Below are 53925 nucleotides of genomic sequence, written 5' to 3'. Positions count from 1 at the left end.
AGGGCAGGGGGATGAAGTCACGGGTGAACTGGTGGTGACCTCTCTGTCGTCCCTGTCGCATCTTCTGGTGCCGGTGCTGACCGAGTTCCAGCAGATGCATCCTGGATTGATCATCCGCTATCTGACCGGTGAGCGCCTGTTTCGGCTGGAGTATGGTGAGGCGCATGTGGCGCTGCGGGCAGGCAATGCCCCCGATCAGCCCGACAACGTGGTACAACCCTTCCTGAGTCAGCGAGTGGGGCTGTTCGCCACCCAGAGTTACGTGGACAAGCACGGCATGCTGAACGGTGTCGAGGATCTGCCGAACCACCGTTTCGTCGGCAGCGACAACGCAGACAGCCGGGCGCCCTTTAACAGGTGGCTGCGGGATCACACTACGCCCGAGACGATCATGTTCCGCTGCACGGACGGTGTCGCGATGCAGGAGGCCATTCTGGCCGATGCCGGGATCGGTTTCATGTCCCTGTGGGAAGCCGCCCGGCACAGCAATCTGGTGCCGATGATGGAGCCGTTGAAGGAGTGGGAAGGCAGCCTGTGGCTGGTCACCCATGTCGATCTGCACCGCACCAACAAGGTGCAGAGCTTCCTGAAGTTCCTGAAGGAAAGGTCGAAAGAATGGGTGGCCTGACCCCGGCGCTGCGCGGCCACATCGCCATGCTTGTGTTTTCGGCTCTGGTGGCGGGGTCTTTCTCGCTTGGGGTCATGGTTGCCAATGAAATCGCCCCGGCGGCGCTCAATGCGGCGCGGTTTGCCCTTGCGGCGGTGCTGATCGGCGCTGTGGCGCTCGGCACGCGGAAGTTCCGCGCCAGCCATTTTCGCGCTCCCTGGCGGTTTCTGGTGCTGGGCGGACTGTTCGCGGCCTATTTTGTGCTGATGTTCTATGGGCTGAAGACAGCGGATCCGGTCAGCGCCTCAGCGGTCTTTACCCTGACCCCGGTGATGAGCGGTCTCTTCGGCTGGATCCTGCTGCGGCAGGTGACAACGCCGCGTATGGCGCTGGCGCTGGCCATCGGAGCCACTGGCGCGCTCTGGGTCATCTTCCGCGCCGATTGGTCCGCCTTCACCGCCTTTGAGATCGGCCAGGGAGAGATGATCTATTTCATCGGCTGTGTCTCGCACGCGGTCTATACCCCCATGGTGCGCAAGCTGAACCGGGGCGAGCCTGCGGTGGTCTTTACCTTCGGGATGCTGATCGCTGGCGGGGTGATCCTGACCGTCTTTGGCTGGAACGATATCCGCAGCACGGATTGGATGAACCTGCCGGGCATTGTCTGGATCGGACTTTTCTATCTGGCGATCTTTGCCAGCGCGACGACCTTTGTCCTGCTGCAATACGCAACCCTGCACCTGCCCTCGGCCAAGGTCATGGCTTATACTTATCTGACGCCCAGCTGGGTGATTGTCTGGGAAATTGCGTTGGGGCGTCCGGTGCCATCTGGGCTGTTGCTGGTAGGGATCGCTCTGACGGTCATCGCGCTGGTGCTGTTGCTGGAAGATGACGCGAAACCGGCCCGCGCCCCGACCTGAGGGGCGGGCCCGATGGGATTATTCGCTGGCCTCTGCCGTATCGCTGCCGAGTTCGGTGGCGAGAAACCGTTCAAAGGCATCAAGGTTCACCGGCTCGAACTGGCCAAAACCCTGCATCCAGACCGAGGCGCTGCGCAGGGCGTCAGGTTGCAGCTTGCACCATTTCACCCGGCCGCGTTTTTCCTGCGCGATGAGCCCGGCCCGGGTCAGAATGGTCAGGTGCTTGGAAATCGCAGCCAAAGACATCTCGAAAGGATCGGCCACATCAGTGACGGCCATGTCGTCTTCGAGCAACATGGTCAGGATCGCCCGCCGGGTGGGATCGGCGAGAGCGGCAAAGACGGTATCGAGATCGGCGCGGTTAGTCACCCTTTGGCGTTAGACGCAGCGCGCCCACCGGTCAAGGCCCAGCATGCTCTGTCGTATAGCGCGCTTAGGCGCTGTTTTCTTACTTAACCGAAAAGTTGAATAAGGGTTTTTACCCGGAATCGACGCATCTGGCCTCCTGTTCGACAAACCCGGCGATGGCGATGGTTTGGAATGTGGTTTAATTTCAATGCGGTAGACTGCTTGTCGCAGCCCTATCTGGGCAATTGACTCTGAGCCCCGCACCCCTTAGCACCCTCTTCAGAATTCACGTGAGGATGGCGCCCGTGACAGATGACGACCAAAAGCAGCGCATGGCGCAGCTGGAGGCAAAGCTGGCGGAGGCGCGTAAGGCCCAGGAGCCCAAGCCGCGCGTGGATGAACACTACTCTCTGGCCAATCAGGCCTGGCGGATGGTGATCGAATTGGTAGCCGGTCTCGGGATCGGCTTTGGCATCGGATACGGGCTGGACCACCTGTTTGGAACCCTGCCCATCTTCATGGTGCTGTTCATAATGCTGGGGCTTGCCGCCGGGGTGAAGACGATGCTTCGCACGGCGCAGGAGATCCAGAACGAGAAACTGGCCGAAGAGGCCGACAAAAATGCGCAAGACCGGGGCTGACCCCAAGGGGGAAGGCACTGGCGACAGGAGACACGGACAGATGGGCAAGATTTTCTTTTACGCGGCACTGGCGCTGGCCCTTGTAGCAGGGGTTGTGTTTGCACCCGAGCATGCCGCCCTGGCGATCCACCCGATGGATCAGTTCATCGTGACCCCGCTGTTCGGCGGTGACCACATTTCCTGGTACACCCCCACCAACGTGACCCTGTGGATGGGCCTCGCAGTCGTCGCAGTCTTCGCGCTGCTGGTTCTGGGCTCTTCGCGCCGCGCCATCGTGCCGAGCCGCGCCCAGTCGGTTGCGGAACTGGCCTACGGCTTCATCTACAAGATGGTTGAAGACGTTGCAGGCAAGGACGGTGTGAAGTTCTTCCCCTACATCATGACCCTGTTCATGTTCATCGTGATGGCGAACTTCCTGGGTCTGCTGCCTATGTCCTTCACCACCACCTCCCACATCGCCGTGACCGCGGTTCTGGCTGCGCTGGTGTTCTTCACCGTGACCATCGTCGGTTTCGTCAAGAACGGCGCCGGTTTCCTGGGCCTGTTCTGGGTGTCGAGCGCGCCGCTGCCGCTGCGCCCCATCCTGGCCATCATCGAACTTATTTCCTACTTCGTTCGCCCCGTCAGCCACTCCATTCGTCTTGCGGGTAACGTCATGGCTGGCCACGCGGTTCTGAAGGTGTTCGCAGGTTTTGCCGCTGCTCTGGGCGCATTCAGCTTCCTGCCGATCTTTGCCATCACCGCAGTTTACGCTCTCGAAGTTCTTGTGGCCTTCATCCAGGCCTACGTCTTTACCATCCTGACTTGCGTGTACCTCAAGGACGCACTGCACCCGAGCCACTAAGGCAGGATCGTTCCCTCATCCGGGTGAGCTGTCCGGCTCACCCGAGACCCTAAATCACCAATTCCATCGTAAGGAGAAAACCCATGGAAGGCGATATCGCACAACTCGGTCAGTTCATCGGCGCAGGCCTGGCAGCAATCGGTTCCGGCGCAGCCGCAATCGGTGTGGGCCACGTAGCCGGCAACTTCCTGGCAGGCGCTCTGCGCAACCCGTCGGCAGCCGCCGGCCAGACCGCAACTCTCTTCATCGGCATCGCCTTTGCAGAAGCTCTGGGCATCTTCTCGTTCCTGGTCGCTCTGCTGCTGATGTTCGCTGTCTAAGACCTCAGGAACCTCAATCCTTACGGCCGGGCAGTGCGGATCATCGCGCTGCCCGGTGTAACGGCAAGTTCCCAAGGAGAACGACATGGCATCAAATACGCAAGAGGCAGCACACGGCGCGGCGGACGCAGCGCACGGGTCTGCACCGGGCATGCCGCAACTGGATTTCTCGACCTTCGGAAACCAGATCTTCTGGCTCGCCGTTGCGCTGGTCGTGATCTACCTCATTCTGTCGCGCGTGGCTCTGCCCCGCATTGCGGCGGTACTGGCGGAACGCCAGGGAACGATCACCAATGACCTCGCCGCGGCTGAAGATCTGAAAGCCAAAGCGGTCGAGGCCGAAAACGCATATAACAAGGCTCTGGCCGACGCACGCGCCGAGGCGCAGCGCATCGCCGCAGAGACCCGCGCGGAAATTCAGGCTGATCTGAACGATGCAATCGCCAAGGCGGATGCACAGATCGCCGAGAAGGCCGCCGAGTCCGAAAAGGCCATCGCAGAGATCAAAGCCGGCGCGCTGGAAAGCGTGAAGGTTGTGGCGACCGACACCGCAGAGGCGCTGGTTGCAGCCCTGGGCGGCAAGGCGGACGCGAAAGCGGTATCGGCTGCGGTCGATGAACGGATGAAAGGATAAGGACATGCGCACAGTTCTGGCAATTGCCCTGACCCTTGGCGCCACTTCCCCGGCCTTTGCCGCAAGTGGTCCGTTCCTGTCCATGAGCAACACCAACTTTGTTGTTCTGATCGCGTTCCTTCTGTTCGTCGGCATTCTGCTGTTCGTGAAGGTGCCGAGCCTGCTGGGCAGCCAGCTGGATTCGCGCGCCGAAGGTATCCAGAAAGAGCTGGACGAAGCCCGCGCCCTGCGGGAAGAAGCCCAGACCATCCTGGCCTCCTACGAGCGTAAGCAGCAGGAAGTCCAGGCGCAGGCTGACCGCATCGTTGCGGCCGCCCGCGAGGACGCCGTCAAAGCCGCAGATGAAGCAAAATCCGATCTGGAAACCTCGATTGCACGCCGTCTGGCTGCAGCCGAAGAGCAGATCGCTTCTGCCGAAGCATCGGCTGTGAAGGAAGTGCGTGATCAGGCCATTTCCATCGCGGTTGCAGCTGCGGATCAGGTTATCGCCAAGCAGATGACTGCAACCGAGGCGAACAAGCTGATCGACGCGGCCATCGCGGATGTGGACGCCAAACTGCACTGATCCAAAGTCAGTTTAAAACCTTAGAAAACCCGGGCGATAACGCCCGGGTTTTTGCGTTTCCGGGGTCTTCTGCGGGTCGGGACCGTTTCCCATCCTTTTGGATAGGAGGGCTAACCCGTCAGCATCGCTGACTGTTCTCCTGCCGTGCTGCGGCGCGCAGGCCTGTCGGGTATGGTGGATTAAGCAACGTTCAAAGGAACCGGAGGACGCTATGACGCCGCAGCAAAGCCGCCTGAAGACATTTCACCCGATGGGACCGTCGGGTGCGTTTGAACCGCTGGCAATCGCCGTGGCGCTGGAAACCGCAGGTGCAAGCATCATCGACACGCAATGCCTTGGCGCCTTGGGACCGGTTCGCAAACGGCTGGCAGAGACCGATCCGTCGCGTGGCTTCCTGATGGATTTTGCAGCCGCCTGAAGAAAGTTAAAACGGGTTGCAACGCGCCCCTTCTCCCGCCCGGATGGACGTCCCTGTGCTCTCTCCACAGGTGGCGCCACCGGGCCGGTAGTATTTCCCGGATCGGCAGCCCGGCGGCGTTAACCATCATTTACGTATGCTCGGTTATGGTTTTATGGTTGTTATGAGTAGCAGTTTTGAAAGGTGTCCGGATGGACAAGGTAGATCTGGACCGGCAGATTAAAGACGCGGTCGGCGCGCATGGATGCTGGAAACTACAGCTGAAAGAGGCCGTTGCGACCGGGAAGCTGCCTTGGTCGGCAGAGCAGATTTCCCAGGACGACCAATGCACTTTTGGAAAATGGCTGGTAAAGCTGCGTCAGGATCCCGAAATCGGTGACTCTCCGTACTTTCGGGCTGTAGCGCAGGCGCATAGTCGTTTTCATCAGGCGGCGGGTCATATCGCGACCTGTGTGGAAAAGAACCGGCGGGATGCGGCGGCAGAGCTGCTGAGCAGTGGCGATTTTCAGAAGATCGCGGATCGGCTTGGCAAGGCGATCATCGACTGGCGGAAAAGCCTGCACTAGGCGCAGATGGCTGTGTCGCGTGGGCGCAGTCATCCAAAGTCCGCCCGTCTGGGTCAGGATTTGCTTTTTTCGTGTTCCAGCCGCTGCCGGGCAACATCGGCGTTCCGCTCGGCGCGCTGGTGGTCCATCAGGGCCTGTTTCACATAATCCAGATGCCGTTCCACGGCTGCGCGCGCTGCCGCGGGATCACGCGCCTGCAATGCGGCATTGATGGCTTCGTGTTGCTCCAGGATCGCCTCATACGAGGTATACTGCTGAAACATGACCTTGCGATTGTAGAACACCCCTTCGCGCAGAAGATCGATCATCGACCGCATCATATGCAGCATCACCACGTTGTGGCTGGCATCCATGATCGCGGAATGAAACTGCGCATCCAGCTTTGCCGCTTCTTCGGATTCGGCGGGGTTTCCAGCGGCTTTCATCTTGTCAAAGATGGTCTGGATCACTTTCAGATCATCGTCTGACCCCAGCCGCGCTGCGCGTTCGGCGGCCAGACCTTCCATGTCGCGGCGGAAGGACAGGTAATCGAACAGCGCCTCATCATGGCTGGAAAACAGCTGCACCAGCGCGGGGGAAAAGGCCGAGCCCAGAACATCGCCGACAAAAACACCGGATCCTGCTTTCGAGGTCAGAAGCCCGCGTTCCTGCAGCTCGCCGATGGCTTCGCGTAGCGAGGGGCGTGATACGCCCAGACGTTCCGCTAGTTCCCGCTCGGCCGGCAGGCGCTCACCAGGCGACAGGATACCTCGCAGAATCAGCTGCTCGATCTGGCGCACGACCGAGGTCGAGAGTTTTTCCGGCTGAACTTTCTGAAACGGCATCGGAGCCTCGGGATCTGTGTATTGCAGGACGGGAGTGGTTTTCCCGAATTGGTCAAATCATATGACCGCATCTCAGGCAAGACCGCAAGTCATGCGCAAGATCCATAAAATCCCGATCACCTTTTTGAAATAAAAGGTCAGTTATATTGACTTACCTGAAAGAAAGATTGCCAATCGCCCAAAGGCGTGCCGTCAGGAGGGTCTCATGCAGCTGAAAGACATATTTGCCAGTCGTGCGATGCGGATGAAGGCGTCGGAAATCCGCGAGTTGCTGAAACTTCTGGATCAGCCGGGCATTCTGTCCTTTGCAGGTGGCATTCCCGACCCGAACCTGTTCCCGGCCGAGGCTTTTGCCGAAGCGTTCCAAGGCGCCTTGTCCGGCGGACAGCAAGCACAGTCCCTGCAATATTCGGTCAGCGAAGGATACCTGCCGCTGAAAGAATGGATCGTTGGCCAGATGGCGCGCATGGGCGTTGACTGTGATCCGGACAACATCCTGATCACCTCAGGCTCGCAGCAGGGGCTTGATTACCTTGGCAAACTGTTCCTGTCGCCAGGGGACACCGCGCTCGTGACGGCGCCGACCTATTTGGGGGCGCTGGCGGCCTTCAACGCCTATGAACCGCGCTATGATCAGCTGAACCTTTCCGGGAACCGTACTGCACAAAGCTATCGCGATGGCGCCGCACAGAATGGTGGGGCGGTCAAATTCGCCTATTTGTCAGCGGATTTTGCCAACCCGACTGGGGAGACCGTCGGTCAGGCCGACCGGGAACGTCTGCTGGATCTCGCCGAAGACCTGCAATGCGCCATCGTCGAAGACGGTGCCTATCAGGACCTGCGCTATGACGGCGATCCGGTGCCGCCCATTCTGGCGCTTGAGCTGGCGAAGAAGGGAACGCTGGACAACTGCCGCACAATCTACTGCGGCACCTTTTCCAAGACCCTGTCGCCCGGGCTTCGCGTTGGCTGGATCGTCGCGGCCCGGCCGGTGATTGCACAGATGGTGCTGATCAAACAGGCGGCGGATTTGCACTCACCAACCCTGAACCAGATGGCGGTAAACACCGTCGCACGACAGCAGTTCGACAGCCATGTGGAAAAGGTCCGCGCCGCTTACAAGGCGCGCCGGGATGCCATGCTGCGCGCGCTGAAGCAGCACATGCCGCCGGGCGTGGATTGGACCCGCCCCGAAGGCGGGATGTTCATCTGGATTACTCTGCCTGCGGGGCTGGACGGGGCACAACTTCTGGCGCGCTCGCTGGACAGCGTGAAGGTGGCCTTTGTGCCCGGTCAGGCCTTTTTTGCCGATGGCGGTGGCCCCAACACGATCCGGCTCAGCTACTCGGTGCTGGATGAGGCGGCGATTGAAGAGGGGATCGCTCGTCTGGCCCGTCTGATCGCAGAGACTCTGGCAGAGCAGGACGCTGTGTCGCCTCGGCAGGTCAGCGCAGAGGTGGTATAATCTCCTCCGAGGCTCTCCTATCGAGGGCGAGGAAGCAACCGTGAGGCGGCCATGCGTGTACTGAGTCTTCTGTGCGTTCTGCTGGTGGCGGGCTGTGATACCCCGAGTGCGCATTTCCGGGGTATTGCGCCTGCGCGGATTACGGTTGAGGGCAGCGCCTTTGATATCCGTCAGCGCGGAACTCTGGTCGAGGCGGTGCGCATCAACCCGCAATATGCGCCCCGGCTGGGACCACTGCGGCACCGGGCCAGACGGGCAATGGCGGCCTCGACCGGCTGCCGTGTCCTCTGGGTCAGCGGTGATCAGGCGGTGCTTGTCGGGCGTTTGTCCTGCCCGTAAAAGGCCAGTTCCGGAAATTTTTCCCGCTGAGGCTGTATTTCTCGGGATTATCCACAAGATATAGTGGCCAAAGCAGGTAGGCTTGCCCGATTTGGGGGCTGTGGCGTTGACTCAAGACCCGCGAACCTGCTGAGGTTCACTATCACGGAATCACTCAGGGGCGGCTTTGCGCTTTTCCAAACTCAGGCTCAATGGCTTCAAAAGCTTTGTCGATCCGACCGATCTGATCATCGCGGATGGGCTGACCGGCGTTGTCGGGCCGAATGGCTGTGGCAAGTCGAACCTTTTGGAGGCGCTGCGCTGGGTGATGGGCGAAACCCGCGCCCGGGCCATGCGTGGCGGCGGTATGGAGGACGTGATCTTTGCCGGGACGACCTCCCGTTCGGCGCGCAATTTCGCCGAGGTCAGCCTGCAGATCGACAACAGCGACCGGCTGGCACCCTCGGGGTTCAACGACAGCGATCAGCTGGAAATCGTGCGCCGGATCACCCGCGATGTAGGCAGCGCCTATAAATCCAACGGCAAGGATGTGCGCGCGCGGGACGTGCAGATGCTGTTTGCCGATGCCTCGACCGGGGCGCATTCGCCTGCGCTGGTGCGGCAGGGGCAGATTTCCGAACTGATCAATGCCAAACCCAAGGCGCGCCGCCGTATTCTGGAAGAGGCGGCCGGCATCTCGGGCCTTTATCAGCGTCGCCACGAGGCAGAACTGAAGCTGAAGAATACCGAACAGAACCTGCTGCGCGTCGATGATGTGATCGAACAGCTGGCGGCGCAGCTTTCGCAGCTGGCGCGCCAGGCGAAACAGGCGCAGCGCTATCGTGATATCGGGGAGAAACTGCGCCTCGCCGAGGGCATGCTGCTGTACCGCCGCTGGCGTGAGGCAGACGACGCCCGCGCTGCAGCCGAGGAAGAGCTGAGTACCCGCGTCACCAAGGCGGCCAAGGCCGAGGCGCTGAGCCGCGCAGCGGGCGCCAAGCGGGCCGAGGATGAGGCCGCCCTGCCGCCCCTGCGCGAAGAGGAAGCCATCGCGGCGGCAATCCTGCAGCGGCTGATGGTGCAGCGCGATGCGCTCAGCGATCAGGACGCGCAGGCACGCCAGGCCATTGAGCGGCTGACCTCCCGTATTCAGCAGCTCGGCAACGATATCGAGCGCGAGACCGGGCTGAACCGGGATGCGGGCGAAACCATCGAACGGCTGGATTGGGAACAGAGGGAACTGGCCAAGGCCAGCGAAGGCCACGAGGATCGTCTGGCCGAGGCCTCTGATCTGGCGCGCGATGCCGGGCAGATCCTTGAGGCCCGTGAGGACCACCTGTCGCAGGTGACCGAGGATGTTGCCCGTCTTGTGGCCCGTCACCAATCGGCGCGCCGTCTGGTCGAGGATTGCCAGCGCGCGCTGCAACGGGCCACGGATGAAGGCGAAAAATCCCGTGGCGCCCAGGCAGAGGCCGAAGAGGCACTGGAACAAGCAACCGAACGGTTCGAAGAGGCTGTCACTGCCGAGGAAGACGCCCGCGAGGCCGCCGAAGCCGCCGAAGAGGCGCTCGCTGCTGCGGATGAAATGCGCGCGGACACGCAGGAACGCGAGACCGAGGCGCGCGCGCAGCGATCTGAGGCCGAGGGTGAGCTTGGCACCCTGCGGGCCGAGGTCACGGCACTGGCGAAACTGGTGGAACGGGACACCGCTGAAGGCGGCCAGATCCTGGATGAGCTGAGCGTGGCCCCGGGTTATGAAAAGGCGCTTGGCGCGGCGCTCGCCGATGATTTGCGCGCGCCGATGGCCGACGTGGACGGGCCGACCGGCTGGGTCACACTGGCGGGATATGATCGCGATGTGCCTTTGCCTGATGGGGTTGAGCCGCTGGCGAAATATGTGTCTGGCCCGGTGGCGCTGGGGCGGCGGATCGGACAGATCGGATTGGTAGATGGCGACGCCGCGCGCGATCTGCAGTCGCAGCTGCAACCGGGGCAACGTCTGGTAACGCTGGAGGGCGATCTGTGGCGCTGGGATGGCTATCGGTCCTGGGCCGAGGATGCGCCAAGCGCCGCCGCCCTGCGGCTGGAACAGCTGAACCGGCTGGAGGCGCTGAAACAGGATCTGGAACGCGTCGGTGCCCGCGCGGATGGCGCCCGCGCCGCCCATGATGCGCTGCTGCGCAAATTGGAAGAGGTGTCTCAGGCGGATCAGCTGGCTCGCCAGGCCCGCCGCGCCGCCGATCAACGCGTTGCCGATGCCGCCCGGGCGCTGAGCAGGGCGGAGGCTGACCGGAATATGGCCGAGGGCAAGCTGGAAACCCTGGGCATCGCGGTGACCCGGCATGAAGAAGACGCCATGGCCGCCCGCCTGCAATTGACAGATGCCGAGACCGCGCTGGCAGAACTCGGGGATCTGGAGCAGGCCCGCGCCATGGTCGAGGAGATCAAGCAGCAGGTGGAGGCGGCGCGGATTACCATGTTGACCCACCGCTCGGCCCATGATGAGCTGCGCCGCGAAGGCGAAGCACGCACCAAACGGGCGCAGCAGGTCACCAAGGATCTGTCGGGCTGGCGTCACCGACTCGACACTGCCGAGCGCAGGATCGCTGAGTTGGCCGAACGGCGCGAGGCCTCTCAGGAAGAGCTGGAAGACGCCCACGCGGTGCCCGCCGAGATTGCCGAAAAGCGCGAAGAGCTGAACGAGGCCATTGAAGAGGCCGAAGCCCGCAAGGCGGCAGCGACCGATGCGCTGATCGCGGCAGAGGCGGTGCTGCGCGAGACGGTGCAGGCCGAACGCGATTGCGAGCGTCTGGCCTCCGAAGCGCGCGAGGCGCGAGCCAGATCCGAAGCCCGGTTCGAGGCAGCGCGGGAAACCGTGACCCATGCCGCCGAACGGATCGCAGAAGAGCAGAACTGCGCGCCGCAGGCGCTGCTGGAACAGCTTGATACCGACCCCGATCAGATGCCCACGGCCGAGACGCTGGAGGCCGAGGTTTCTCGTCACAAGCGGCAGCGCGATGCGCTGGGCGCGGTGAACCTGCGGGCCGAGGAAGACGCCCGGGAGATCCAGACCGAACATGACGAGCTGGTGTCGGAAAAGCAGGATCTGGAAGAGGCCGTGCGGACCCTGCGCAGTGGCATCGCCAGCCTCAACCGCGAAGGGCGCGAACGGCTGCTGACCGCGTTTGAGCAGGTCAACGCCAGTTTCGCGATGCTGTTCACCCATCTGTTCGGCGGCGGCGAGGCCAACCTCGTAATGGTCGAAAGCGACGATCCGCTGGATGCGGGACTTGAGATCATGTGCCAGCCGCCGGGCAAGAAACTGTCGACCCTGTCGCTGCTCTCCGGTGGTGAGCAGACCCTGACGGCGATGGCGCTGATCTTTGCCGTCTTCCTGTCGAACCCGGCGCCGATCTGTGTGCTGGACGAGGTCGACGCGCCGCTGGATGATGCCAATGTGACCCGGTTCTGCGATCTTCTGGACGAGATGTGCCGCCAGACTGATACCCGGTTCCTGATCATCACCCACCACGCGGTCACCATGGCCCGCATGGACCGGCTGTTCGGGGTGACGATGCAGGAAAAAGGCGTCAGCCAGCTGGTTTCTGTCGATCTGAAAAAGGCAGAAGCGCTGGTCGCCTGATCCGCGGTCTCAGCAGTGCGGCTTTAGGTTGGGGCGCGGGCGACTTCCTTGTGTGGCCGAGACGTCCTGCTTAGGATCGGTACAAGTGTTTTCAGGAGACCTAGTATGTACCCTTCACGATGCCTCGCCATCCTCACGGCCGCTGCGCTGACTCTGCCCATTGCAGCACAGGCCGAACCCGTTTTTGCGACGGATGGCGATAGCCTTTACAGGTTCTTCGAAAATGAAGGGGCAGAGGTCGAAGCGAGAACGGACAATGTTGGCGATCCCAAGCTGCGCGTGACTTATTACGGTAGTGATTTCTCAGTCTATTACTATGGCTGTGACAACAACACCGATTGCAACGCCGTCCAGTTCTTTTCCGGCTACCAGACCGAAGGATCGGTACGGCTGGCAAAGATCAATGAATGGAACACGGAGAACCGGTTTGCACGTGCCTATATCTCGGATGAAGGGTCGGCCCGCATCGAGATGGATATCTATCTGGGCCGGGACGGTGTCAGTGCTGATGACTTTGCCCAGCAGGTGTCACTCTGGGCACGGGCGATGAAAGACTTCGAAACCTTCATCGACTGGTAGGCACGCCCGCGGAACAGGTATTTTCGGCGTCACCGGATCGTGACCTGCGCCCGGCGGCTTTTGCGATATACCGGGGGCATGACACGTGTTTCCCTTATTGCCTGCTCTCTTGCCGCCGCCACGATCTGTCTTGGCGCAGGCCCGGCCGATGCGGAAGACTGGAACCTGAAACCCGCCGACCAGCCCTTTGCTCCGTCTGAGCTCGCGGCGCTGCCTGGGCAGGCCTTTGTGTTCTTTGATGACGGAGAGGCGCGGTTCGGCAAGGATGGTGCCTATTCCTATACCAACTCGGCCGCCAATGGCGGGGCCACCAGCTGGGGCAGCTACCGGATCGCACAAGATGGCAGCGTCTGCATCGATTATGTCGACGGGTTTTCGCGCTGCGATCTCTATGTGCACAGCCATGGCCGGGTGGTGCTGATCAACCAGGCTGGCGACAGGTTTCCTGTGCGTTAGAGCCGGTTTAGCAGGGCCGGAGTGGGCCAGGCGTCAGCGGGCAGGCCAAGGCGTTCTTGCTCTTTTTGTACCGCGATCCGGGTCTTGGCGCCCAGAATGCCGTCGATGTCTCCCACGTCGTGACCGCGCGCCTGCAGTTTCTGTTGCAACTGTTTCATCCCGGCGCCGCTGAGGCCCTGATCGGGGCTTCCGGCGTCATAGATCGCCGCGCCTTCCAGCCGGGTGGCGAAATAGGCGGCGGTCATCACGTAGGTAAAGCTTTGGTTCCATTCGAAATAGACATCGAAATTGGGATAGGCGAGGAAGGCAGGTCCCTTATGGCCCTGCGGGACGATCAGCGAGGCGCGCATGGCTGGATCGGGCAGGCGCCCTTCGCGGGGCACGATGCCCATCCGCTGCCAGTCCGCCACCGACAGCTTGTGCGCAGGTCCGGTGAGCGACAGGTCCAGACCCTTGGGCAGCGTCACCTCCTGAATCCAGGGCTGACCCGGCTGCCAGCCCAGATGCGACAGCATCTTGGCTCCCGACATCAGGGCATCCGGCGCCGAGGTTTTCAGGGTGACATGCCCGTCGCCATCGGCATCAACGCCATTGTCCAGAATATCCCGGGGCAGCATCTGTACCATGCCGATCTCTCCGGCCCAGGCGCCAGTGGTGCGGGCCGGGTCAAAATCGCCGTGCCGGAACAGCTCAAGCGCGGCAAAAATCTGCGGGCGGAACAATTCGGGGCGGCGGCAATCGTGGGACAGGGTAACCAGCGCATTGCGGGTGTTGAAATCGCCCTGAAAGGCGCCAAAGTCCGTTTCAAACGCCCAGAACGCCAATAGCACACCGCGGTTGATGCCGTAGGTGTTTTCGATGCGGCGGAAGGTGCTGTCATGCTTTTTCGACATGGCCCGGCCCCGGTCGATCCGGTTCTGGGAAATCAGTCGCCGCGAAAACTCGATGAAGGGTTTCTGAAACACACCCTGCGCCCGGTCTGCGCGCAGCACCTTGGGGTCCCGTTTGGTGCCTTTGAAGAACGCATTCACGGTGGCAGCATCGTAGCCAGCGGTCACCGCTTCCTGTTTCAGACCCTGTACGAAGTCAGAGAAGCTGCCGCCACATTGGGCGAAGGCGCCGGTGGGCAGCATCGCGGCTGCCAGGGCCAGGATCAGTTTGCGCATGTCTTGGGCGTCCTTTCTAGACCGTGATTGCCCCAAGTGTGTGCTAGAAGATTACCGCAATAGCAACCGTCAGCAGCAGGCCAAGCCCCCAGGTTTTCCAAAGCATCTCGGTGCAGCGCCGAATTGCCTCGGCGCCGATGCCTTTGGCACCATCTTCGTGCACCCAGGGAAATTCTTGCATCTCGCCGTCATAGGAACGCGGTCCGGATAGGGCCGCATCCAGCGCCCGCGCCATGGCGGCCTCGGGCCAGCCGGCATTCGGGGAGCGATGCTTGCGGGCGTCCTCGGCAATCGCGGACCAGTCCCGCAAGGTTCCTCCGGACAGCGCCATCAAAAGCGACGTCAGCCGCGCCGGGATCCAGTTCACCAGGTCATCGAGCCGCGCCGCCGCCCAGCCAAAGTCGCGATAACGCGCGTTGCGGTAGCCGATCATGCTGTCGGCGGTGTTGATCATCTTGTAGGCCAGCAATCCGGGCAGCCCGGCGATCAGAAACCAGAAGGCGGGGGCGATCACACCGTCTGACATGTTTTCGGCGCCGCTTTCGATGGCAGCGCGGGCGACCTGCGGTCCGGTCATCTCGGTGGTGTCGCGGCTGACGATCATGGCAACTGCCGCGCGCCCGCCGTGCAGACCGTCCTTTTGCAGGCCCTGAACCACCGCCTGCAGATGATCGCAGAGCGAGCGCTGGGCGATCAGGATTGCGGCCACGAGGATCTCCATCAAGGCGCCAAAGAGTGACAGCAGCCAACCGATCAGCAGTCCGGTGATGACAAGGACCAGAACGGCGACCACGCCCTTGGCCCGGCGCCCGGCGCCGGAGTTGAGCCCTGCATCGAGGGCACCAACCAGTTGCCCCATCAGCACCGCCGGATGCGGTAATCTGTTCCACAGCCAACGGGGTTCCCCCAGAATGGCATCTAGGATCAGGGCGGGGATCAGAAGGGTTGCGGTGATCAAAGGGCGGCCTCCAGCCGGTCCCAGCCTGCTGCCGGAGGCAGGCCAAGGCGCAGGTAGGTGTCTGAATAGGGGAAAATGCGGCTCCAGATATGGGCGCGCGCCAGTCGCTGCTGCCAGGCGGCGGCATCATCGATGTGATAGAGACGGAACAGATCGGTGCCGCCTGCCAGTTCCGCGCCTTTGGGTAGGATCATGTCGTCCATCCGAGCAGCGTCCTCAGCCAGCCTTGCCCGGGTCTGTGCCGCCCAATCGGTATCCGACAGCGCCTGGATCCCGGTCTTTAGCGCCGGGCCTGACACCGACCAAGGGCCTTGCAGTTCGGACAGGCGGGAGATCAGCTCAGGATCGCCAATGGCAAAGCCAAGGCGCAGACCGGCCAGTCCCCAGAACTTGCCAAAGCTTTTCAACACCAGCGTGCCGGGTTCTGCCGCCAGATGGATCAGGCTCTGATCTGGGCAGATGTCGCAGAAGCTTTCATCGATGATACGGAAGGGCGCAGCCAGCTCTTCGGCTTGCCACTGGCGGCCGGTCGGATTGTTGGGGTGTACCGCGACGCAGGCTTCGGCGGGGCCTTGGCCCGTGACGCTCCAGCCATGGGCGCGAAAGGCGGCCGCGTGTTCGTTATAGGTCGGTGTCTCAATCCGCACCCAGCGCGGATCGGCCAGCGCAGGGGCCAGGGCAATCAGGGAGGAGGCACCGGGGGCAGAAAGGATCTCGGCTCCTTCCGGAACGTTCCAGAACCGGCGCGCTGCCTGATGCAGATCGTGGCTTGCAGCGCTGTCAGGCAGCGCCGACCAATCGGCTTCTGTGAAACATGGAAGCGGGTAGGGGGCCGGGTTGATGCCGGTGGAGAGGTCGATCCAATCCTCTCGTGTCCCGCCGTATTGTTCCATCGCGGCCGCGAGATTGCCGCCGTGATCGCGCTGCGCGTTCTTGCTTGCTGTATTGCTTGCTACCATTGCAGGCCCTGACTCGTGAAAAGGCCACGGGACATCCCGGTGCCGGACCCGGGCCGTATGAAACAGCCCGGGTGATAAGGCAACCGAATGTCGCAATCAGAAGCTGCAATGCAGGCCCGAAAGCCCCAAAAGTAAGGAATTCCTTAGCCCCGCCCGTGCGGTTCCAGCCAGTCGATCACCGGGTTGATGGGCAGAATCCGGTTCGGGTTAATGGTGTCATGGCTATAGTGATAGTGGCGCACGATGTGATCCATACCGATGGTCTGCTGCACACCGGGCCACTGATACAGTTCGCGCGTATAGGCCCAGAGGTTCGGGTAATCGATGATGCGCTTGCGGTTGCATTTGAAATGCAGGTGATAGACCGGATCGAACCGCAGAAGGGTGGTGAACAGGCGCCAGTCGGCCTCGGTCACGCGTGTGCCCAGCAGGTAACGATGCTCGGACAGGAGGTCCTCCAGCCAGTCCAGCGTGTCGAAGAGCGGGGTGACGGCCTCGTCATAGGCGGCCTGACTGGTGGCAAAGCCGCAGCGGTAGACGCCGTTGTTCACCGTGTCATAGACGCGCGCGTTAACTGCTTCGATCGGCTCCCGCAGCTCCTCGGGCCAGTAATCGTCCCGGTTACCGGTCAGATCATCAAAGGCCGAGTTGAACATGCGGATGATTTCCGAGCTTTCGTTCGACACGATGGTTTCGCGCCGCTTGTCCCAGAGGATCGGCACCGTGACGCGCCCGGAATAGGTCGGATCGGCGCGGGTGTAGATCTCGTAGGCGTAATCGTGACCGAACAGGGTGTCGCCGGTGGCACCATGTTCGTCTTTCTCAAAGGTCCAGCCCCGGTCCAGCATGTCGGGATGCACCACTGAGACTGAGATATGGTCGGTCAGCTCTTTCAGCTGGCGAAAGATCAGCGTCCGGTGGGCCCAGGGGCAGGCGAGAGAGACATAGAGGTGATACCGCCCGCTTTCGGCGGCAAATCCCGAATCGCCCGATGGTCCGGCGCTGCCATCCGCCGTAATCCAGTTGCGAAACTGCGATACGGAGCGTTCAAAGGCGCCGCCCGTGGATTTGGTATCATACCATTTGTCGTGCCAGGTACCGTCGATCAAAAGACCCATTGTTTTCGCTCCTTCCGTTCCATGCCCGCAAACTAGGCACTTCGGAGGGGGTCGCCCATGCCGACAGGCGCGCAGCCTCCCTGCGGATCTGCACAACCTGCAGGAAGCAGCAGCCACGGGCGCCGCAGCATTGAAAAAAGTTCACTTGATTTTAGGCAATTATGAGTCACCCTAGAGAGGCTCAGCAGAGCCGATCAGATGATCCACCGGAAAGGCAGATGCCATGACCACCTATGTTCCGAAAGCCGTTCAAGAGGCGCTGGACGCCGCCCGCGTACAGGGGCTGAAAAAGAAAAGCCGCCTGCGCGTGCAGGTCGGAGAGTCGCAGTTTCCGGTTCTGCGCATGTGGAAGACCGGTTTTTCGGTGGAAGAGGCAACCGCGCCGCAACTGCGGGGCCTCGTCGATCTCTATGATGGTGCCCGCCACATCTCGCAGTGCCTGATCGTCGCCTCCGAGGCGGAGGGCGGCGAAATGCGGTACGAGTTCAAGCGTTCCACTGCTGCCGCCGACACCGCGCCGCTGGATTTCTACCGCGCGCCGGACGCGCCGGTGGCTCTGATCGCTTATGACGGGGTGCATGGCGAGGCCTGAACCGAGCCCGCTCTGACCTATTCCAATTCCGAGCCCGAAGATCGGGCCGATATTTTCGGGCGCAGCGTGATCGCTGCGCCCGCTTCTGTGGAATTACTGCAGATCCGAGAAAGCCTCGGTCAGGCGGCGGCAGGCTTCCTCGATGCGGGAGCGCTGGGTGCCGAGGTTGAACCGCAGGAAGTTCTCGCCCCCGGTGCCAAAGGTGGTGCCGTGGTTGGCGGCGATCTTTGCGCCCTGTTCGACCCGTTTGGTGAATTCCTCGCGGCTCATCCCGGTGCCGGAGAAATCGACCCAGGACAGGTAGGTGGCCGCCAGCGGCATCGAGGACAGGCCGGGGATCTTTTCGATCGCTGCGTCAAAGACCTTCCGGTTGCCATCCAGATAGGCGATCAGCTGGTCTGCCCATGCGGCGCCCTCGGAGGAATAGGCGGCAGCAGTGGCGTATTGCCCGGCCGAATTCGGCGCCAGCGCCAGGGCCAGCATGCGGCGCTGGAACTGTTCGCGCAGATGCGGGTCGGGGATGATCACCTGACCGGTGTGCAGCCCGGCAAAGTTGAAGGTCTTCGACGGTGCGGTCAGCATCAAGAGCCGTTCGGTCACCTCGGGCACGGCGTTCTGCATCGGGATGTGGGTGTGGCCGGGGTAGACCAGATCGTGGTGGATCTCGTCCGACAACAGGATCAGGTCGTGGCGTTTGGCGAAATCCGCAACCGCCTGCAGCTCTTCCTGGCTCCAGACGCGGCCGCCCGGATTGTGCGGCGAGCAGAGGATCACCATCTTCTCTTTGCCGGTCATCTGCGCGTCATAGGCGTCGAAATCCATCTCGTAACGCCCGTCATTGTTGGTCATCAGGCATTCGACCACTTCGCGGCCCGCATTGCGGATCACCTTGGCAAAGGCGTGGTAGACCGGGGTGAACAGGACGATGCCATCGCCCGGCTGGGTGAAGGTATCAAGGCACATGCCGACGCCGTTAACGAGGCCGGTCGTGGTGAATATCGCATCGGCTTCGACCTGCCAGCCGTGGCGGTTCTGCATCCACCATTGGATCGCGTTCTTGTAGGGTTCGTCACAGTTTACATAGCCATAGACGCCGTGATCTGCCATTTCACGCATCTTGTCGGTGACCGCAGGGGGTACCGGGAAATCCATATCGGCCACCCACATCGCAAGCCCTTCATCAGGCGAGACGCCATAAAGGCTCTCCATCATGTCCCATTTGGCGCAATGGGTGCCGCGACGGTCGATCAGGGTGTCAAAATCCATGGTTTAAACTCCGGTTGTTTGGCAGAGAAGCTACGCACAATGACGCTGCGCGCAAGGGGGGCGTTGCAGGGCGGGGTGCAATCGCCTAAATCAAGCGCATGAAACGTCCTATCCTGATCCATCCCGACCCCCGCCTGAAAAAGGTCTGCGTACCGGTTGCCGATATTTCGGACGATCTGCGCACATTGGCTGATGACATGCTGGAAACCATGTATGCGGCGCCGGGCATCGGTCTTGCGGCGCCGCAGGTTGGCATCCTGCAACGGGTGATCGCACTGGATTGCGCCAAGGAAGGCGAGGGCGATGCGCGCCCGTTGGTGATGTTCAACCCCGCTGTTATTGCCTCTTCGGACGAGACCAACGTCTACGAGGAAGGCTGCCTGTCGATCCCCGAGCAATACGCCGAAGTCACCCGCCCCAAAGAGGTCGAGGTGGAATGGATGGACCGGGACGGCAATGCGCAACGGGAAACCTTTGACGGGCTCTGGGCGACCTGCGTGCAGCACGAGATCGATCATCTGAACGGGAAACTGTTCATCGATTACCTGAAACCGCTGAAGCGGCAGATGATCACCCGCAAAATGCAAAAGCTGAAACGCGAGCGCGCCCGGGAGCAGTAAGGCTCTGCCCGGAACGCTGAAAGAGGGGGCTTGCCCATGGCGGTTCTACCGATCCTGAAATGGCCTGATCCGCGGCTCAGCCAGCACTGCGCCCCGGTGGGGCAGGAGCACCTCGACGAGCTGATCGCCGACATGTTCGACACAATGTACGCGGCCAATGGCCGGGGTCTTGCCGCGCCGCAGGTGGGGGTGATGAAACGCCTTTTCGTGATGGATTGCACCTGGAAAGAGGGGAAGCGCTCCCCCATGGTCATGATCAACCCGTCGATCATGGCGGTTGAACGCGTGCCGGTGACGATGGAAGAAGGCTGCCTGTCCATCCCCGGTGTTATGGTTCCGGTCGAACGCCCCGTCGCCGTCACCGTGCAATGGACCGCTGCCGAAGGGGACATTCACATGGCCGATTTCGACGGGTTCGAGGCGCGCTGCATCCAGCATGAATTCGACCATCTCAATGGCACCGTGACCTTTGACCACCTCGACCCCGAAGTCCGCGCTGTGGTCGAGGCGGAATACAACGCCCTGAAAGGGACTTCCGAATGACTGTCCGCCCCTGCCTGCCCTGGCCCGACAAACGCCTGCGCACCCGCGCCGAAGAGGTCACCGAGATCACAGATGAGATCCGGCAGATCTGGCAGGACATGATCGACACGATGGAGGCGATGCCGGGTGTCGGCCTTGGTGCCAACCAGATTGGCGTGATGCTGCGCCTTGCGGTGGTGGATGGCTCGACCGAGCGCGGCAAGGCAGTACGGATGGCGAACCCCGAGATCCTGCATTCCTCCACCCAGCTGCGCGAACACGACGAGGCCTCGCCTAACCTGCCGGGCGTGTCGGCCAAGGTGAAACGCCCCCGCGCCGTCACCGTGCGCTATATGGATGAGACCGGCGAGATCACCGAGCGGGATTTTGTCGGGATCGAGGCCACATCGGTGCAGCACCAGATCGACCACCTCGATGGCAAACTCTATATCGACCGTCTCAGCAAGGTGAAGCGCGACATGCTGATCCGCAAATCCAAAAAACTGACCGGCTAAAGGGGGATCAGGCCCATGCGCGTCATCTTTATGGGAACTCCCGATTTTTCCGTGCCGGTGCTGGATGCGCTGGTCGAGGCCGGACACGAGATCGCTGCCGTCTATTGCCAGCCGCCGCGCCCGGCAGGACGCGGCAAGAAGGACCGCCCAACGCCGGTCCATGCCCGGGCCGAGGAGCTGGGCCTTGTCGTGCGCCATCCTGTGTCGCTCAAAGGGGCCGAGGAACAGGCGGAATTTGCTGCGCTCGGCGCGGATGTCGCCGTCGTGGTGGCCTACGGGCTGATCCTGCCGCAGGCGGTGCTGGATGCGCCGAAACATGGCTGTCTCAATATCCACGCCAGCCTGTTGCCGCGCTGGCGCGGGGCGGCGCCGATCCACCGTGCCATCATGGCTGGGGATGCGGAGACCGGCATCTGCATTATGCAGATGGCGGCCGGACTGGATACCGGCCCGGTTCTGATGCGCCGCGCTACCGCCATAGAGGCCGAAGAAACCACTGCGCAATTGCACGACCGGCTGTCCGCGATGGGCGCCGGGCTGATCGTCGAAGCGTTGGAGCAACTGCCCGAGCTTGTGCCTGAGGTGCAGCCCGAAGACGGTGTCACCTACGCCAGCAAGATCGACAAGAGCGAGGCGCAGATCGACTGGTCGCGCCCGGCGGAAGATGTGGATCGCAAGATCCGCGGCCTGTCGCCCTTCCCCGGCGCCTGGTGCGAGATTGACGGACAGCGGGTAAAACTGCTTGCCTCGCGCCTTGCCGATGGCAGCGGCGAAGCGGGTGAGGTGCTGGACGATGCCCTGACCGTTGCTTGCGGCAGCGGCGCGGTCGAGCTTCTGCGCCTGCAGCGGGCGGGCAAGGGCGCGCAGGATCGCGAGATCTTTCTGCGTGGCTTTCCGGTGGCGAAGGGTGTCAGGCTTTAACAGGTCTGCTGCGTCTTTCCTTTGCCGGGCGTGAATGCCATCCTCTTCTCTAACGGGGCGCTGATCCTCGTGCCAAGCCATTGGAGGAAATCAGATGTCCATTGTCGCGCTAATCATCATCGGGGCCGCAGCCGGGTTTCTGGCCACGCGGATGATGCGGATCGAGGCGGATATCATCACCACCGTGGCGATCGGCATCGCGGGCGCCCTGGTTGGCGGGTTGGTGCTGCGCACGCTGCTGGCGGTGATGGGGATGCTCTCTGGTCTGGTCGGGGCGGTTCTGGGGGCGCTGCTGCTGATCTGGCTCTGGCAGAAATACTTGCAAAAGTAGCTGCCTCAGCTGCGCGGTGGTCGGCTTTTGTAGACTGGCAGGTGCCAGCCAAAGGCGATGGACCCCGCGCGAAGTCCCCAACAGACTGCGCCGCAGGCCAGCAGGGCAGGCCCGGTGTCCAATCCCGCCCAGATGGCGGTTACGGCAGTGATCGCCCCCGCCATGGCGCAGGAGATGTAAAGCTCGCCCTGTTTTAGCACCAGCGGCACCTCGTTGCAGACCACATCGCGCATCAACCCGCCGAGCGATCCGGTTGCCATGCCCATCAAAACCACGACCACCGGCGGTTTGCCCATGGCCAGCGCTGCGCCAGTGCCTGCCGGGACCGCCACGGCAAGGGCAAAACTGTCGAGCCAGATCACCCATTTCATCCGGCTTTCCACCAAGTGGGCGGTGCCAAAGACGATACCGGCGGCCCCAGCTGCCAGCAGGATGAAATTGGGATCATCCACCCAGAACACCGGATGCCGGTCCAGCAACAGATCGCGCACCGTACCGCCACCTACCGCAGTCAGGCAGGCCACAAAGGCAAAGCCGACGACATCAAGCTGTGCCCGGCTGGCCACCAGCGCGCCGGTCAGGGCAAAGACCAGCACCGAAGCGTAATCAAGCAGGGTCAGAAAACTCATGGTCGCAATAACCCTTGGGCGGTGCTGCGGAGTTGGCCGGGCCGGGGAGAGTTCCCTCTCAGGCCGATTTACGTTTGCCGGGTTTGAAAGGTGCCATGCCGGCGCGGGCCAGCTCATCGGCGCGTTCGTTTTCGGGATGACCGGCGTGGCCCTTGACCCATTCCCATGTCACGTCGTGCTGGTGCTGCGCCGCATCCAGACGCTGCCACAGCTCGGCGTTTTTCACGGGTTTCTTGGCAGCGTTCTTCCAGCCGTTCTTCTTCCAGCCGAAGATCCAGCCGGTGATGCCGTTCTTCACGTAGTTACTGTCAGTAACGATGGTAATTTTCGTCGGACGGCTGAGGCTCTCCAGCGCGTTGATCGCCGCCAGAAGCTCCATCCGGTTATTTGTGGTCTCTGGCTCGCCGCCCTTCAGCTCGCGTTCCTTGACGATCTCATCGCCGTCCATCGCGCGCAGCAGCACGCCCCAGCCGCCGGGACCGGGATTGCCCGAGCAGGCGCCATCGGTATAGGCAAACAGATCAGCCATGGGTGGCCACCGAAATCCAGTGGGAAACCGAGCCATCCAGTCCGGGGCCTTTGCCGTGGCTGCGGTCCAGAGGGGTGAAACCGGCGGTGGTCAGCAGATCGATCAATTCGTCTTCCTCGTAGTAGGTGTAAAGGCGGCCAATGGTGTCGCGGGCCTCGCCTTTACCGAGCTTGAGCGCAATGTAAAAGGCGCCATTGGGTTTCAATGCCCGGTGGATATCCTGCAGATGCCGGGGCATGTCGCTGCGCGGGGCGTGCAGCAGGCTGAAGTTGGCCCAGATCCCGTCGTAGATCCCGTCTCCGGTGATCTCGTCAAAGCGCGCTTGCCGGGCGTTGACGCCGTCAATCTGCGCGGCAAGGGCAGTCATTTCGGCGGAGGCATCCGTGGCGTCCACCCGCAGGCCTGCCTCTGCCATCACCCCGGCCGAGGTGCCCGGCCCGCAGCCCAGATCCAGAACCCGGCCATTCGCAGGGCAGGCCGCGATAAAGGCGGCTAGCCTAGGATCGCTGCTGAGGTAGTCCTGGTTCAGCGCGGCGTAGTCTTTCGCGCGGGCATCATAGACCTTGATGGTTTCGGTATCGCTCACAGGTATACTCCGGCAGAGAGGGAGAGGATGACCACCAGCGTCAGCAGCACCCGCAGACGCAGCCACCAGTGCGGGGTCAGGTTCCAGATGGAAAAGACGCAGTCCAGCAGCAGCAGCCCTGCGAAACCGTAGATCAGGTTGGTCCCGGCGCTCAACGGTCCGCCGCCGGTCATGAAGAACGCCCAGAGGGCAGGGATCACCGACAGGGTGTACCCGGCGGCGGCCTTGGTGCCGCTCGTCTTTGTGGCAAAACCCCAGAGAACGCCGGACATGAAGCTTAGGATCACTGAGCCATAGAAAAGCTGTACATAGGGACCGACGAACCTTGGGCCCAAATGGCTGCTGCCCCAGGCCTGCAGGTCGGGCAGCCACAGCGTGGTTGCGCCCCAGACAAAGGGGATCAGACCGGTGAGGCCCAGGATCAGAGGGACAAGCGGGATACGGTTCATGCCCGTTCTGCCGCCAGCCGCACGGCAAGAGCGGCAAAAATCGCGGCAAAGCCACGGTTCAGCCAAGTCAGCACCCGTTCAGAGCCAAGAACGAAGTCGCGGGCCTTGGCGGCAAAGACGCCATAAAGAACAAAAACCACAAAGGTCAGCACCATGAATACGGCGCCGAGAAGGGTCATCTCGGCGGTGGCGCTCTCCGGGATGCCCGACAGGAAGGGCGGCAGCAGAGCGAGGAAGAAGACCGACAGTTTCGGGTTCAGGATATTGATCAGCGCGCCGCGCCGGGCGATGCGCAGGCCTGATTGCGGGCGGCTGTCCGACGTGATCGAGAGGGCACCACCGGATTTCAGCGCCTGCCAGGCCAGATACAGCAGATAGGCAACCCCTGCCAGTTTGACGACCTGAAACAGCAGGGCGGAACTGTGCAGCACGGCAGCAAGGCCTAACGTTGCAGCTGCCAGATGGGGAAGGATGCCGAAGGTACAGCCAAGCGCCGCCCAGAGGGCAGCCCGCGTTCCCTGGCCAAGCCCAAGTGCCAGCGTGTAGACGACCCCGGTGCCGGGCGCGATGACAACCACAAGGGCGGTGATCAGGAACTGCATTGAAATCATCTCTCGGGCCTCCTTGCGGCGCAGTGGTGTTGATCAACTGCTAACACGCCGCGCCCGTTCAGGGGAGTCCCGGCACGCGGCAGATCTGTCGCGCGTGTTTGGGATCCGTCTGCTATAAAGGCCGACCCGGTTCTGGTCCGCTTCAGGCCGGGGCGCGCAGCACGCGGGGAACTTTGAACTCGACCCGCTCGACCGCGGTTTCCACGATGTCGACGGTGACATCGAAACGGGCACGGAAGGCATCGATGACCTCGTTCACCAGCAGTTCCGGCGCAGAGGCGCCTGCGGTGATGGCGATGCTGCGGATCCCTTCGAGGGCGCGCCAGTCGATATTCTCGGCCCGCTGCACAAGCTGTGAATAAGCGCAGCCCGCCTTGGCACCGACTTCGACCAGCCGCCGCGAATTGGAGGAATTGGGCGCGCCGACCACCAGCAGTGCGTCGGATTTTGGCGCCACGGCCTTTACCGCTTCCTGACGGTTGGTGGTGGCATAGCAGATGTCTTCCTTGTGGGGGCCGACGATGTTGGGAAACCGCGCCTCAAGCGCTGCGACGATGTCCTTGGTGTCGTCCACCGACAAGGTGGTTTGCGTCACATAGGCGAGCCGGTCCGGATCGCGGACCTCGACCGAGGCGACGTCACCGGGGGTTTCGACCAGAAGAACCTCGCCTTCGGGCAGCTGACCCATGGTGCCGATTGTCTCTGGGTGGCCCTTGTGGCCGATCATGATCATCTGCAGGCCCGCCTCGGCGTGGCGCTGGGCCTCGATATGGACCTTGGACACCAGCGGACAGGTGGCGTCCACATAGACCATCTGACGTTTTTCCGCTTCTGCGGGGACGGATTTCGGAACCCCATGCGCGGAGAAGATCACGGGGCGGTCGAGCGGGCATTCGTCCAGTTCCTCGACAAAGACGGCGCCTTTGGCGCGCAGCCCATCAACCACGTATTTGTTGTGCACGATCTCATGGCGCACGTAGACCGGTGCGCCCCATTTCTCCAGCGCCATCTCCACGATCTTGATCGCCCGGTCCACGCCCGCGCAAAAACCACGCGGGGCGGCCAGGTAAAGGGTCAGGGCCGGTTTCGCGGGCTGATTGGTCTGGGCCTGCTGGCCGGAGGACAGGTCTGAAGTCATGGTCGCGCATCTCCTTGCACGGCAGAGGTAGGGTTTTCCGGCCGCAAGGTCCAGAGGCAGCTGCCTGTTGCAGGCCACCCTAGGGCATCCTGCTGAAAACGACTGTAGATTGTCGCAGAAATGACGGAATGTTAACCTGATGCAGGCAGGCTGCTGTTTTGGATAAGGTGATTTCAGTGCTTTGCCTGCGGTTAGAGTGCGGGACTGAAAACACCGGTTTTCGCGAAACCCTCTTCACAGGGCGAGCGTTTGGTCTTGGGGGCCGGAGTGGCGGACGTAGCGAGTACAAAGAAAATCAGCAGCACCGCTGAATGGCGCGCGGTCGAGGACAGTATGGAACGCCGGTTCCGTACGGTACGGACCACGGCCAATCTTGTTGTGGTGATGAGTGTTCTGTGGATGGGTTTTGGCATCTACATGGGAGAGCTGACGGTCGTCGAAATCGCCCTGATCGCCGGCGCCGGTTCAGCGGCTGCCTGGTATCTGATGCGCACGCGGCACAAAATGGCGGCGCGGCTAATCTGGTTCGTCGCCGGCCTGTGCACGGTTCTGGGCGGGGTTTTCAACCTGCACCCGGCCAGCAGCGTCGAGTTCATGTTCGTGGCGCTTCTCGGCGGGCCGTTCATGGCCTTCTCTCTGAAGCGGGAAAAGCCCTATATTATCGGGCTGATCGTGGCGGTTCTGTGTGCCTGGATCGGGTACCGGCTTCTGGGTTATGATTACTTTGGCTCTCCGATCTTTGACGAGGAATTTTCTCGGACCTACCTGTCGATACCGATCATGCTGACCGTCTTCGGCATTATCATGATCGAGATGATGGCCTTTGGGCAGCTGACGGATTCCTATGGTCAGGAACTGTGGAAATCGCATCAGAAAGAGCGCAAGGCCAATCGTGCTAAAAGCGAATTTTTGGCCGCGATGAGCCATGAAATCCGCACCCCGATGAACGGGGTCATCGGCATGGTCGAAATTCTAGAGAGCACCGAGCTTTCCCCGGAACAGCGGCGTATCCTGCATGCGATCAAGGAGTCGTCGTCTTCCTTGCTGTGGATCATCGACGATATTCTGGACGTGTCGAAAATCGAAGCGGGCAAGATGGAGCTGTCGAATGCGCCGATGCGTTTGTTGCCCGTTGTCGAAAGCGTCGCCGAAACCCTGCGGGCCCATGCAGATCAGAAACGGGTCGAATTGTCCCTGTCGGTGCAGGCGAACCTGCCGGATTCTATCCTGGGAGACGCCGGTCGTCTGCGTCAGGTGCTGCTGAATCTGCTCGGAAATGCGATCAAGTTTTCGGCACCGCAGTCGGATGAACCCGTTGGCCAGGTCAGCTTGCGGGTGCAGTTGCAGGGGGACGACTGGATCGAGTTCGTTGTCGAAGATAATGGTATCGGCATGGATGCAGAGGTTCAGAAGGCGATCTTTCAGCCCTTTGAACGCTCCGGGGATGTGGTCAAGCGTATGATCCAGGGCAATGGTCTGGGGCTGACCATCGTCAAACAACTTGCAGAGAAGATGGGCGGCGAAATCTCGGTCGATAGTACTCTGGGAGACGGGGCGACTTTTACCCTGCGGCTGCCGGTGGCGGATGCTTCCGGCCCGCTCAAATGCCTGCGGCTGTCGGGGAAACAAGTCGTTGCCATGCTGCCCAAGGGCACCGATCGGGCCTGCTGGTCTTCTTATGCGCTGGCGGCGGATTGCGATATCAAATGGGTCGCAAACCGGGATGAGTACATGGCGATCGCGCGCAAGGCGGGACCCGACAAGATCTTTGTGCTGACGGCACCGACCGAGCAGGATCGCACCAGTGAATGGCTGCGCAGCCGGATCGAAGAAGAAGCGCCAGGCGTCAAGCTGCTGTCCCTGAGCCGCGACCGGACTGATGTCACGGGCATTCGCGCCCCGGGACGGTATTCGGTTCAGGACCTGCCGGTGATCCCCAAACATTTCTGGGACGGTCTGGCTTACCTGTCCGGTAGGGCGGCGCCGCAGGACCAGACGCGGGGCGCCCCCGTTTCTGAAGCGTCGGGACATGTCGGCGGGCGCATCCTGGTGGCTGAGGATAACGAGATCAATCAGGCCGTTTTTGAATCCCAGTTGGAACTGCTGGGGTATTCCGCAACGATTGTCCGGGACGGCAAGGAATGCCTTGAGGCCTGGGAGACCGGTCAGTTTGACCTTGTGCTGACGGATTGCCAGATGCCGACGATGGATGGGTTTGAGCTGACGGCCGCCCTGCGCGCGGCCGAAGCCCGGGACGGGCGCGGTCATACGCCGGTGATTGCCGTCACGGCCAATGCGCTGGAAGGGGAGGCGGATAAATGCCTTGCGGCGGGCATGGATGACTACTTGTCAAAGCCGGTGACCATTGCCGCGCTTGAAAAGGTTTTGAACGTTCATATGCCATCGGGCTCGGCGCTGCCGCAGGGGCTGGGGCGGCCACCGCCTGCTGCCCGTTCTGCCGGAGGATAAAAGCCCGAAGGTAGAAGGGGGCGGGGGAGCCGAGAACGGCCGGTGTTTCCTGCAGTTTCTGTCCGACAAGGGACCGGAATACAAAGAAAGGCGCCCCGAGTGGTTGGGCGCCTTTCTTTTGTTTTGATATCTGAAGGCCTGTGCAGCCCCAATATTCAGCTGTGAGAGGTCAGGACTGGGCCGCTGCGGGGGTGCGCTGCTCGTTCGGGTATTCGCGCGGCGGGCGGCCAATCACATCCTTGAGCTCTTCCAGCTCGATGAAATTGTCGGCCTGACGGCGCAGTTCGTCCGAGATCATCGGCGGCTGGCTGCGGATGGTCGAGACCACCGATACCCGAACGCCCTGCCGCTGCAGGCTGGCGATCAGCGGGCGGAAGTCGCCATCTCCTGAGAACAGCACGATATGGTCCACACGTGGCGCCAGCTCCATGGCATCGACGGTCAGTTCGATATCCATGTTTCCTTTGACCTTCCGGCGGCCCATGCTGTCAGTGTATTCCTTGGCTGGCTTAGTAACCATGGTGAAGCCATTGTAATGCAGCCAGTCGACCAGAGGACGGATCGGAGAATACTCGTCATTTTCCAGCAGTGCCGTATAATAAAAGGCCCGCAGAAGCTTGCCGCGACGCATGAATTCCTGCCGCAAAAGCTTGTAATCGATGTCAAAACCCAATGCCTTGGCGGCTGCGTATAGATTCGATCCATCGATGAACAGCGCAAGCCGTTCGTCTTTGTAAAACATCAAAATTGTCCTTCCGATATAACTATTCCGCCAGTGTACCGTGAGTGAATGCTAAAAAGCGGCGAAACAGGTGGACTTAATGTAAGTTATTTGACATCTGCCGCAAGTGGAAGGATTTTCGGAAGCGAGGCCAAAATGACCGAAAACCGGTCAAAATCACTGATTGCACTGGGAGGAAACCTGAACCTGCGCGATTTGTTGCCGCAGGACACCCTTGCGGCGGCCGTCGGGGAATTGCCCGGTGCGGAAATTTCCTTGCGCGCGGTTTCCCGGTTTTTCAGGACGCCCAGTTTTCCTGCGGGGGCCGGGCCTGACTATGCCAATGCTGTCGTTGAGATCGAAACAAGCCTTTCTGCGCAGGCACTGCTGACCCGGCTGCACGAGATCGAGGCGCATTATGCCCGCGAGCGCGGAGAGCGCTGGGGTATGCGGACGCTTGATCTCGATCTGATCTCGTTAGGAGACAGTGTCCTGCCGGATCAGGATGAATATGTCCGCTGGCGCGATCTGCCGCTGGAAGTGCAGATGAAGGCAACGCCGGACCAACTGATTCTACCGCATCCGCGGGTGCAGGACCGCGCCTTTGTTCTGGTGCCGCTGTGCGACATCGCGCCGGATTGGTGTCATCCTGTGCTGCATAAAACAGCCGCCCAGATGCGGGATGCCCTGCCAAAAGCAGATATCGACAGCGTTATCCCGATATATTGACCCGTTTCGGGGTTTTCTTCGCTTGTCAATAAAAACATATGGGCGTAGAAGTCTCCCTTCCGGACCCACTAATATTTTGGAGAGTCGCCCATGGCCCGCGTGACGGTTGAAGATTGCGTAGACAAAGTCCCCAACCGGTTTGAGCTGGTAATGCTTGCGGCCCATCGTGCCCGCGAGATTTCCGCAGGCGCCCCGATCACCGTGGAGCGTGACAACGACAAGAACCCCGTCGTGTCGCTGCGCGAGATCGCAGAAGAGACCCAGAGCGCCGACGAGCTGCGTGAGCGTCTGATCGAAAGCAACCAGACCCAGATCGAAGTCGACGAACCCGAAGAGGATTCGATGGCGCTTCTGATGGGGGCCGACAACGACAAACCCTCCGAGGACGATATGTCTGAGGAAAAACTGCTGCGTGCGCTGATGGAGGCCCAGAGCCAGGGCTGAGCGGCGCAGAGATTGCTACCTGAGGCTGCGGACCGGATATGACTTCTGCTGAAATTTCCGCCGGAGATCTGATTGCTCTGGTCCGCAACTATAACCCCAAGACAAACGCGGATCGCATCGCCGAAGCCTATGCCTTTGGCGAAGAGATGCACAAAGGCCAGTTCCGCCACTCGGGTGAACCCTATTTCACCCATCCGGTGGCCGTCGCAGCGATCCTGACCGAGCAGCGCCTTGATGATGCGACCATCATCACCGCGCTGCTGCACGACACCATCGAAGATACCAAAGCGTCTTATGACGAGGTTGCCCGCCGATTTGGCGATGAGGTGGCCATGCTGGTTGATGGGGTCACCAAGCTGACCAACCTGCAACTGTCGAGCCGGGAAACCAAGCAGGCGGAAAACTTCCGCAAGCTGTTCATGGCGATGTCCAAGGATCTGCGGGTGATCCTGGTGAAGCTGGCTGACCGGTTGCACAATATGCGCACGATCAAGGCGATGCGCCCGGAAAAACAGGCGCAGAAAGCCCGCGAAACCATGGATATCTACGCGCCTCTGGCCGGGCGCATGGGCATGCAGTGGATGCGTGAGGAGCTTGAGGATCTGGCGTTTCGGGTGCTGAACCCCGAGGGCCGCCAGTCGATCATCCGCCGTTTCGTGACATTGCAGCGGGAAACCGGCGATGTGATCCACCGGATCACCGGCGATATGCGCGCCGAGTTGGAAAAGGCCGGGATCGAAGCCGAAGTCTTTGGCCGCGCCAAGAAGCCTTATTCGATCTGGCGCAAGATGCAGGCCAAGGATCAGGGATTCTCGCGCCTCTCCGATATCTACGGTTTCCGTGTGATTACCCAGTCCGAGGAAGACAGCTATCGCGCGCTGGGCGCCATCCACCAGCGCTGGCGGGCGGTTCCGGGCCGGTTCAAGGATTACATCAGTCAGCCGAAATCCAACGGGTATCGTTCGATCCACACCACGGTGTCTGGCCGTGACGGCAAGCGTGTCGAGGTGCAGATCCGCACCCGCCAGATGCACGATGTGGCCGAAACCGGCGTTGCCGCGCATTGGTCCTATCGCGATGGCGTGCGCTCGGAAAACCCATTTGCGGTGGATCCGGCGAAATGGATTTCCTCTCTCACCGAACAGTTCGACGCCGAGGAGGATCACGATGAATTCCTCGAAGCCGTCAAGCTGGAGATGTATTCCGACCAGGTCTTCTGCTTCACCCCCAAGGGGGACGTGATCAAGCTGCCCAAGGGCGCGACGCCGATCGACTTCGCTTATGCAATCCACACTCGTATCGGCCATGCCTGCGTTGGCGCCAAGGTGGATGGCATCCGGGTGCCGCTGTGGTCGCGGCTGCGCAATGGCCAGTCGGTCGAGGTGATCACCGCCGAGGGACAAACGCCGCAGGTCAGCTGGCTGGAAATCGCCACCACTGGCAAGGCTCGCACCGCCATCCGCCGCTCGTTGCGCGAAGCGGACCGGGCGCGCTTCGTCAAGCTTGGGCATGAATTGGCGCGCTCGGCCTTTGAGCATGTGAACCGCAAGGCAACAGACAAGGCGCTGGAAACAGCGGCCCGGGCGCTGCGCGTCGGTACTGTCGATGAACTGCTTGCCCGTCTGGGCGCGGCAGAGATCGTGGCCCATGATGTTGTTCAGGCGGTCTACCCTGAGCTGACCGCCCACGAGAGCGAGGAAATTTCGCCACGCCGCGCGGTGATCGGTCTGGAGCCGGGGCAAAGCTTTGAACGCGCGCCATGCTGCCAGCCTCTGCCTGGGGAGCGGATCATTGGCATCACCTACCGCGGCCAAGGCGTAGTCGTGCATGCTGCCGATTGTGACCGGCTGGGCGAATTCGAAGAGCAGCCGGAGCGCTGGGTCGATGTGCATTGGCATAGCGGCACCCACCCGGCCGTCTACAACACCACGCTTGAGATGATCGTCGGCAACGATGCAGGCGTGCTGGGGCGGATTTGTACATTGATTGGTGAGAAGAAGGCCAATATTTCGGACCTGGAATTTGTAGATCGGAAACCAGACTTTTACCGGCTTATGATCAATGTCGAGCTACGGGATGTGGAACAGCTCCATTCCCTCATGTTGACGTTGGAGGCGGAAAGTCATGTCGCCGAAGTGGTGCGGTTCAGGGAAAAACCGGTAAAGCACACAATTCCGGGATAATGGTTCGGCTGGAACCGGGAAGGACGCAGACCGTTGGTATTCAGGCGCCGGGACAGACGTCCGCCCCTTCGTGCGGTTGCGGATTTTTTCTGGCCTCGGGGCGGTTGGACCCGGGCGTTTCACTACGTCAAGCACCGCGTCCGCAGGCTTCCCGATTCGCCTGAACGCATTGCCCGCGGCATCTGGGCTGGGGTCTTTACCACCTTCACACCGTTCTACGGGATGCATTTCGTTGTGGCGGCGATCATCGCGCGGGTGATGAATGGCAATATCCTTGCGGCGCTCAGCTCGACCTTCTTCGGCAACCCTCTGACCTATGTGCCGATCGGGGTGGCCTCGCTGCAGACCGGCCACTGGCTGCTGGGCACCCATTTTGACGAGGAAGTGGACAAGTCTCTGGTGGGCAAATTTTTCGCTGCCGGTGACGATCTGAAGAACAACCTCTTTGCCCTCTACAGTGACCGCCCGGCGGATTGGCACGGGTTGCAGGTGTTCTACAACGAGGTGTTCTATCCCTATATGATCGGCGGCATCATTCCGGGCATCATCTGCGCCACGGTTTGCTATATGGTCAGCCTGCCGCTGATCCGGGCCTACCAGCAGCGCCGCCGGGCCAAGATCAAGGCCAAGTTTGAAGAGATCAAACGCCGCGCCGCGCTGGAAGTCGCGGAAAGCACAGAACCTCCGGCGAAGAAGGGGTTGAAAACCAGCCTCAAGTCATCGCTGGGTGCGCGTGTTAAACGCCGCGCGGATTAGACCGCCGTGGTTTCCCGAAACAGGATGGAAAATCGGGGTTGCCCCCAGAGTTTGCCTGTCTAGTCTCTGGCGCAGGACATTCCTTTCAGGACCGAGGACCATGGCAGAGAACAAGGCACAGAACAGGTTGAGGCTGGGCGTCAACATCGACCACGTGGCCACCGTGCGCAACGCCCGCGGCGGTGACAACCCGGATCCGGTGCGCGCCGCTCTGCTGGCGCAGAACGCAGGCGCCGACGGGATCACTGCACACCTGCGCGAAGACCGCCGCCATATCATCGACAGCGACATCGAAGGCATGATGCAGGTGCTGCAGGCGCCGCTGAATTTTGAAATGGCTGCCACTGAAGAAATGCAGGCCATCGCCCTGCGTCACAAGCCCCATGCGGTTTGCCTGGTGCCGGAGAAGCGCGAAGAGCGCACCACCGAGGGCGGGCTGGACGTGGCCGGGAATGACAATTCGCTGGCAGAATACATCACCCCCCTGCGCGAGGCGGGCAGCCGGGTGTCGATGTTCATCGCGGCTGACAAGGCCCAGGTCGAAGCCAGCCACCGCATCGGCGCGCCGGTGATCGAATTGCACGCAGGTGCCTATGCGGATGCCTGGGCCGAAGGTCGCTGGGATGAGCGCGACGCCGAACTGGCCAAGATCACCGAAATGGCCGCCTATGCGCATGAGCTGGGGTTGGAGGTCCACGTCGGACACGGTCTGACCTACGACAGCGTTGGTCCCATCGCCGCCTTGCCGCAGGTCATGGAGCTGAACATCGGTCATTTCCTGATCGGCGAAGCCCTGTTCGTGGGGCTGCCTGCAGCCATCGCGGAAATGCGCCGCCGGATGGATGCCGCGCGCAGCGGGGCGGAGGCATGAACCTCAAACGCTTTACGCTGGTCTATGTGGCTACGGCTCTAGGGGTGATCGCGGTTGTCTATGCCGTGCAGGTCCTTTTGGGTCATAACATTGCCAATGGCGGGATGAGCATCATTCCTGCCATCGTTGCGGCGATGGTCGAAGGGCAACGATATGCCAAGGCAGAACGTGCGGTGCCGGAAAGCGCCGTCCTGTGGCGGTTTGCAAAGGCTGCGGCGCTGATGATCCTTGGGCTGAGCCTGATCTTCGTGGTGCTTCTCAGCCTCATCATGCCGCCGCTGCGCCAGATGATGAGCGATCCGGTTGGAGCCAGTGTCCTGTTTGGGGGAGCGCTGCTGCAGGCGGCGCTGGGGCTTGTGCTCGTGCGGTTCTTTACCGGCATGGGTGCGAAATCCCAGCTGACTGCGATCCGCAAGAAAGAAGGGCGGGACTGACCGCCATGGGTGCTTCATGATCCTTGGCATCGGGACCGATCTGGCCAACATTGACCGCATCCAGCGCACGCTGGACCGTTTTGGCGACCGGTTCCGCAACCGGGTCTTTACCGAGGTCGAACAGCGCAAGTCCGAGCGTCGCCGCGATGTGGCGGGCACCTATGCAAAACGATGGGCGGCCAAGGAGGCGTGTTCCAAGGCGCTGGGAACCGGGCTGCGCATGGGCATCGCCTGGAAAGACATGTCCGTCAGCAACCTGCGCACCGGCCAGCCCGTCATGCATGTGACCGGCTGGGCTGCGGACAGACTCGCCAAGATGACCCCGCCGGGCCACGAGGCGCATATCCATGTCACCCTGACCGATGATCACCCTTGGGCGCAGGCCATCGTGATGATCGAAGCGCGACCCTTTGCTGACGCAGCGGGGGAATCCGGCGGGGATGCTTGACTTAGACCCAGCCGGGCCGCATGTAGCCCCCGACCCAACCTACAACACCGGAGAGCCTGATGACGGCCAAATCCCATGCCGGACACTCGATCCTTGAGACGATAAAGACCATTGTCTACGCGCTGCTGATTGCCGGCGTGTTCCGGACGTTGTTCTTTCAGCCGTTCTGGATCCCTTCGGGTTCGATGAAGGAAACGCTGCTGATTGGTGATTTCCTGTTCGTAAACAAGATGGCCTATGGCTATTCCTATGCTTCCTGCCCCAGCGTACGGCTGGGCAGTATCGGGATCGACGTCGATGCCAGTGACATCTGCGGCTTTCTGGACGGGGAAAACACCCGCATTCTGGGGAGCGAGCCCGAGCGCGGTGATGTCGTCGTCTTCCGGCATCCGGTGACGGGCACCGATTTCATCAAGCGACTGATCGGCCTGCCCGGCGACCGTATTCAGGTGACCAATGGCGTTCTGCAGATCAATGGCACTGCTGTCGCGCTGCAGGACGCAGGCGATTTCGAGGAGCTGATGGAGCGTCAGGGGCCGATCGGCTCTTACCCGCGCTGCGAGAACGCACCGGTGGGTGAGGGCGCGACCTGTGCCAAATCACGGCAGATCGAAACCTTGCCGGGTGGGGTGGAGCATGTAATCCTGAATATCGCCAATCAGGGCATGGATCACACGGGCGTTTATCAGGTGCCCGAAGGCCATTATTTCTTCATGGGCGACAACCGCGACAATTCCAGCGATAGCCGCCTGCCGCAATCTGCCGGAGGTGTCGGCTTCGTACCGTTTGAAAACCTGATCGGGCGCGCGGATCGCATCATGTTCTCTTCTGCCGGGCGCTCGATGCTGTATTTCTGGACCTGGCGTGGTGATCGTTTCTTCAAGGGGATCGAGTGAAACTGTCTAAAGACATGCGGGCATTTGAGGATCGGATCGGGCACAGCTTTGCCCGGCCCGAACTTTTGCTGCGCGCGCTGACCCATGCTTCGGTGTCTTCGCCGAACCGCAAGGACAACCAGAGGCTGGAATTTCTCGGCGATAGGGTGCTGGGCCTCGTGATGTCCACCGCGCTGTTGGAACATGACAAGACCGCGACCGAAGGCCAGCTCGCGCCGCGCTTTAACGCGCTGGTGCGCAAGGAAGCCTGCGCCGATGTCGCCCGCGAGATCGACCTTGGCTCGGTGCTGAAACTGGGCCGGTCTGAAATGATGTCCGGCGGGCGCCGCAAGGAGGCCCTGCTGGGCGATGCGATGGAGGCGGTAATCGCCGCCGTCTACAAGGACGCCGGGTTCGAGGCAGCGCAGGAGATGATCCTGCGGCTGTGGGGATCGCGTATCGGCAAGGTCGAGGACGACGCCCGCGACCCGAAGACCGCTTTGCAGGAATATGTGCAGGCGCGCCGCCAGAACCCGCCGGCCTATGTGCAGGTTGCCCGCGAAGGCCCGGATCACCAGCCGATCTTTACCATCGCGGTCCGACTGGATGACGGGACTGAGGAACAGGCCAGCGCCGGGTCGAAACGGCAGGCTGAACAGGCCGCTGCCAAGGCGCTTTTGACACGATTGGAGCAAGACACATGACCACACGCGCCGGGTTCATTGCCCTGATCGGAGAGCCGAACGCAGGCAAATCCACCCTTTTGAACCGCATGGTGGGGGCCAAGGTCTCGATCGTGACTCACAAGGTACAGACCACCCGCGCTCGGATCCGGGGCGTGGCGATGGAGGGCGACAGCCAGCTGGTGTTTGTCGACACGCCCGGCCTGTTCAAACCGCGCCGCCGTCTGGACCGCGCCATGGTAGCGGCCGCCTGGGGCGGCGCTGCGGATGCGGATGTCGTGGTGTTGCTGATCGAGGCCCATCGCGGCGTTACCGAAGGCGTGGAGCGCATCCTTGAAGGGCTGGCCGACATCGGCAAGGGCCGCACAGTGGCGCTGGCGATCAACAAGATCGACAAGGTGCAGGCCGAGGACCTCCTGGCGCTGACCAAGAAGCTGAACGACGCCTATGAATTCTCCGAAACCTTCCTGATTTCCGCCGAACGCGGCCACGGGGTCGAGGATCTGCGTCACTGGCTGGCAGAGCAGGTCCCCGAGGGGCCGTGGCTTTACCCTGAGGATCAGATCGCTGATCTGCCCATGCGCATGATCGCGGCAGAAATGACCCGCGAGAAGCTGACGCTCCGCCTGCACCAGGAACTGCCCTACCAGTTGACCGTCGAGACCGAGAACTGGGAAGAGCGCAAGGATGGCTCCGCCAAGATCGACCAGATCATTTATGTGGTCCGCGATGGTCACAAGGGCATCGTTCTGGGCAAGCGCGGCGAAACCATCAAGGCCGTCAGTCAGGCCGCCCGCGCCGAGTTGGAGGAGTTCCTGGACCGCAAGGTGCATCTGTTCCTGCAGGTCAAGGTCCGCCCGAACTGGCTTGAAGAATCCGAACGCTATTCGGAGATGGGACTTGATTTCAAAGACGGAAACGCATGAGCCGTCTGACCGCGCGCTTTTGGGTCGATGCCTATCTTGCCCGGCTCCGGTTTTCTGACATTCCGGCCTTTGTGACCGCGCATGGCGATGACACCGCCGGCGCGGTTCTGGTCAAGCTGAACACACTTGATGGGCAGGCGCAGGCCTTTCACCGCTCTTACGATCTGATGAGCGGTGACCGTAAGTGGGTTCTGCTGGCCGAAGGGCCAGAGACTGATGTCGATTCCTCGGTCCGGCGGCAGGGCGAGTTTGACCCTGACCTCTGGGTGATCGAGGTCGAGGACCGGCAGGGTCGTCACCTGCTGGATGAACCGGGGCTGGAGTAGGCGATGGACTGGCGTGACCACGGTATATTGCTGACCGTGCGCCGCCATGGTGAGAGCGCTGCCATCATCGATGTCTTTACCGAAGGGCACGGGCGCCATGCCGGGGTCGTGCGTGGTGGCGCCGGGCGGCGGATGGCGCCGATCCTGCAACCGGGGGCGCAGCTCGATCTGACGTGGCGTGCGCGCCTCGAAGAGCATCTGGGCAGCTATCAGGCGGAGCCCCTGCGCAGCCGGGCGGCGGCGGCCCTTTCCGGGCGTTTGGCGCTTGCGGGCCTCAATGCGGTGACAGCGCTTTTGTCCTTTTGCCTGCCGGAACGCGAAGCCTACCCGGCGCTATACGCGCGCACGGAACAACTCTTGGACCTTCTGGAGCAAGAAGACCTCTGGCCGCTGGCCTATCTGCATTGGGAGGTGGCGCTACTGGAGGAGATGGGCTTTGGCCTGGATCTGACGGCCTGCGCTGTCACCGGGGCAGAGGAGGGGCTGGTCTATGTCTCCCCCAAAACCGGGCGCGCGGTGTCGGCGGCGGGGGCAGGGGACTGGGCAGACCGTTTGTTGCCGCTGCCACCGGTGCTTTTGGGGCAGGGGGCGGCAGAGGATCCCGAGATCGCGATTGCCCTGCGCACCACTGGTTATTTCCTCGAAAGCCATCTGGCCCGCGCTTTGGGCAACCGCCCGCTGCCCGAGGCGCGCGGGCGGCTGGTGGATCTGATCAGCCGTCGGCCTTGAACAGCATCTCGCGCCCCGACCCATTGCGTAGGATCAGCACGTCGCCGGTGACTTCGGCCTCGCCCATGGTTTGCAGCGCCTCCAGGAAACGGGTTTCTTCCAGCAATTCGGGGCAGACCTTGCGGGTCGATGAAAGGCCCGTGGTATCAAACCAGGGGTAGGGCGCGGTGGCTTCGGCGCGATAGGCGTTGCAGGGCGCCTGCCCCGCGATCTTGCCGGGGGCGGGGAATTCCAGCGTCGCGGAGGCGCTGAAGGGCGCGCCATCAATCTGGCTCAGCCGCCATGTCTTGCCTGCCGCGCCATAGGCCGACAGGGTTTCGTCCCCGGCGCAGGCGGTCAGAGCGACTAATAGGACCGGTGCCAGACGGGCGGGCCACGAAATCATTTTTGTGAAATGGGAAACGGGCATAGGGCAGCCTTCTTCGTATTCAATCAGAGCAGCAATCCGCGGTCAATTTTTGCGGGTCTTCAACCGACGGGGGATTAGGTTCGTCGCGTGGTAGGACAGATTGCCGTGGGACACCAGCGCCGACCGGTAACCAAGTGGTTCACTTCATGGGAGCCATGCGGCGGTGATCCAAAGGAACACCGTCTGCCGGGAGCCGTTACCTCAATAAAAAAGAGGCCCGGCACAAGGCCGGGCCAGTCGGGGATGTCCCCGGGGAGTGATAGGTGTGAAGGGGGTCAGGCCAGCAGTCGGCGGGCGATGACCTGCGCCTGAATTTCGGCGGCCCCTTCGAAGATGTTCAGGATCCGGGCGTCGCACAGCACGCGGGAGATCTTGTACTCCAGCGCAAAGCCGTTGCCGCCGTGGATCTGCAGACCGTTGTCGGCCGCCGCCCAGGCAACACGGGCGCCCAGCAGTTTGGCCATGCCGGCCTCAAGGTCGCAGCGGTGGCCGTTGTCCTTTTCCCAAGCCGAGAAATAGGTCAGCTGGCGTGCGACCATGATCTCAACCGCCATCATCGCCAGTTTCGACGACACCCGTGGGAAGTTGATCAGGGATTTGCCGAACTGCTTGCGGTCCTGCGCGTATTGCATGGCGATATCCAGTGCCGATTGTGCCACGCCGATGGCGCGGGCTGCGGTCTGGATACGGGCGCTTTCAAAGGTCTCCATCAGCTGTTTGAAGCCTTTGCCCTCTTCGCCGCCCAGAAGGTTCTCACCCTTGACCTTGAACCCGTCAAAGCCAAGCTCGTATTCCTTCATGCCACGATAGCCCAGAACCTCGATTTCACCGCCGGTCATGCCTTCGGTCGGGAAGGGGTTCTCATCAGTGCCGGGCGTTTTTTCCGCCAGGAACATCGACAAACCGCGGTGATCGGTGGTGTCGGGGTTGGTGCGTGCCAGCAGGGTCATCACATGGGTCCGGGCCGCATGGGTGATCCAGGTCTTGTTGCCGGTAACCTCGTAATCGCCATCGGCGTTCTTCACCGCTCGGGTGCGCAGCGAGCCAAGGTCCGACCCGGTGTTCGGCTCGGTAAAGACGGCCGTGGGCAGGATTTCGGCGCTGGCGATCTTGGGCAGCCAGTTCGCTTTCTGCTCATCCGTGCCGCCGGCGATGATCAGCTCGGCCGCGATTTCAGAGCGGGTGCCAAGGCTGCCGACGCCGATATAACCGCGCGACAGTTCTTCGGAGACCACGCACATCGACGCCTTGGACAGTCCGAAGCCACCAAATTCCTCAGGGATGGTCAGGCCAAAGACGCCCATCTCGGCCAACTCGTTGATAATCTCGATCGGGATCAGCTCATCCTTGAGGTGCCATTCGTGAGCAAAGGGCTCGACCTTTTCCAGCGCGTAGCGACGGAACTGGTCGCGGATCATCTCCAGTTCTTCATCAAGGCCCGAGGCGCCGAACATGACAGACCCAGCCTGCTCCTGCATCAGTTCGACCAGACGGGTGCGGGCGGCAGCGGAGTTGCCAGCCTGGCACAGGGTGGTGATTTCTGCGCTGTCCAGCAGGCTTTGGGCCGAGGCGTCCAGTCCCAGATCGTTCAGGCGGATGATCTCACCCTGGTTCATCTGGATGCCGCCGCGCATCTGCGCCAGGTATTCGCCAAAGGCGATCTGGTGGATCAGCTGCTCCATTTCGTTGAACTTGCCCTCGGATTGCATCCGCTCGGCCCAGTTCTGCATCTGGCGCAGGCTGTAGACATAGGTGGCAAGCCAGGACAGCCCGTGGGCCGCAGTCTGGTGCTGCTCTACCAGTGCGCCGGAAACGCGGCCATCGGCTGTGACCAGATCGCGGACCGCGCCGCGGGCAGTCTCCAGCAGTTGGTCAAGCGGGCCAAGCGTCGCTGCGGTCAGCGTCAAAAGGTCGGGGAGTACAATCTGCTTCATTTGCAAGTCCTGTCCGTCGTGGGCCATGAGTCACATCCTTCTTCGGTCGCTTGGTGGTAAACATTTCGCAGGTGCAGCGCAATAAAAATACGCCGCGATGCGGCATATCGACCAAAAGTTTCGTGTTTATTTTGCTGCTGCAGCGGTCTGGACCTATCGCTATGAAGAGGCATGACAAGTCTTTTTTCCGCTTTCACACCGTCTGAACTGTCGGCGGCCTTTGCTGTTGCGCTGGTCGCGGGCACGGTCAAAGGGATGGTTGGTTTTGCCATGCCGATGATTCTCGTCTCTGGTCTCAGCATGTTCATGCCGCCGGAAATCGCCTTGGCGGGGCTGATCCTGCCGACGGTTGTGACCAACGGAATGCAGGCCTTTCGGCACGGCTTTGCCGCAGCGGTTCAGTCCTTGAAACGCTTCCGGCTGTTCCTTCTGGTGGGGCTGGTGTTTCTTCTGACCAGTGCCCAGCTGGTGCGGGTTCTGCCGCAGCAGGTGATGCTGCTGATCATCGGCGTGCCGGTGTCCCTGTTCGCCCTGACACAGCTGATGGGCAAGCAGCTGACACTCGCTAGGCCCACGCCCCGGTCCGAAGTGCTGGTGGGCGGCTTTGCCGGGCTGATCGGCGGCATGTCGGGCATCTGGGGGCCGCCGACGGTGGCCTATCTGACCGCCCTTGGCACGGAAAAGAACGAGCAAATCCGTGTGCAGGGTGTGATCTACGGCATGGGGGCGGTCGCCCTGTTGGCGGGGCACATCGGCTCGGGTGTCATGCGGGCTGAAACCGCGCCGTTTTCGGTGGCACTGATCCTGCCTGCGGTGATGGGCATGTGGATCGGCGGACGTCTGCATGATCGTATCGATCAGGTTGCCTTCCGCCGTCTGACGCTGTTCGTCCTGCTGGTTGCGGGGTTGAATTTGCTCCGCCGCGCGCTGATGCTGTGATCAGTATCCGTTGATTAGACAGATCCGGGCCTGAAGACTACGAGCAGGGGCAGGAAGACCGACATGGGCAACCGTCTGAATGCAAGCCAGCTTGCGCTTGGATCCATCGCGATCTCCTTGATTGTTCTGGCGCTCAAGCTTGTCGCCTGGTGGGTCACCGGGTCCATTGCGCTATTTTCCGATGCTCTTGAGTCCCTGGTGAATGTGGGCGGGGCATTCCTGGCGTGGCTCGCGGTGCGCTATGCAAGCCGTCCTGCGGATGCGGGCCACCCGTTCGGGCACCACAAGGCGGAATATTTTTCGGCCGTTGCCGAAGGCATCATGATCATCATCGCTGCCTTCCTGATCCTTGAGCAGTCGATCTATGCATTAATGCGGCCTATCGCGCCAGCCGATTGGGGAATGGCAGGTCTTTGGATCAACGCTGTCGCGATGGTGGCCAACCTGCTCTGGGCGCGCCTGCTGATCGGGCGGGGCGGGGCGTTGCGGTCTCCGGCTCTGGTGGCGGGCGGGCGTCACCTGATGAGTGATGTCTGGACGTCGGTTGGGGTTCTGTTCGGCCTTGGTCTGGCACTGTGGACAGGGTGGAGCTGGCTGGATCCGGCGCTGGCGCTGATCGTGGCGGTTAACATCCTGCGCGAGGGCTATGGAGTGGTGGCGTCCTCGGTCAACGGCTTGATGGATTCGGCTGCTCCGCCGGACGAGCGGGAGGAGATCGAGGAAATCATCCACCGCTCTGCAGAAGGTGCCCTGCAGGTGCACGGGCTAAAGACGCGCCGGGCGGGCACAGCTTTGTTCGTGGAATTTCATATGGTGGTTGCGGGCATGATGACGGTGCGTGCGGCCCATGACATCTGTGACCGGGTAGAGGACGCGATCCGGGCCGAGTTGCCAGAGGCAAAGGTGAACATCCACGTGGAGCCCGAGCACAAGCTGGAGAAGACGGGTATCTCTCCGCGCTGAGGTGATTGCATTTCCGCACCAGTTTCCGTTTAACCCATGCCAAAGAGGCACAGGGCAGGAGCGCAGCACATGGCGATGGAATGGGACAGGTTGTTGAACCCGGGGCGTTTGTGCCGACCCGATTTTGAGGAAAAGCCGGGCCGCCCCGCCTATTTGCAGGATTACGACCGGATCCTGTTTTCCGAACCGTTTCGCCGTCTTGCGCAAAAGACGCAGGTGCATCCGCTGCATTCCCATGACCACGTGCATCACCGGATGATCCACAGCATGGAAACCTCCAGCGTGGGGCGCTCCCTTGGCATTCAGGTGGGGCAGAAACTGGTTGAACGCGGCAGTCTGGCCGAAGGGCAGCAGCATGTGATGGCAGGCGTGGTGCAGGCGGCCTGTTTGGTGCATGACATCGGCAATCCGCCCTTTGGTCATTCCGGCGAGGACAGTATCGGCGAATGGTTTGCGCGCGAGTTTGCCAGCGGTACCGGCCTTGCCGCTGCTGTGCCTGTCGAGGTGCGTCCCGAATTCGAGGCCTTTGAAGGCAACGCGCAAGGCTTTCGCATCGTTGCTCGGCTGGAGATGGGCCAGCGCGAAGGCGGTATGCGCCTGTCCTATGCGACCCTTGGGGCCTTTTCCAAATACCCTTGCACGGCAGAGGCCAAGGCGCTGTCCTCGGGGAACTACGTGGGCCTTAAGAAATTCGGCGTCTTCCAGTCTGAACGCAATCTATTCGCCGAGGCTGCAACGGCGCTGGGCCTGCCCTCGGACGGCACGGGAGCGGCGCAGGTCTGGCGGCGCCATCCGCTTGCCTTCCTCGTCGAGGCGGCGGATGACATCTGCTATCGCATTCTGGATATCGAGGATGCCGCCACGGTGGGCGATCTGGACAGCGATCTGGTGGCGGGCATTCTGGAAGATATCACCGGCAAGGCGAACCATCCCGAAGATGCCGCTATGCCCCTGCGGGACCGTGTCGGATTGCTGCGGGCCATGGCCATCGGGGCCGCCATCGAAAGCGCGGTCGAGGCCTTCATGGCCAACTATGATGCCATCATGATGGGGGAGTTCAGCGACGGGCTGATGGAGGTGTCCACCAAGGCGGACGCCTTTGCCAAGCTGAAAGAGATCTCGAACGCCCGCATCTTTACCGCGCGGCGCAAGACCGAGCTGGAGATTTCCGGCCGTCAGGTGCTGCATGGGCTGCTGAATCACTTCAGCGGGCTCTATGAGGATCTGAAGGCCTGCAGCTGGGACGTCGAGGCATTGAAGGCGCGGCATGGCTATTGGGCGAAACTGATCCGGGCCGTCGATCTGGACCTGCGCGGGGTAACGGATGAGTATACCGCGCTGCATTCTTTGGGCGATTTCGTATCGGGCATGACGGATCGCTATGCGGTGAAGGTCCGCGACATGGTCGAAGGACGCATTTCGCAGGGCTGATCAGGATACCGGATCTCTCATGAAACAAAAAACCCGGCCACTGGCCGGGTTTTTCGTTTGATCTGACGAAGAGTTTAGCCGATTGCGGCGGCTTTCACATCTTCGTCGATGTAGGGCAGATACTGTTCGAAGTTGTCTGCGAACATCTGAACCAGTTTGGCGGCCTGCTTGTCGTAGGCGTCCTGATCGTCCCAAGTGCGGCGCGGGTCCAGCAGAACTTCTGCAACGCCGGGCACGGCGACCGGCACGTCAAAGCCGAAGTTGGAGTCCTTGCGGAACTCGACCTCTGCCAGCGAGCCGTCCAGCGCGGCAGTCAGCAGGCCGCGGGTCGCCTTGATCGGCATCCGCGAACCGATGCCATAGGCACCACCGGTCCAGCCGGTGTTCACCAGCCAGCAGGTTGCGCCATGCTGGGCGATCTTGTCACGCAGCAGGTTGCCGTAGACCTCGGGGCGGCGCGGCATGAAGGGCGCGCCAAAGCAGGTGGAGAAGGTCGGCTCCGGCTCGGTCACGCCGCGCTCGGTTCCGGCCACCTTGGAGGTGAAGCCCGACAGGAAGTGATACATCGCCTGCGCCGGGGTCAGCCGCGCGATCGGAGGCAGCACACCGAAGGCATCGCAGGTCAGCATGATGATGTTCTTGGGGTGACCGCCACGCGCGGTGTCAGACGCGTTGGAGATATACTCCAGCGGGTAGGCGCAGCGCATGTTGGCGGTCAGGCTGTCGTCGTCAAAGTCGAGCTCAAAGGTCTCGGGGTCGAAGACCATGTTTTCGATCACGGTGCCGAACTTGGAGGTGGTGGCGTAGATTTCCGGCTCCGCCTCGGGGTTCAGGTTGATGGTCTTGGCATAGCAGCCACCTTCGAAATTGAAGGTGCCGTTGTCGGCCCAGCCATGTTCGTCATCACCGATCAGCACGCGGTCGGGGTCGGCGGACAGGGTGGTCTTGCCGGTGCCGGACAGGCCAAAGAACACGGCGGCGTCGACCGGGTTGCCCTTGGCGTGGTTGGCCGAGCAGTGCATCGGCATGATGCCTTTTTCCGGCAGCAGGTAGTTCAGCAGGGTGAAGACCGATTTCTTGTTCTCGCCCGCGTATTCGGTGCCGCCGATCAGGATCAGCTTCTTGTCGAAGTTCAGCGCGATCACGGTTTCGCTGCGGCAGTTGTGCTTGGCCGGGTCAGCCTGGAAGCTGGGGCAGTTGATGATGGTGAAATCTGCCATGAACTCGTCCAGATCCTCGCGGTCCGGACGGCGCAGCAGGTGGCGGATGAACAGGCTGTGCCAGGCAAGTTCGGTCACCATGCGCACGTTGATCGCGTGGGCGGGGTCCGCACCGCCAACCAGATCCTGCACGAAGTAGTCGCGACCCTTCATGTGCTCCAGCATGTCGGCATAAAGCGCGTCGAAACCTTCGGGGCTCATCTCGGCGTTGTTTTCCCACCAGATGGTGTCTGCAACCGCTCCGGTCTTGACCACGTGCTTGTCCTTGGGGGAGCGACCGGTGAATTTGCCGGTGGTCAGGAGAAAGGCGCCGCCGTTGCCCAGTGTGCCTTCATCCCGTTTCAGCGCCGCTTCGATCAGCGCGGGCTCCATCAGGTTGTAATGGACATTGCCCAGACCCTCGATACCTTGATCTTCGAGGCGGAATTGTGGGTTCACCCGTCCTGATGCCATGTGTTCTTTCTCCTGTGGCGGCTGCTTGAAGCCGCATACATCTAAAGCCGCGCCGTGGGGCAATTCACCGGTAGCGACACCGGTGAGCCGGGTCTTAACATGACGTTTTACACGGTGAACAGGACGCTTTGGCGCAGTTAGCGCCATCAAGTGAACGTTTAGCGCAACCATTTTTTTTGTCGCCAAAAGGAAGCGCTTTCTTCAGTGAGTGCTAAGACATTTTTGCCTTAATTGCGGCCCAAAGGTGCCGTGATTCGCCAATGGGGATTGATTCGCAGCCTGAGAAGGGCGATTAAGGAATGTAAAAAGCGAAAAGCTGAGCAGTGATTTAGGGGCGCATTCAATGTCAAAGATTGCTTTGGTGGACGACGACAGAAACATCCTGACTTCGGTGGCTATGACGCTGGAGGCAGAAGGGTTCGAGGTCGAAACCTACAACGACGGTCAGGCCGCCCTGGATGCTTTTAACAAGAAGCTTCCGGATATGGCCGTGCTGGACATCAAGATGCCGCGCATGGACGGCATGGATCTGCTGCAGCGTCTGCGGCAGAAATCGCAGATGCCGGTGATCTTCCTCACCTCCAAGGACGATGAGATCGACGAAGTTCTCGGTCTGCGCATGGGGGCGGATGACTACGTCAAGAAACCGTTTTCGCAACGCCTGCTGGTCGAACGCATCCGTGCCCTGCTGCGGCGCCAGGAAGCAATCAACGGCGACGCGGTAGAAGGCGCTGCGGTTACAGAGACCAAGGTCATGGAGCGCGGCAACCTACGTATGGACCCGCTGCGTCATGCGGTCAGCTGGAAGGGCAAGGATGTCTCGCTCACCGTGACAGAGTTCCTCCTGCTGCAGGCGCTGGCCCAGCGGCCCGGTTTCGTCAAAAGCCGCGATCAGCTGATGGATGTGGCCTATGACGATCAGGTCTATGTGGATGACCGCACCATCGATAGCCACATCAAACGCCTGCGCAAAAAGATGCGCAGCGCGGATTCCGACTTTGCGGCGATCGAGACGCTGTATGGGATCGGTTACCGCTACAACGAAGAGTAAGAGTCAGATCCGGTTTGGGGAGGCAGGGGGATATGCGCGATACCGGCAGCACACCGCCACCATCCGGTGAGGATGTGGTTCTGGGCGACGATTGGGTCGCTCCAGAGCAAACGGTGACGGAAGAGATGCAGGTGCGCCGGGCCAGCCGCGGGGTATTTTCGCTCAAAGGCTCGCCTTTGACACGGAAAATCATCACCTTCAACCTGATCGCACTGATCATCCTTGTCGCTGGGATTCTCTACCTTAACTCCTCGCGGCAGAGCCTGGTTCGCCAAAAGGCGGGCGCGCTAGTGTCCGAAGCAACCCTGATCGCAAATGTGTTCGAAGCTGAATTGCCTGCGGTGGGCGGCGTCAGCTTTGCCACCGGTGACGGCATCGATGCCGAGGGCACCCTGTCCGGCATCAGCCTGCGGGGCGGGGTCGAAGCCATGGTATTCGATGCTAGTGGCACCCTGATCGCCAGCGTCACAGGCGTTGCGCGCTCGGATGCGTTGAATGCTCTGAATGAAAATCAAAAGGGTAAAACTCTGATCTCCGACGGGCTGTCGGCGCTGTGGTCGGCGGCGGGCAGTGTGTTCAAATCCGGGGAAAACACCGCCGATGCGGGGCTTACGCTCGAGGCGCAATTGGGCCGGTTGGCGGAGCACACCCTTGGCGCCGGAGCAACAGTTGATACTGCCGTAGATACCAGGGGGGGTACGGTCTTCTCGGCGGCAGCCCCGATTCTTCACAACGGACAGGTCATCGGAGTGGTGGCCCTGGCCTCTCCCATCGGAGAAATCGACGCGCTGGTGCGTGGTGAGCGCGAGCGCGTGTTGCAGATGTTCGTCGTGGCGCTGCTGGTTTCCGTCGGGCTCAGCCTGGTTCTTGCCTCGACCATAGCCAATCCTCTTGCCGATCTGGCAGAGGCTGCGGAAAGCGGGCGCGACCGTGATGCCCGAAAAAGTCACCCCGGCCGGGTACGTATCCCGGACCTCTCTGCACGGCCTGACGAGATTGGTCGTCTCAGCCGGGCGCTGCGCGGAATGGTAAAAGCGCTCTACAGTCGCATCGATAGTAACGAACAATTTGCAGCTGATGTGGCACATGAGATCAAGAATCCCTTGGCGAGTCTGCAATCTGCAGTCGGGACCTTGCGGATGGTAAAGCGCGAAGACCAACGGGAGAAGCTTATGGAAGTGATCGAACACGACGTGCGCCGCCTTGACCGGCTGGTGAGCGATATCTCGAATGCTTCCCGACTGGATGCCGAACTGGTCAAGGAAGAAGAAGAAGAATTCGACCTCCTGACCATGCTGGGCAATCTCAACCAGTTCCTTGGCGAAGATGCCCGCTCCAAGGGGATCGACTATATCGCCGACTTGCCGCCGCAACCGATCATGCTTCAGGGACTTGAGGCGCGTCTGGCGCAGGTGTTCGTCAACCTGATCACCAATGCGATTTCCTTTTGCGAAGATGGCGATGCGATCCGTGTCTGGGCGCGACGCCGGGCCAATCGGGTGCTGATTGTGGTCGAGGACACCGGCCCGGGCATTCCCGAACAGGCGCTATCGAACATTTTTAAACGCTTCTACTCACAGCGCCCGGAAGAGCATTTTGGCAATAACTCTGGCCTTGGACTGGCGATTTCAAAGCAGATCGTCGAAGCGCATGGCGGTGTGATCTGGGCCGAGAATATCCGGCCGACCGAAGCCGACATCACCTCTGAACCGCTGGGTGCGCGGTTTGTGGTCGGCCTGCCGGTGTGATCCTCTTGTGATGGTCCTGTGATGGTGCAGGACCTTAGCCATTGTATACATGCCTCCTGTGTAGCGCTTGACGGGCGTGGCCTCCTGATCCGGGGGGCTTCCGGCAGTGGGAAATCGGCGCTGGCCCTGCATTTGATGGCCTATGGAGCGCAGCTGGTCGCGGACGACCGGGTTTTGCTCACGCTTCATGATGGATCCGTCGTGGCGCGGCCACCCAAGGCAACCGCAGGCCTGATCGAAGCGCGCGGTCTGGGCATCCTGCACGCGGAAAACACCGCTCAGGCGGCTGTCTGTGCCATTGTGGACTTGGACCGGCTTGCAGACGGGCGGCTTCCGGCCCAGTCTGCCGAAACGATTCTGGGGCTGGATCTTCCCGTGATACACCGCGTGGAGGCAACGCATTTCGCTCCGGCCCTGTTGCAGTATCTGAAATGTGGAGCCCTGAACCCTGATGCCTGACGTCGATCCCGATGCACAGCCGATCGTTCTGGTCACCGGTCCGTCCGGCGCCGGGCGCACCACGGCGATCAATGTGCTGGAGGATCTGGGGTTCGAGGCGATTGACAACCTGCCGCTGCGGCTGCTGCCGATCCTGATCGAAGCGGCAGGGGTGAGCGCGCCAATGGCGTTGGGGCTGGACAGCCGCAACCGGGATTTCGCCCCGGGTGCCCTTCTCGACATGATTGAAATGCTGGCGGCGCGGCAGGACGCGGAGCTGACGGTTCTTTATCTGGATGCCCGTCCCGATGTTCTGTTGCGGCGTTATTCGGAAACACGGCGCAGGCACCCACTGGCCCCGGCAGAAACGCCCGAGGTTGGCGTGGCGCGGGAGCAGGACCTGATGGCGCCAATTCGAGAACGCGCGGATATGCTGCTCGACACCTCCGAAATGAATGTGCACCAGCTGAAGGCCGAGATTGAACATTGGTTCGCGCCGGATGGGCGGTCGCTGGCCCTGTCCGTACAAAGTTTTTCCTACAAACGCGGTGTGCCGCGCAGCGTCGATCTGGTCTTTGATTGCCGGTTCCTGGCAAACCCCTATTGGGAAGAGGCACTGCGGTCGCTGAATGGCCGCGACGCTGCGGTTCAGGACTATGTGAAACAGGACCCGCTGTATGACGGGTTCATGGCGCGGGTGGTGGATATGGTCCGGTTTTTGTTGCCCGCCTTTCGCAGCGAAGGGAAATCGCATCTCTCCATCGCCTTTGGCTGTACCGGTGGGCAACATCGTTCGGTGACCCTGGCAGAAACCCTGGCTAAGACCCTTGCGGAAGACGGGCAGCAGGTGTCAATTAGACATCGCGAGCTGCAGCGCTAACAGCGGAACGGAGAGGCCGGGTTGATCGGGATTGTTATTGTCGCGCATGGGGGGCTGGCCAGAGAGTATCTGGCCGCCGTTGAGCATGTGGTTGGCGAGCAGCCGAACCTGCGTGCGATTACCATTGCGCCTGACGATGACCGTGACGACAAACAGCGCGAAATCTGTATTGCGGCCGACGATGTGGACACCGGCGATGGCGTTGTGATCGTTACAGACCTGTTTGGTGGCTCTCCGTCCAATCTCAGCCTACGGGCCTGTGCGCCCACGGATCGGCGCATCCTTTACGGCGCCAATCTTCCGATGCTGATCAAGCTGGCAAAATCCCGCCACCTGCCGGTTGCCGATGCCGTGCGCCAGGCGATGGAGGCGGGTCGCAAATACATCAACTCGCAGAACATTAACCCCGCAGGGGAGTAAGACACTTCAATGGCAGTTAAAACGCTGAAGATCATAAATGAAAAAGGCCTGCATGCGCGTGCCTCCGCAAAGCTGGTCGAAGTGGTCGAAGGCTTTGATGCCACGGCTGAGGTTTCAAAGGACGGTCTGTCAGCTTCCGGCGACAGTATCATGGGGCTTTTGATGTTGGCAGCCTCGAAAGGAACGACTATTGACGTCGATACTTCGGGGCCGGACGCAGAGGCTCTGGCAGAGGCTTTGGAGGCTCTTGTCGCCGACAAATTCGGCGAAGGATACTGAAGGGCACAAGCACCTGTGGAAGACGGGAAGGGCAAAGTGGCGGATACGGCGCATGACCATGACGGCGGCCTGAAGGCAGAGTCGGAGACGGGCGAGGTCTATGACCGGCGCACCCTGACCTATGCCAATTCCTTTGACGACCGCTGGACCTCGCTTGCCATCCGCGCCATCGAATGGTTCACCGGCAAGCTGACCATTCTGCGCATGGTCAAGAAGTTCGAAAAGCAGAACGCCCAGTACCGCGGCCAGAAATTCTGGCGCGGCGCGCTGAACGTGATGGGGATCGATCTGCTTACGCCCGAAGAGCAGATCCGCAACATTCCCGCCGAAGGTCCGGTTGTGATCGTGGCGAACCACCCGCACGGAATGGTCGATGGCATGATCTTTGCTGACCTGATTGGTCGCATCCGGCTTGATTACCGAATTCTGACGCGCTCGGTCCTGACGGGGCTTGATGAGGCGGCGACCTCCTTCATGATCCCGGTGCCGTTCCCCCATGACCCTGAAGCGCAGCGCAAGATGGTGGAAATGCGAGCCAAGACCATGGCCCATCTGAAGGAAGGCGGCGTTGTGGCGTTGTTCCCCTCGGGTGTGGTGATGTCGTCGGACAGCTGGTTTGGCCCTGCTATCGAGCAGGAGTGGAACGTGTTCACCGCGCAGCTGATCCGCCGTTCTGGCGCGCGTGTGGTTCCGATCTTCTTCCCAGGGTCGAATTCGCGCTGGTATCAGATTGCCTGCCGGATCTCTCCGATCCTGCGTCAAGGGCTGCTGCTGCATGAAATCGTGCGCTCCTGCAATAAGCCGCAGGCGCCGGTGGTCGGAGAGCCGCTGACGGATGCGCAGATGGAACGGCTGCACAGCGATCCGCGCGGCTTCATGGCTTGGCTGCGAGAGCATACCCTGTCGCTGGGCAGTAAAACTCCGACTGACGACAAGTAATCCGCTTTCTAAATTGATGGATGCGCTGCAGCTTTTTGATCGCTGCGGGTCAGGCCCCTGGATAGGGCCGTCGCCGCAGCAGTCAGGAAAGCCCGGGGATCAGCGCGTCGGAACCGGCGTTTCCCCGCGATAGTCATAGAACCCGCGCTGTGTCTTGCGGCCCAGCCAGCCAGCCTCGACATATTTGGTCAGCAGCGGGCAGGGGCGGTATTTGGTGTCGGCCAGCCCGTCGTGCAGCACGTTCATGATGGCAAGACAGGTGTCCAGGCCGATGAAGTCTGCCAGTTCCAGCGGCCCCATCGGATGGTTGGCGCCCAGCTTCATCGATTCGTCGATGGATTTCACCGACCCAACCCCTTCATAGAGGGTGTAGACGGCTTCGTTGATCATCGGCATCAGGATCCGGTTGACGATGAAGGCGGGGAAATCTTCGGCGCTGGCGGCGGTCTTGCCCAGACGCTCCACCACGGTCTGACATGCCGTGAAGGTCTCCTCGTCGGTGGCAATACCGCGGATCAATTCGACCAGCTGCATCACTGGTACCGGGTTCATGAAGTGGAAGCCCATGAAACGTTCAGGGCGGTCGGTGCGACTCGCCAGACGGGTGATCGAGATAGACGAGGTGTTCGAGGTGAGAATCGTATGCGGCTGCAGATGCGGTTGCAGATCTTCAAAGATCGCCTGCTTGATGGTTTCACGCTCGGTTGCCGCTTCGATGACCAGATCGGTGGCCCCGATATCGGGCAGAGCCAGCGTCGGAGTGATGCGCGCAAGGGCGGCATTCATGTCCTCTTCGCTGATCTTGCCGCGACTGGCCTGCCGGGCCAGGTTCTTCTGGATCGCACTCATAGCGCCATCCAATGCGGTTTGATTTACATCATTGATAACAACGTTATAACCCGCAACTGCCATGACATGGGCAATGCCGTTGCCCATCTGTCCCGCTCCGATTACGCCGATTTTTTTGACTTCCATGCCGATGGCTCCCTGGCTGCCTGCCGGGTGATCTTATCGGTCGTTTCGGGGGGGGCACAAGGCTGGCGCAGGGGTATTTTAACCAAATTTGAGCTTTAGGAAATTTGCAAGTTTTCAGGCTCAAAGTGAGTATCGGGTGAAAAATTGGTGGGACTATGAGTTACGAACTCCAAAGCGTTTCGACGCTTTCGGGTGGAACATGTTGCTATGCAGGCTCAAGGCTGCAGGTACGTGGACCCGAACGCGACTTGAATGAACCTTATATCGCATTTCTGGGCGGAACAGAGGTGTTTGGTCGCTTTGTGGCTGAGCCGTTTCCCGCCGTCGCAGAATCCCTGCTGGATGTGCCATGCGTCAACCTTGGCGGTGTGAACGCGGGGCTGGACAGTTTCATGAGCGATGACCGCCTGATGAAGGTGGCTAAGGATTCAGATATCGCTGTCTTCCAGCTTCTGGGTGCGCAGAACCTGTCGAACAAATATTACCGGGTACATCCGCGCCGGAATGACCGGTTCCTGCAGGCCCGCCCTGAACTGAAGGCCCTTTATCCGGAAGTGGACTTCACGGAGTTTCATTTCAACAAGCATCTGCTGACCGAGCTCAAAAACGTCTCTGAGGAGCGGTTTGAAACCCTCTGCCTGCATCTGCAATCTGTGTGGGTCAGTCGCATGGGTGATCTCATCACTGCGATGGACGGACGGTTGGTGCTGCTGTGGCTGCGCTATAATCTGGGTGGTGTGGGAATGTTCGGACGTGAACCGGTCCTCGTTGATCAGGCGATGGTCGATTCTCTGAGGCCCTTGGTCAAAGGAGTGGTAGAGCTTCCCGTTGCCACGGCCGGGCTGGCAAATGACGTGATGGGCATGGATATGGGGCCGCTCGACCTGCCGACAGCGCGTCATATGCTGGGGCCGAAAGAACACAACCGGATTGGATGCGCCACGGCTGAGAAGCTGCAGGGTATCCTGGGGCAGCGCAAAGCAGCGGGCTGACCCGCATGTGATAGCTGCCGGTCAGTAGGGTGGCCGACCTGCTGCCTGGTTTTCGAAGTATACAGAACGCAAAAGGCCCGCATCGGATGCGGGCCTTTTTCGATGACATGTGGCTCTGTGTGGCCCGGCGTGTGCCGGGCCGGAGCCAGGGCTTTTAGCCCAGTTTTTCGGTGAGTTCGGGGACGGCCTGGAACAGGTCTGC

At 61.3% G+C, this 53925-nt stretch carries 62 protein-coding genes (1 of these 62 only partly in view); 44 read left to right on the top strand and 18 right to left on the bottom strand.

What is annotated here, in order from left to right; all coding sequences use genetic code 11:
* On the top strand, nucleotides 1–628 hold the 3' portion of the coding sequence (locus C6W91_RS12900) for a LysR family transcriptional regulator (RefSeq protein WP_065271561.1). Its footprint begins 251 nt before the window's first position; only the last 628 of its 879 coding nucleotides appear in the window; its start codon lies beyond the left edge, outside the window; it ends in the stop codon at nucleotides 626–628.
* Complete coding sequence (locus tag C6W91_RS12895; protein ID WP_274839983.1) at nucleotides 616–1527, top strand: DMT family transporter; 912 nt, start codon at nucleotides 616–618, stop codon at nucleotides 1525–1527. The genes C6W91_RS12900 and C6W91_RS12895 overlap by 13 nt, the downstream gene beginning before the upstream one ends.
* An 18-nt stretch (nucleotides 1528–1545) precedes the next feature.
* On the opposite strand, the gene C6W91_RS12890 is transcribed toward C6W91_RS12895, so the two are convergent.
* Nucleotides 1546–1896: a helix-turn-helix transcriptional regulator gene (locus C6W91_RS12890; RefSeq protein ID WP_065271560.1), complete on the bottom strand. Its 351-nt coding sequence runs from the start codon at nucleotides 1894–1896 to the stop codon at nucleotides 1546–1548.
* A 275-nt stretch (nucleotides 1897–2171) separates the two neighbouring features.
* Here C6W91_RS12890 and C6W91_RS12885 point away from each other — a divergent pair, with 275 nt between their 5' ends.
* The 7 genes from C6W91_RS12885 to C6W91_RS12855 all read left to right on the top strand — a co-directional run bounded on the left by C6W91_RS12885 (nucleotide 2172) and on the right by C6W91_RS12855 (nucleotide 5863).
* Complete coding sequence (locus tag C6W91_RS12885; protein WP_197492345.1) at nucleotides 2172–2516, top strand: AtpZ/AtpI family protein; 345 nt, start codon at nucleotides 2172–2174, stop codon at nucleotides 2514–2516.
* Between the two features lie 40 nt (nucleotides 2517–2556).
* Nucleotides 2557–3360, top strand: coding sequence for a F0F1 ATP synthase subunit A (locus tag C6W91_RS12880; RefSeq protein WP_065271559.1), 804 nt, complete (start codon nucleotides 2557–2559; stop codon nucleotides 3358–3360).
* An 83-nt stretch (nucleotides 3361–3443) separates the two neighbouring features.
* Nucleotides 3444–3680: a F0F1 ATP synthase subunit C gene (locus C6W91_RS12875; RefSeq protein ID WP_008205040.1), complete on the top strand. Its 237-nt coding sequence runs from the start codon at nucleotides 3444–3446 to the stop codon at nucleotides 3678–3680.
* 85 nt (nucleotides 3681–3765) lie between these two features.
* On the top strand, nucleotides 3766–4314 hold the full coding sequence (locus C6W91_RS12870) for a F0F1 ATP synthase subunit B' (RefSeq protein WP_065271558.1): 549 nt from the start codon (nucleotides 3766–3768) through the stop codon (nucleotides 4312–4314).
* Nucleotides 4315–4318: 4 nt separating this feature from the next.
* Nucleotides 4319–4879, top strand: a complete 561-nt coding sequence (locus C6W91_RS12865) for a F0F1 ATP synthase subunit B (protein WP_065271557.1) — start codon at nucleotides 4319–4321, stop codon at nucleotides 4877–4879.
* A gap of 211 nt (nucleotides 4880–5090) precedes the next feature.
* Entirely contained in the window at nucleotides 5091–5297 is a 207-nt protein-coding gene (locus tag C6W91_RS12860; RefSeq protein WP_065271556.1) for a hypothetical protein, read from the top strand.
* Nucleotides 5298–5488: 191 nt separating this feature from the next.
* Nucleotides 5489–5863, top strand: a complete 375-nt coding sequence (locus tag C6W91_RS12855; RefSeq protein WP_065271555.1) for a CZB domain-containing protein — start codon at nucleotides 5489–5491, stop codon at nucleotides 5861–5863.
* A 53-nt stretch (nucleotides 5864–5916) separates the two neighbouring features.
* Here the strand turns inward: C6W91_RS12855 and C6W91_RS12850 are convergent, their stop codons facing one another.
* The gene (locus tag C6W91_RS12850) at nucleotides 5917–6687 is read right to left on the bottom strand and encodes a FadR/GntR family transcriptional regulator (protein ID WP_065271554.1); all 771 of its coding nucleotides are present in this window, start codon (nucleotides 6685–6687) and stop codon (nucleotides 5917–5919) included.
* A gap of 205 nt (nucleotides 6688–6892) precedes the next feature.
* Here C6W91_RS12850 and C6W91_RS12845 point away from each other — a divergent pair, with 205 nt between their 5' ends.
* The 5 genes from C6W91_RS12845 (at nucleotide 6893) to C6W91_RS12825 (ending at nucleotide 13148) form a co-directional block, all read left to right on the top strand.
* Nucleotides 6893–8152: a PLP-dependent aminotransferase family protein gene (locus C6W91_RS12845; protein ID WP_065271553.1), complete on the top strand. Its 1260-nt coding sequence runs from the start codon at nucleotides 6893–6895 to the stop codon at nucleotides 8150–8152.
* A 51-nt stretch (nucleotides 8153–8203) separates the two neighbouring features.
* A complete protein-coding gene (locus C6W91_RS12840) occupies nucleotides 8204–8491 on the top strand; it encodes a hypothetical protein (protein WP_065271552.1) in 288 nt (95 codons plus the stop codon).
* 166 nt (nucleotides 8492–8657) lie between these two features.
* Complete coding sequence (locus tag C6W91_RS12835; RefSeq protein WP_065271551.1) at nucleotides 8658–12113, top strand: chromosome segregation SMC family protein; 3456 nt, start codon at nucleotides 8658–8660, stop codon at nucleotides 12111–12113.
* A 105-nt stretch (nucleotides 12114–12218) separates the two neighbouring features.
* Entirely contained in the window at nucleotides 12219–12692 is a 474-nt protein-coding gene (locus C6W91_RS12830; protein ID WP_370570914.1) for a YbjN domain-containing protein, read from the top strand.
* A gap of 78 nt (nucleotides 12693–12770) precedes the next feature.
* The gene (locus tag C6W91_RS12825; RefSeq protein ID WP_065271549.1) at nucleotides 12771–13148 is read left to right on the top strand and encodes a hypothetical protein; all 378 of its coding nucleotides are present in this window, start codon (nucleotides 12771–12773) and stop codon (nucleotides 13146–13148) included.
* On the opposite strand, the gene C6W91_RS12820 is transcribed toward C6W91_RS12825, so the two are convergent.
* The 4 genes from C6W91_RS12820 to C6W91_RS12805 form a co-directional block, all read right to left on the bottom strand.
* A complete protein-coding gene (locus tag C6W91_RS12820) occupies nucleotides 13145–14314 on the bottom strand; it encodes a lytic murein transglycosylase (RefSeq protein ID WP_065271548.1) in 1170 nt (389 codons plus the stop codon). The genes C6W91_RS12825 and C6W91_RS12820 overlap by 4 nt on opposite strands.
* A 43-nt stretch (nucleotides 14315–14357) precedes the next feature.
* Complete coding sequence (gene cbiB, locus C6W91_RS12815; RefSeq protein ID WP_065271547.1) at nucleotides 14358–15272, bottom strand: adenosylcobinamide-phosphate synthase CbiB; 915 nt, start codon at nucleotides 15270–15272, stop codon at nucleotides 14358–14360.
* Nucleotides 15269–16231, bottom strand: a complete 963-nt coding sequence (cobD, locus tag C6W91_RS12810; RefSeq protein WP_274839982.1) for a threonine-phosphate decarboxylase CobD — start codon at nucleotides 16229–16231, stop codon at nucleotides 15269–15271. Before cobD ends, cbiB begins: the two co-directional genes overlap by 4 nt.
* A gap of 143 nt (nucleotides 16232–16374) precedes the next feature.
* Complete coding sequence (locus tag C6W91_RS12805; protein ID WP_370570912.1) at nucleotides 16375–17349, bottom strand: glutathione S-transferase family protein; 975 nt, start codon at nucleotides 17347–17349, stop codon at nucleotides 16375–16377.
* 223 nt (nucleotides 17350–17572) lie between these two features.
* On the opposite strand from C6W91_RS12805, the gene C6W91_RS12800 reads away from it, so the two are divergent.
* Nucleotides 17573–17941 (top strand): hypothetical protein, encoded by a 369-nt coding sequence (locus C6W91_RS12800; protein ID WP_274830300.1) that lies wholly within the window; start codon nucleotides 17573–17575, stop codon nucleotides 17939–17941.
* 93 nt (nucleotides 17942–18034) lie between these two features.
* Here C6W91_RS12800 and C6W91_RS12795 read toward each other — a convergent pair whose 3' ends face one another.
* The gene (locus tag C6W91_RS12795; RefSeq protein ID WP_274839980.1) at nucleotides 18035–19207 is read right to left on the bottom strand and encodes a MalY/PatB family protein; all 1173 of its coding nucleotides are present in this window, start codon (nucleotides 19205–19207) and stop codon (nucleotides 18035–18037) included.
* Between the two features lie 98 nt (nucleotides 19208–19305).
* Between C6W91_RS12795 and def (C6W91_RS12790) the strand changes: the two genes are divergently transcribed.
* From def (C6W91_RS12790) to C6W91_RS12770, 5 genes are all read left to right on the top strand, one after another.
* Entirely contained in the window at nucleotides 19306–19827 is a 522-nt protein-coding gene (gene def / locus C6W91_RS12790) for a peptide deformylase (protein ID WP_065271542.1), read from the top strand.
* Nucleotides 19828–19863: 36 nt separating this feature from the next.
* Nucleotides 19864–20370, top strand: a complete 507-nt coding sequence (def, locus tag C6W91_RS12785; RefSeq protein WP_274839979.1) for a peptide deformylase — start codon at nucleotides 19864–19866, stop codon at nucleotides 20368–20370.
* Nucleotides 20367–20864, top strand: coding sequence for a peptide deformylase (gene def, locus C6W91_RS12780; RefSeq protein WP_274839978.1), 498 nt, complete (start codon nucleotides 20367–20369; stop codon nucleotides 20862–20864). Before def (C6W91_RS12785) ends, def (C6W91_RS12780) begins: the two co-directional genes overlap by 4 nt.
* 15 nt (nucleotides 20865–20879) lie before the next feature.
* Nucleotides 20880–21785, top strand: a complete 906-nt coding sequence (gene fmt / locus C6W91_RS12775; protein WP_274839977.1) for a methionyl-tRNA formyltransferase — start codon at nucleotides 20880–20882, stop codon at nucleotides 21783–21785.
* 94 nt (nucleotides 21786–21879) lie between these two features.
* Entirely contained in the window at nucleotides 21880–22116 is a 237-nt protein-coding gene (locus tag C6W91_RS12770) for a GlsB/YeaQ/YmgE family stress response membrane protein (RefSeq protein WP_274838266.1), read from the top strand.
* Nucleotides 22117–22121: 5 nt separating this feature from the next.
* On the opposite strand, the gene C6W91_RS12765 is transcribed toward C6W91_RS12770, so the two are convergent.
* From C6W91_RS12765 to ispH, 6 genes are all read right to left on the bottom strand, one after another.
* Complete coding sequence (locus C6W91_RS12765) at nucleotides 22122–22745, bottom strand: trimeric intracellular cation channel family protein (RefSeq protein ID WP_274838267.1); 624 nt, start codon at nucleotides 22743–22745, stop codon at nucleotides 22122–22124.
* A 58-nt stretch (nucleotides 22746–22803) separates the two neighbouring features.
* Entirely contained in the window at nucleotides 22804–23274 is a 471-nt protein-coding gene (gene rnhA, locus C6W91_RS12760; RefSeq protein WP_065271536.1) for a ribonuclease HI, read from the bottom strand.
* Nucleotides 23267–23860: a bifunctional 2-polyprenyl-6-hydroxyphenol methylase/3-demethylubiquinol 3-O-methyltransferase UbiG gene (locus tag C6W91_RS12755; protein WP_065271535.1), complete on the bottom strand. Its 594-nt coding sequence runs from the start codon at nucleotides 23858–23860 to the stop codon at nucleotides 23267–23269. Before C6W91_RS12755 ends, rnhA begins: the two co-directional genes overlap by 8 nt.
* On the bottom strand, nucleotides 23857–24309 hold the full coding sequence (locus tag C6W91_RS12750) for a DUF3429 domain-containing protein (RefSeq protein ID WP_065271534.1): 453 nt from the start codon (nucleotides 24307–24309) through the stop codon (nucleotides 23857–23859). Before C6W91_RS12750 ends, C6W91_RS12755 begins: the two co-directional genes overlap by 4 nt.
* The gene (locus C6W91_RS12745; protein WP_065271533.1) at nucleotides 24306–24920 is read right to left on the bottom strand and encodes a LysE family translocator; all 615 of its coding nucleotides are present in this window, start codon (nucleotides 24918–24920) and stop codon (nucleotides 24306–24308) included. Before C6W91_RS12745 ends, C6W91_RS12750 begins: the two co-directional genes overlap by 4 nt.
* 142 nt (nucleotides 24921–25062) lie before the next feature.
* On the bottom strand, nucleotides 25063–26058 hold the full coding sequence (ispH, locus tag C6W91_RS12740; RefSeq protein ID WP_065271532.1) for a 4-hydroxy-3-methylbut-2-enyl diphosphate reductase: 996 nt from the start codon (nucleotides 26056–26058) through the stop codon (nucleotides 25063–25065).
* A gap of 267 nt (nucleotides 26059–26325) precedes the next feature.
* On the opposite strand from ispH, the gene C6W91_RS12735 reads away from it, so the two are divergent.
* Entirely contained in the window at nucleotides 26326–28527 is a 2202-nt protein-coding gene (locus tag C6W91_RS12735; protein ID WP_065271531.1) for an ATP-binding protein, read from the top strand.
* A gap of 169 nt (nucleotides 28528–28696) precedes the next feature.
* Here C6W91_RS12735 and C6W91_RS12730 read toward each other — a convergent pair whose 3' ends face one another.
* On the bottom strand, nucleotides 28697–29269 hold the full coding sequence (locus C6W91_RS12730) for an NYN domain-containing protein (RefSeq protein ID WP_274830289.1): 573 nt from the start codon (nucleotides 29267–29269) through the stop codon (nucleotides 28697–28699).
* A 135-nt stretch (nucleotides 29270–29404) separates the two neighbouring features.
* Here C6W91_RS12730 and folK point away from each other — a divergent pair, with 135 nt between their 5' ends.
* The 12 genes from folK to recO all read left to right on the top strand — a co-directional run bounded on the left by folK (nucleotide 29405) and on the right by recO (nucleotide 38652).
* Nucleotides 29405–29977 carry a 2-amino-4-hydroxy-6-hydroxymethyldihydropteridine diphosphokinase gene (folK, locus tag C6W91_RS12725; RefSeq protein ID WP_065271529.1) on the top strand — a complete coding sequence of 191 codons (573 nt, stop codon included), beginning with the start codon at nucleotides 29405–29407 and terminating at the stop codon, nucleotides 29975–29977.
* 90 nt (nucleotides 29978–30067) lie between these two features.
* Nucleotides 30068–30421: a DNA-directed RNA polymerase subunit omega gene (rpoZ, locus tag C6W91_RS12720; protein ID WP_065271528.1), complete on the top strand. Its 354-nt coding sequence runs from the start codon at nucleotides 30068–30070 to the stop codon at nucleotides 30419–30421.
* 38 nt (nucleotides 30422–30459) lie between these two features.
* Nucleotides 30460–32604 carry a bifunctional (p)ppGpp synthetase/guanosine-3',5'-bis(diphosphate) 3'-pyrophosphohydrolase gene (locus tag C6W91_RS12715; RefSeq protein ID WP_065271527.1) on the top strand — a complete coding sequence of 715 codons (2145 nt, stop codon included), beginning with the start codon at nucleotides 30460–30462 and terminating at the stop codon, nucleotides 32602–32604.
* 33 nt (nucleotides 32605–32637) lie between these two features.
* On the top strand, nucleotides 32638–33360 hold the full coding sequence (locus C6W91_RS12710; RefSeq protein ID WP_274839976.1) for a DUF2062 domain-containing protein: 723 nt from the start codon (nucleotides 32638–32640) through the stop codon (nucleotides 33358–33360).
* Nucleotides 33361–33460: 100 nt separating this feature from the next.
* Nucleotides 33461–34231: a pyridoxine 5'-phosphate synthase gene (locus C6W91_RS12705; RefSeq protein WP_274839975.1), complete on the top strand. Its 771-nt coding sequence runs from the start codon at nucleotides 33461–33463 to the stop codon at nucleotides 34229–34231.
* Entirely contained in the window at nucleotides 34228–34665 is a 438-nt protein-coding gene (locus C6W91_RS12700; protein WP_274839974.1) for an ABZJ_00895 family protein, read from the top strand. The genes C6W91_RS12705 and C6W91_RS12700 overlap by 4 nt, the downstream gene beginning before the upstream one ends.
* A 16-nt stretch (nucleotides 34666–34681) precedes the next feature.
* Nucleotides 34682–35113, top strand: a complete 432-nt coding sequence (gene acpS / locus C6W91_RS12695) for a holo-ACP synthase (RefSeq protein WP_065271523.1) — start codon at nucleotides 34682–34684, stop codon at nucleotides 35111–35113.
* Between the two features lie 59 nt (nucleotides 35114–35172).
* Nucleotides 35173–36009 carry a signal peptidase I gene (lepB, locus tag C6W91_RS12690; RefSeq protein ID WP_065271522.1) on the top strand — a complete coding sequence of 279 codons (837 nt, stop codon included), beginning with the start codon at nucleotides 35173–35175 and terminating at the stop codon, nucleotides 36007–36009.
* Entirely contained in the window at nucleotides 36006–36692 is a 687-nt protein-coding gene (gene rnc, locus C6W91_RS12685; RefSeq protein WP_065271521.1) for a ribonuclease III, read from the top strand. Before lepB ends, rnc begins: the two co-directional genes overlap by 4 nt.
* Nucleotides 36689–37597, top strand: coding sequence for a GTPase Era (era, locus tag C6W91_RS12680; RefSeq protein WP_065271520.1), 909 nt, complete (start codon nucleotides 36689–36691; stop codon nucleotides 37595–37597). The genes rnc and era overlap by 4 nt, the downstream gene beginning before the upstream one ends.
* The gene (locus C6W91_RS12675; protein ID WP_274839973.1) at nucleotides 37594–37923 is read left to right on the top strand and encodes a DUF1491 family protein; all 330 of its coding nucleotides are present in this window, start codon (nucleotides 37594–37596) and stop codon (nucleotides 37921–37923) included. The genes era and C6W91_RS12675 overlap by 4 nt, the downstream gene beginning before the upstream one ends.
* 3 nt (nucleotides 37924–37926) lie before the next feature.
* On the top strand, nucleotides 37927–38652 hold the full coding sequence (gene recO, locus C6W91_RS12670; protein WP_274838273.1) for a DNA repair protein RecO: 726 nt from the start codon (nucleotides 37927–37929) through the stop codon (nucleotides 38650–38652).
* On the opposite strand, the gene C6W91_RS12665 is transcribed toward recO, so the two are convergent.
* Both C6W91_RS12665 and C6W91_RS12660 read right to left on the bottom strand, forming a co-directional pair.
* Nucleotides 38636–39061: an META domain-containing protein gene (locus C6W91_RS12665; protein ID WP_274839972.1), complete on the bottom strand. Its 426-nt coding sequence runs from the start codon at nucleotides 39059–39061 to the stop codon at nucleotides 38636–38638. The genes recO and C6W91_RS12665 overlap by 17 nt on opposite strands.
* Before the next feature lie 275 nt (nucleotides 39062–39336).
* Nucleotides 39337–41022: an acyl-CoA dehydrogenase family protein gene (locus C6W91_RS12660; RefSeq protein WP_065271517.1), complete on the bottom strand. Its 1686-nt coding sequence runs from the start codon at nucleotides 41020–41022 to the stop codon at nucleotides 39337–39339.
* Nucleotides 41023–41166: 144 nt separating this feature from the next.
* On the opposite strand from C6W91_RS12660, the gene C6W91_RS12655 reads away from it, so the two are divergent.
* From C6W91_RS12655 to dgt, 3 genes are all read left to right on the top strand, one after another.
* Nucleotides 41167–41934, top strand: coding sequence for a sulfite exporter TauE/SafE family protein (locus tag C6W91_RS12655; protein ID WP_274839971.1), 768 nt, complete (start codon nucleotides 41167–41169; stop codon nucleotides 41932–41934).
* 63 nt (nucleotides 41935–41997) lie between these two features.
* A complete protein-coding gene (locus tag C6W91_RS12650) occupies nucleotides 41998–42897 on the top strand; it encodes a cation diffusion facilitator family transporter (protein WP_065271515.1) in 900 nt (299 codons plus the stop codon).
* Between the two features lie 75 nt (nucleotides 42898–42972).
* A complete protein-coding gene (gene dgt / locus C6W91_RS12645) occupies nucleotides 42973–44328 on the top strand; it encodes a dGTP triphosphohydrolase (RefSeq protein WP_370570918.1) in 1356 nt (451 codons plus the stop codon).
* 74 nt (nucleotides 44329–44402) lie between these two features.
* Here the strand turns inward: dgt and C6W91_RS12640 are convergent, their stop codons facing one another.
* Entirely contained in the window at nucleotides 44403–46001 is a 1599-nt protein-coding gene (locus tag C6W91_RS12640; protein ID WP_370570908.1) for a phosphoenolpyruvate carboxykinase, read from the bottom strand.
* A gap of 343 nt (nucleotides 46002–46344) precedes the next feature.
* Between C6W91_RS12640 and C6W91_RS12635 the strand changes: the two genes are divergently transcribed.
* The 7 genes from C6W91_RS12635 to C6W91_RS12605 are packed head-to-tail and all read left to right on the top strand — an operon-like array spanning nucleotide 46345 to nucleotide 51756.
* The gene (locus C6W91_RS12635) at nucleotides 46345–47052 is read left to right on the top strand and encodes a response regulator transcription factor (RefSeq protein WP_065271513.1); all 708 of its coding nucleotides are present in this window, start codon (nucleotides 46345–46347) and stop codon (nucleotides 47050–47052) included.
* A 32-nt stretch (nucleotides 47053–47084) separates the two neighbouring features.
* Nucleotides 47085–48800, top strand: a complete 1716-nt coding sequence (locus C6W91_RS12630) for a sensor histidine kinase (protein ID WP_065271512.1) — start codon at nucleotides 47085–47087, stop codon at nucleotides 48798–48800.
* 21 nt (nucleotides 48801–48821) lie between these two features.
* Nucleotides 48822–49259, top strand: a complete 438-nt coding sequence (locus C6W91_RS12625; protein WP_082996037.1) for an HPr kinase/phosphorylase — start codon at nucleotides 48822–48824, stop codon at nucleotides 49257–49259.
* The gene (gene rapZ, locus C6W91_RS12620; RefSeq protein ID WP_065271511.1) at nucleotides 49252–50118 is read left to right on the top strand and encodes an RNase adapter RapZ; all 867 of its coding nucleotides are present in this window, start codon (nucleotides 49252–49254) and stop codon (nucleotides 50116–50118) included. Before C6W91_RS12625 ends, rapZ begins: the two co-directional genes overlap by 8 nt.
* Nucleotides 50119–50139: 21 nt before the next feature.
* Entirely contained in the window at nucleotides 50140–50538 is a 399-nt protein-coding gene (locus C6W91_RS12615; RefSeq protein ID WP_065271510.1) for a PTS sugar transporter subunit IIA, read from the top strand.
* 9 nt (nucleotides 50539–50547) lie between these two features.
* Entirely contained in the window at nucleotides 50548–50817 is a 270-nt protein-coding gene (locus C6W91_RS12610; RefSeq protein ID WP_065271509.1) for an HPr family phosphocarrier protein, read from the top strand.
* Between the two features lie 36 nt (nucleotides 50818–50853).
* Nucleotides 50854–51756, top strand: a complete 903-nt coding sequence (locus C6W91_RS12605) for a lysophospholipid acyltransferase family protein (protein ID WP_065273589.1) — start codon at nucleotides 50854–50856, stop codon at nucleotides 51754–51756.
* 99 nt (nucleotides 51757–51855) lie between these two features.
* On the opposite strand, the gene C6W91_RS12600 is transcribed toward C6W91_RS12605, so the two are convergent.
* Complete coding sequence (locus C6W91_RS12600; protein WP_274839969.1) at nucleotides 51856–52731, bottom strand: 3-hydroxybutyryl-CoA dehydrogenase; 876 nt, start codon at nucleotides 52729–52731, stop codon at nucleotides 51856–51858.
* A 155-nt stretch (nucleotides 52732–52886) separates the two neighbouring features.
* On the opposite strand from C6W91_RS12600, the gene C6W91_RS12595 reads away from it, so the two are divergent.
* Nucleotides 52887–53723, top strand: coding sequence for a DUF6473 family protein (locus C6W91_RS12595; protein WP_274839968.1), 837 nt, complete (start codon nucleotides 52887–52889; stop codon nucleotides 53721–53723).
* The last annotated feature ends 202 nt before the right edge of the window (nucleotides 53724–53925 follow it).

Source organism: Phaeobacter sp. SYSU ZJ3003, assembly GCF_041300735.1.
GTDB classification, from domain to species: domain Bacteria; phylum Pseudomonadota; class Alphaproteobacteria; order Rhodobacterales; family Rhodobacteraceae; genus Phycobacter; species Phycobacter gallaeciensis_A.
The sequence above is the reverse complement of the archived record's forward strand: the minus strand, read 5'-3'. Positions and strand labels throughout refer to the sequence as shown.

Coding starts and splice junctions, on each gene's coding strand:
- C6W91_RS12895 (WP_274839983.1), top strand. CDS start 616: ATGGGTGGCCTGACCCCGGCGCTGCGCGGCCACATCGCCATGCTTGTG.
- C6W91_RS12885 (WP_197492345.1), top strand. CDS start 2,172: ATGGCGCCCGTGACAGATGACGACCAAAAGCAGCGCATGGCGCAGCTG.
- C6W91_RS12880 (WP_065271559.1), top strand. CDS start 2,557: ATGGGCAAGATTTTCTTTTACGCGGCACTGGCGCTGGCCCTTGTAGCA.
- C6W91_RS12875 (WP_008205040.1), top strand. CDS start 3,444: ATGGAAGGCGATATCGCACAACTCGGTCAGTTCATCGGCGCAGGCCTG.
- C6W91_RS12870 (WP_065271558.1), top strand. CDS start 3,766: ATGGCATCAAATACGCAAGAGGCAGCACACGGCGCGGCGGACGCAGCG.
- C6W91_RS12865 (WP_065271557.1), top strand. CDS start 4,319: ATGCGCACAGTTCTGGCAATTGCCCTGACCCTTGGCGCCACTTCCCCG.
- C6W91_RS12860 (WP_065271556.1), top strand. CDS start 5,091: ATGACGCCGCAGCAAAGCCGCCTGAAGACATTTCACCCGATGGGACCG.
- C6W91_RS12855 (WP_065271555.1), top strand. CDS start 5,489: ATGGACAAGGTAGATCTGGACCGGCAGATTAAAGACGCGGTCGGCGCG.
- C6W91_RS12850 (WP_065271554.1), bottom strand. CDS start 6,687: ATGCCGTTTCAGAAAGTTCAGCCGGAAAAACTCTCGACCTCGGTCGTG.
- C6W91_RS12845 (WP_065271553.1), top strand. CDS start 6,893: ATGCAGCTGAAAGACATATTTGCCAGTCGTGCGATGCGGATGAAGGCG.
- C6W91_RS12840 (WP_065271552.1), top strand. CDS start 8,204: ATGCGTGTACTGAGTCTTCTGTGCGTTCTGCTGGTGGCGGGCTGTGAT.
- C6W91_RS12830 (WP_370570914.1), top strand. CDS start 12,219: ATGTACCCTTCACGATGCCTCGCCATCCTCACGGCCGCTGCGCTGACT.
- C6W91_RS12825 (WP_065271549.1), top strand. CDS start 12,771: ATGACACGTGTTTCCCTTATTGCCTGCTCTCTTGCCGCCGCCACGATC.
- C6W91_RS12820 (WP_065271548.1), bottom strand. CDS start 14,314: ATGCGCAAACTGATCCTGGCCCTGGCAGCCGCGATGCTGCCCACCGGC.
- cobD (WP_274839982.1), bottom strand. CDS start 16,231: ATGGTAGCAAGCAATACAGCAAGCAAGAACGCGCAGCGCGATCACGGC.
- C6W91_RS12805 (WP_370570912.1), bottom strand. CDS start 17,349: ATGGGTCTTTTGATCGACGGTACCTGGCACGACAAATGGTATGATACC.
- C6W91_RS12800 (WP_274830300.1), top strand. CDS start 17,573: ATGACCACCTATGTTCCGAAAGCCGTTCAAGAGGCGCTGGACGCCGCC.
- C6W91_RS12795 (WP_274839980.1), bottom strand. CDS start 19,207: ATGGATTTTGACACCCTGATCGACCGTCGCGGCACCCATTGCGCCAAA.
- def (WP_065271542.1), top strand. CDS start 19,306: ATGAAACGTCCTATCCTGATCCATCCCGACCCCCGCCTGAAAAAGGTC.
- def (WP_274839979.1), top strand. CDS start 19,864: ATGGCGGTTCTACCGATCCTGAAATGGCCTGATCCGCGGCTCAGCCAG.
- def (WP_274839978.1), top strand. CDS start 20,367: ATGACTGTCCGCCCCTGCCTGCCCTGGCCCGACAAACGCCTGCGCACC.
- fmt (WP_274839977.1), top strand. CDS start 20,880: ATGCGCGTCATCTTTATGGGAACTCCCGATTTTTCCGTGCCGGTGCTG.
- C6W91_RS12770 (WP_274838266.1), top strand. CDS start 21,880: ATGTCCATTGTCGCGCTAATCATCATCGGGGCCGCAGCCGGGTTTCTG.
- C6W91_RS12765 (WP_274838267.1), bottom strand. CDS start 22,745: ATGAGTTTTCTGACCCTGCTTGATTACGCTTCGGTGCTGGTCTTTGCC.
- rnhA (WP_065271536.1), bottom strand. CDS start 23,274: ATGGCTGATCTGTTTGCCTATACCGATGGCGCCTGCTCGGGCAATCCC.
- C6W91_RS12750 (WP_065271534.1), bottom strand. CDS start 24,309: ATGAACCGTATCCCGCTTGTCCCTCTGATCCTGGGCCTCACCGGTCTG.
- C6W91_RS12745 (WP_065271533.1), bottom strand. CDS start 24,920: ATGATTTCAATGCAGTTCCTGATCACCGCCCTTGTGGTTGTCATCGCG.
- ispH (WP_065271532.1), bottom strand. CDS start 26,058: ATGACTTCAGACCTGTCCTCCGGCCAGCAGGCCCAGACCAATCAGCCC.
- C6W91_RS12730 (WP_274830289.1), bottom strand. CDS start 29,269: ATGTTTTACAAAGACGAACGGCTTGCGCTGTTCATCGATGGATCGAAT.
- folK (WP_065271529.1), top strand. CDS start 29,405: ATGACCGAAAACCGGTCAAAATCACTGATTGCACTGGGAGGAAACCTG.
- rpoZ (WP_065271528.1), top strand. CDS start 30,068: ATGGCCCGCGTGACGGTTGAAGATTGCGTAGACAAAGTCCCCAACCGG.
- C6W91_RS12715 (WP_065271527.1), top strand. CDS start 30,460: ATGACTTCTGCTGAAATTTCCGCCGGAGATCTGATTGCTCTGGTCCGC.
- C6W91_RS12705 (WP_274839975.1), top strand. CDS start 33,461: ATGGCAGAGAACAAGGCACAGAACAGGTTGAGGCTGGGCGTCAACATC.
- C6W91_RS12700 (WP_274839974.1), top strand. CDS start 34,228: ATGAACCTCAAACGCTTTACGCTGGTCTATGTGGCTACGGCTCTAGGG.
- acpS (WP_065271523.1), top strand. CDS start 34,682: ATGATCCTTGGCATCGGGACCGATCTGGCCAACATTGACCGCATCCAG.
- lepB (WP_065271522.1), top strand. CDS start 35,173: ATGACGGCCAAATCCCATGCCGGACACTCGATCCTTGAGACGATAAAG.
- era (WP_065271520.1), top strand. CDS start 36,689: ATGACCACACGCGCCGGGTTCATTGCCCTGATCGGAGAGCCGAACGCA.
- C6W91_RS12675 (WP_274839973.1), top strand. CDS start 37,594: ATGAGCCGTCTGACCGCGCGCTTTTGGGTCGATGCCTATCTTGCCCGG.
- recO (WP_274838273.1), top strand. CDS start 37,927: ATGGACTGGCGTGACCACGGTATATTGCTGACCGTGCGCCGCCATGGT.
- C6W91_RS12665 (WP_274839972.1), bottom strand. CDS start 39,061: ATGCCCGTTTCCCATTTCACAAAAATGATTTCGTGGCCCGCCCGTCTG.
- C6W91_RS12660 (WP_065271517.1), bottom strand. CDS start 41,022: ATGGCCCACGACGGACAGGACTTGCAAATGAAGCAGATTGTACTCCCC.
- C6W91_RS12655 (WP_274839971.1), top strand. CDS start 41,167: ATGACAAGTCTTTTTTCCGCTTTCACACCGTCTGAACTGTCGGCGGCC.
- C6W91_RS12650 (WP_065271515.1), top strand. CDS start 41,998: ATGGGCAACCGTCTGAATGCAAGCCAGCTTGCGCTTGGATCCATCGCG.
- dgt (WP_370570918.1), top strand. CDS start 42,973: ATGGAATGGGACAGGTTGTTGAACCCGGGGCGTTTGTGCCGACCCGAT.
- C6W91_RS12640 (WP_370570908.1), bottom strand. CDS start 46,001: ATGGCATCAGGACGGGTGAACCCACAATTCCGCCTCGAAGATCAAGGT.
- C6W91_RS12635 (WP_065271513.1), top strand. CDS start 46,345: ATGTCAAAGATTGCTTTGGTGGACGACGACAGAAACATCCTGACTTCG.
- C6W91_RS12630 (WP_065271512.1), top strand. CDS start 47,085: ATGCGCGATACCGGCAGCACACCGCCACCATCCGGTGAGGATGTGGTT.
- C6W91_RS12625 (WP_082996037.1), top strand. CDS start 48,822: ATGGTGCAGGACCTTAGCCATTGTATACATGCCTCCTGTGTAGCGCTT.
- rapZ (WP_065271511.1), top strand. CDS start 49,252: ATGCCTGACGTCGATCCCGATGCACAGCCGATCGTTCTGGTCACCGGT.
- C6W91_RS12610 (WP_065271509.1), top strand. CDS start 50,548: ATGGCAGTTAAAACGCTGAAGATCATAAATGAAAAAGGCCTGCATGCG.
- C6W91_RS12600 (WP_274839969.1), bottom strand. CDS start 52,731: ATGGAAGTCAAAAAAATCGGCGTAATCGGAGCGGGACAGATGGGCAAC.
- C6W91_RS12595 (WP_274839968.1), top strand. CDS start 52,887: ATGAGTTACGAACTCCAAAGCGTTTCGACGCTTTCGGGTGGAACATGT.